This window comes from Saprospiraceae bacterium (assembly GCA_016712145.1).
GTDB lineage: Bacteria > Bacteroidota > Bacteroidia > Chitinophagales > Saprospiraceae > Vicinibacter.
The window spans coordinates 519,043-576,713 of the sequence record JADJRO010000001.1 but is presented as its reverse complement, the minus strand read 5'-3'; the positions used below and the strand labels follow the sequence as shown (position 1 = coordinate 576,713).

Genomic DNA, 57,671 nt, shown 5'->3' with positions numbered 1-57,671 from the left:
TCGATACTTATCAAGATTTGTTGAATTGTCTGTTAATATCCAATTACTAATATCGACTGTATCATTTGATTTATTAAATAATTCAATCCAATCGTCATATTCGCCATCTTGATCGGTAACTGTTTTCGTATTAGAAGCCATGATTTCATTCAGTACGATTTGGTTTGAACTGGATTGGATAAGATTTACCTGATAAATATAAACATCATGTTCAGCACCTTCTGGCATATAAGTACTTGTTCCTTGTACATTGTTTGCAATGGCTTCTATATAATAACGGACAAAGACTCCATTGGAAAAAGGAGGTATTGTGCCACCATAAGTTCCATCCCCTGCGGTACCATCATTATGTAATCCATCATCAAACATTTGACTGACATTAAAATAACCATCAAAACCGGGTGCATAGTACAGATTGACTCGTTTTACGCCATTTATTTTATTACTTATTTTGGCATTGATTTGAACTGTTTGTGTTTCGTCTGGATTTTGATTGGGAATACCATTTGACGAAGCGTTAACCTCTTCGATGGTGCACCCTATTTGTTTAAATTCTGAGTTAGCTTGTATCGTATTTCTCCTATTGCGCATCCAGTTGATTAAGTTGTTTTTCTCTGACTGAAATGCTTGATAGGTCATGAGTTTTTTTGGATCTGCTGCGACCAAACTATCTATAAGACTATATTGTTTGTTTAATTGTGTGACAAAATTTGTTGAATCCAAACATTCTTTAAACATGGTTTTAAAATGAGCCAGGTATCGTTGTCTTAAAGAAGGTACTGCAAACAATCTGTTGCACAATGGAAATTTGGTATCTGCTTCCTTAAGAAAGATGGACCAGTTTGCTGTTTGACCAGACATCACAGAGTTTGCATCGTATTCTAAAGGAATCAATCGTTCGACATCTTTTTGATATATTGCAAAATAATCCATGCCTCCTTTGTTTACATAGCTATCATCATCACCAAACATAATTTCCTTTGCAACAAACCAGAGGGCCCTGTCTATATCTAATACTTTTTTTAAGCTATCTTCCAATTGAGCCAAGGGTACTGTATTCAATACTTTAGTTACTCGTGCTAAATCTGACCAAGGATTTTCTACGGTAGTATGTTTCAAGGTGTAGTTTGGTTTATAAGCAGTGGTATCATCACCCAAATAATTGAGTGTGGAAGTTCCAGCACCAAAGCCTCCTCCTCCAGGGCCTCCGCCATTTGTGCGTTCACATCTCCAACGCGAACCATCATTACTTAAGAACCATTCTTTAACATAGTTACCATCCAACGCTTGTACATTTGGATAAATACCCCAATCCTGATTATTGATATACAGATGGATGTAATTTGCTTTGAGTGAACTTGAAAACGGGCGTGTAATGTTTTCATAAAAGACTTCACGCATAAAACTATTATCTTCAAATGAATTATTGAAATTTAAAGTTTCATATCCTTTTAAATCTTGAGTAGGATCAAGAAAATCCATAGTGATATTAAATGATTTTTTTTGACCAGTCACTCGTTGATACGAAGTTTGACCTTTAAATCGAACGCCTACATTAGCAAACGTATCCCCTTCCATAATGAGGGTTGCAGAAATATCCGTTTTCGACTGGTAATTGGCAGTCATTAAAGCCCAGTAATCTGGTTGATCAAATTTTAAATCGATGCGTCTTATTTTGCTTGGATTGTACAATCCTTCAACGGCTTGATTTCCTGAAATGAGTCTTTTTGAATCCGGACTAAAAGCCATTTCAGATGGCATTTTTTGTGATTTGATTTCTAAACAAATCACACTTAAAATCAAAATGTTATGAATCTTCATTTACAAGTAATTATATTATTTCTTCGTCTGAGCGCAAACTGAGTCTGACGGTTTTAACATGTTCAATAGCAGATAAATCTTCAACGATGGTAAGTTCATCGGATGTTGGAAGCTGTCCAATTTCCCAATTGCATTCCTTTTCAATTTTTCCCAAATTGGATATTGTATCCATTCGCAATAAGTTTGCAGCTATATTTTTAGATTCTAGATAATCAAAGACCTTATTAACACTAGTACGATCAACCGATTCAAAGGTGACCCGTAAATTGTATGATTTTTTGATATATTGTTTTAACGGAGAAATGCTTAATAAAAAGGCAAGGGTACAAAATAGCAGGGTGCCATAAAATGCAACGTTGAACGCAAAGACTCCGCACGAGATACCCAGTGCCAGCGAAGCAAAAATAAAAATCATATTTCTTGGTTGTGAAATATTGGTTCTAAACCGAATCATGGCCAGCACACCAAGCATTCCGAGCCCTCGGCCTATACTATCGCCGATCGCTTGTGCGACGATGGTAGCAATGATTGCTCCGAGGATCATGGATTGAATAAAATGACCGGGTGAGCGATTGTTGGCGCTCGTTTTTTCGTAAGTAAATGAAACAAACGTAGCCAATATGAAACTCATTAGCAATGCATATACAACAGATAAAATGGACGGATTATCTGTATTGATATCAGAAAGTGAAAAATCAAACATTTTGTAAAACTAATGAATCCCTGGTATCCCTCAGTTTAGACTGGTAAACTATTTTAAAGTTTAATGGGATTCCTTTATTTGCAAGTTATTAGCCCTGGCATGTAATACAGCCTTCCTCCATGCTACAGCTCTGGCCTTCTATAAGTTGTTGCTCTGTTTCGGTGGCTGCAAACATTTCCTGGAGTTTTTCGGACTTAAGACTTGAAAGATTGTTGACCATTTCAGGCTTAATTTCAATAATTTCAACTTGCTCAGTCACTTCTACAAATTTCTTTTGGTGTTTCTCACTCAAAGTAAATTTAATCGGATCGACTGCTGATTTGGTTCGCAAGTAATACATGCCTGTTTTTAATCCTTTTTTCCAACCATAGAAATGCATTGAACCCAATTTATTAACCGATGCATTTTCAAGGAATAAATTAAGACTTTGGCTTTGGCAAATAAAAGCTCCACGATCTGCTGCCATATCGATGATCGATTTTTGGCTCAGCTCCCAAACCGTTTTATACAGCTCTTTCAATTTAGTTGGAATGGAAGGTATGTTTTGAATTGAACCATTATTAAACATGATCATCTCTTTCATTTCTTGATTCCAAAGTCCGAGTTTAACCAGATCTTCCAAAAGATGTTTATTGATCACGATATATTCACCAGATAAGGTTCTTCGAGTGTAAAAGTTTGAAGTGTATGGTTCAAAGCATTCGTTATTACCAAGGATTTGTGAGGTACTAGCAGTTGGCATCGGAGCAAGTAATAAACTATTTCGAATTCCATGTTTCATTACCTCATTGCGCAATGCATTCCAATCCCAACGATTTGTATCTGGTTCTACACCCCACATATCAAATTGAAATATACCCTGGCTCATAGGCGAACCTGGAAATGTTTCATAGGCCCCATGTTTTTTAGCCAATTCACAACTTTCACTTACTGCCGCATAATAAATGGTTTCAAAAATTTCCCGATTTAATTGTCGTGCGGCTTCACTGTCAAATGGCATTCGCATTAGAATAAACGCATCGGCTAGACCTTGCACGCCTATACCAATTGGACGGTGGCGAAAATTTGAATTACGAGCTTCAGGAATCGGATAATAATTGATATCGATGATTCGATTTAAATTTCGAGTGATTACCCGGGTTACTTCTACGAGTTTATTAAAATCAAAGGTGTTGTTTTCAATGAATTTTGGTAAGGATATAGAAGCGAGATTACAAACGGCTACTTCGTCAGGAGCAGTGTATTCAATAATTTCTGTACAAAGATTTGACGAACGAATTGTACCTAAATTTTTCTGATTCGATTTTTTATTACAAGCGTCTTTATATAAAATATAAGGGGTTCCGGTTTCTATCTGACTTTGGCATATTTGATACCAGAGGTCTTGTGCGCGTACAATTTTTCGTGCGCGTCCTTCGGACTCATATTGATGATACAGTGCTTCAAATTCTTCGCCATAGGTATCATAAAGTTTTGGCGCTTCGTTTGGACAAAATAGAGACCATTCTTTGTCTGCAACAACCCGTTCCATAAATAAATCAGGAATCCACAATGCATAGAATAAATCGCGTGCACGCATTTCTTCTTTTCCATGATTCTTTTTGAGTTCGAGAAAGTCCATAATATCGGCATGCCATGGCTCGATGTAAATTGCGAATGCTCCTTTGCGTTTACCGCCTCCCTGATCTACGTAACGAGCCGTATCATTAAAGACCCGAAGCATCGGAATAATTCCATTTGAACTTCCACCAGTGCCCTTTATATAGCTGCCTTTTGCACGGATGTTATGAATGCTTAGACCAATTCCTCCGGCGGATTGAGAGATTTTTGCACAACGGCTTAATGTTTCAAAAATACCAGAGATGGAATCATCTACCATACTTAAAAGAAAGCAGGATGACAATTGAGGTTTTGGAGTGCCTGCATTAAATAGTGTGGGTGTAGCGTGGACAAACCATTTCTCTGACATCAGATTATAGGTTTCAATGGCGGTATCGATTTCTAAACCATGAATACCGATTGCAGCACGCATTAACAGATGTTGTGGCCGTTCTACTACTTTCTTATTCGCTTTTAATAAGTAAGAACGTTCCAGTGTTTTAAAACCAAAATAGTCAAAACTATAGTCGCGATCATAAATAATAGCTGAATCCAATTTATCCGCATTGCTACGGATCACTTGAATGGTTTCATCACTGATTAATCCAGCTTTTTGATTTGTCATAGGATCGATGTAATTGTAAAGCAATTCCATCGTTTCAGAAAATGACTTATTGGTATTTTTATGAAGATTTGATACGGCAATTCGGGCTGCAAGTATCGCATAATCCGGATGTATTGTAGCCAGGCTCGCAGAAGTTTCTGCTGCCAGATTGTCTAAGTCTGAGGTTGTGACTCCATCAAAAATTCCTTGTATTACTTTTTTTGAAATTTCTATTGGATCTACAAAATTGCTATCTAGCCCATAGCAAAGTTTTTTTACACGAGCGGTTATTTTATCAAAACTGACTTCTTCGCGTTTGCCGTTACGTTTGAGTACTTGCATCTTATTAAAATTAAAACAGTAAAAGGGTTAAAAAAAAAAAATACTTAAAAGTCTTCGTCTATCGAAAATACCTTAGGAGCGTGGCCACCAGTGGCTACCCCTGATTTTTTGGTATTCTGACACCCTTTTTTCAAAGAAATTGGTTTTACCTTGCACAGAGATCATCTCCATGAAGTCAAATGGATTTTGTGAATTGTAAACTTTAGTATTACCTAAAGCTACTAAGAGGCGGTCCGCAACAAACTCAATATATTGACACATCAAATTTGCATTCATACCAATCAGGGCGACGGGTATGGCCTCAGTAATGAAATGTTTTTCAATTTCAACTGCATCTTTGATGATTGCTTCGATTGTCTCTTTTGGAAGTTTGTTGACGATATGTTGATTATACAATAAACAGGCAAAGTCGCAATGCATTCCTTCATCGCGTGAAATCAATTCATTGGAAAAACTTAAACCAGGCATTAAGCCTCGTTTTTTTAACCAAAAAATACTACAAAATGAGCCACTGAAAAAGATTCCTTCTACCGCCGCAAATGCGATTAATTGTTCGGTAAAACTTCCGTTTTTAATCCAACGCAAAGCCCAATCTGCTTTTTGACGAACACAAGCTAAATTTTCAACGGCATGAAACAGGTAGTTTTTTTCCGTTTGGTCTTTGATATACGTATCGATTAATAAGGAATACGTATCTGAATGGATATTTTCCATCATGATCTGAAACCCATAAAAGAATTTTGCTTCGGGATATTGAACCATCCGAACCATATTCTCTGCAAGATTTTCATTTACAATTCCATCGCTGGCGGCAAAGAAAGCTAGTACATGTTTAATGAAATGTTTTTCATTGTCATTGAGCAAATGATTCCAATCTTCAAGGTCCTGGGAAAGGTCAATTTCTTCAGCAGTCCAAAAAGAAGCCTCTGAATTTTTGTAAAATTGCCAGATATCGGAATGTTTGATCGGAAAGATTACAAATCGATCGGGATTTTCGACGAGGATAGGTTCTGAACGGTGATTCATTGGTTCTTGTTGTTTGACTTGGCTAAACTGTAAGGTAATTGTGGTTCAAAAGTATTTAATTGTAATTATTATATAATAAAAATTTAGATATATTTTTTAATTGTATTTGTAATAATTTGTAAGACAATTATTTACTCGAATTCTTTTTTTAAAAAGTCTTAAAATTCATATTATTAAAAAAACATATATCTAGCTCAAAAATACAGTAACAATCAGTCGATGTCCTTTGAAATTTATCAACATATTGTGGAAAACTTTAATAAGATTGTGGAATAGTGAATTTTACAAAATGTTAATAATTGCTTCTTATGTTGAAAACGCATTAAAAATGTGGAAAATATGTAATTAATTAGAATGCAATTCGAAATAATAAATACTATTTTTTAATATGTTATGCATATTTGCAATTAATTCAAAATTAGATCGGACCTATTGAAATCCTACAAATACTACCTTTTTAATAAGCCTTTTGGGGTCATGTCTCAATTTTCTAAAGAACAACATGACCAAAAAAGCCTCAAGGACTACTTAAATGTACCAGTTGACGTCTACCCTGTTGGCCGATTGGATAAGGATAGTGAAGGCCTCTTGTTATTAACAAATGACCCATCGGTCAATTCAAAAATCTTGCATCCGAGCAATAAGCTTCCAAAAACCTATTGGGTTCAGATTGAAGGCAAACCAGATAAACTGAAACTTCAAAAATTACAATCAGGAGTAAAAATTAGAATAGATGGGAGTCTTTATTTAGTTAAAGCTCTTACTATCAGGATGTTAGAACCTGATCCAGTTGTTCCACCAAGAGATCCACCTATCCGATTCAGAAAAACAGTTCCGGATAGTTGGATTGAAATCAGTATTGATGAAGGTAAAAATCGTCAAGTAAGGCGCATGCTTGCAGCAATCGGATATCCTGTTTTGAGGCTGATCCGGATTTCAATAGCAAAAATACAACTGCTTGATTTAAAGCCAGGTACTTCTAAAGAGATCCTTAAAAGTGAACTGATCGCTAGCCTTAAATAGATTATTTTACGATGTACAAAAGTTCTTTAGCACATTTTACGACCCGGTCAGCATTTGGTAAATATTCAGTTACCATGGTGGGTGCATAACCCAGAGAGGTATCGGCAGAATTGATTCTTGCGACGGGAGCGTCAAGATAATCAAAAGCTCGTTTTTGAACCACATAGGCTAATTCGGCAGAAATTCCTGCAAACGGCCAGCTTTCATCTACCACAATTAATCGATTTGTTTTCTTGACCGATTGAATTACGGTATCATAATCCATTGGTCTGATGGTTCTCAAATCAATAATTTCAGCAGATATTCCTTCCTTTTCTAATTCTACGGCTGCTTGTTTGATCACCTCCATCATTTTATTAAAAGAAACAATGGTAATATCTGTTCCAGCTTTTCGGATTGCAGCCTTTCCTATTTCAATTAGGTATTCTTCTTCCGGAACCTCTCCTTGTAGTCCATAATAGGATTCCGATTCCATAAAACAAATGGGATTATCATCCCGAATGGCAGCTTTCATCAAACCTTTGGAATCATATGGATCGATAGTCGAAATCACCTTTAAACCAGGACAATTTCCCAACCAACTTTCAAAAGTTTGGCTGTGCTGTTGAGCTAATTGGCCTGCTGCACCACTCGGACCTCTAAAAACAATAGGGCAACCAAATTCTCCGGAAGATTGAGATAAGGTCTTGGCCGCATTATTTACAATCTGATCAAAGGCAAGCACAGCAAAATTCCAAGTCATAAATTCAATAATAGGTCGCAAACCATTCATGGCTGCACCCACTCCGATACCAGCAAATCCCAATTCAGCAATGGGGGTATCAATCACACGTTTGGGACCAAACTCATCCAACATTCCTTTGCTTACTTTATAAGCCCCATTATATTGAGCTACTTCCTCCCCCATTAAAAATACATTGGGATCTCTCCTCATTTCTTCGCTCATAGCCTCTCTTAAAGCATCTCGCAATGTGATCAACCTACTCATAAATTATAAAATGTTTGCAAAAATAGCAATAAATTAAGATTGCCAGAGGAGCTAGCACATCCCAGATATAGATTTAAACCAATTCGATTCCACCAAAATTTCCGCTACCCATAAAGACAATCACGTCAAATTTGGATTGGATAGCATGTATCGTCTGTTCCAGGCTGGAATTGGTAGTACATACCAGAATAGAATCATTACCAAAAGCCTGTTTGATAAATTCAGGATCTAAGGCTTCTTTGTTCTTAATTTCCAATGCTTTATGGTCAAAATAGATTATGGCTTGATCCATTTCATTTAATGCTTGATCATATTGAGGTAGAAAATCTTTTGATAGACTGCTATACGTATGCAATTCAACAATGGCTAGAATTTTTTGGGTATTAAAATGGCGTCTGAGTGCATTGGACGCTGCTTTAACTTTTGAAGGTGCATGTGCAAAATCGCGGTATCGGAGCTGACCATTGATGTTGCTCAGTAATTCCATGCGTTTGGAAGCTCCTTTGAAACTTTGTAACGCATGACCGACCTGATCCATATCCAATTTAAGAATTTGACAACAGGTTAAAACCGCCTGAATATTCTCCAGATTGTGATTGCCAAAAATTAATAAAGGGTACCAATTTCCAGAAATTGAAATTGACACCTGGGTTCCAATTTGTTTAAAATCACAAGCCTGATAAGGATGATTTGTGGCAATTAACGATGAATCAGTAGCTATTTGATTTAAAACAGGATCCGATTTGCAATACACTAAATGTGCATGTTCATTTAAGGTTTGAATCCGATTTGTAAAAGTATTTAAATAGGAATCTAGTGTTGGAAATACATTAAAATGATCCCATGAAATCCCTGTAATTACCTGTATATAAGGATCAAAATGATCAAATTTAGACCTTTTGTCCAAACAGGAACTTAAATATTCGTCCCCCTCTACAATTGCAAAAGGTGCATCGGAAATGGAGACCATCTTTTGAAATCCTTCCAGTTGTGCACCCACCAAATAATCAAAGGGAATGCTTAATTGTTTAAACACATGCATGAGCATCGACGTAGTAGTGGTTTTGCCATGACTTCCAGATATGATAAGTTGCTTTTTATCTTTAAACAATCCGCCGACATATTGGGGGAACGATTGGACCGGGATCCCTAATTGTAAGCTTTTGATTAATTCAGGATTTTCAGCTTTGGCATGCATTCCGAGGATTACAAGATCGATTTCAGGTGTAATTCTGGACGCGTGCCAACCCTCCTCAGCGGGTAATATTCCTGCATCGCTTAATCTTGAACGGGCAGGTTCGTAGATTTGATCATCGCTTCCAGAAACCTGATGTCCCAAATCGTGCAATGCCAATGCTAGGTTATGCATAACACTGCCTCCTATGGCAATTAAATGGATTCTTGACATTAAAGAAAATTATAATATGATGTAAACATAATTTAATTTTGTAAAATATTCTATCTTTGCTATCCGTTTTGGAAGTATTCCATCATTTCTAAACTGGTTAACATGAAAATTCAAAAAAAATCAAACATCATTCTGTGCTTAGCCGGATTAGCTATGCTCTCCCTGACTTCATGTAATAGAGGTTATGGATGCCCATATGACTTTTCCGTTTTAAAAACCGGTATCAATCTATTGGCCGGCGTAGTAGAGTTTGTTGTTGCATTTTTCTAAGTAGTAGGTAGAAAAATACAAGAACCAGTCTTAGTTTAAGGCTGGTTTTTTTATTAAAATGGGAGAACGAAGTGTAATTCAAACAAACGATGGCAGTTCATCTGTTTTAGACTCCTTCTGGAATGCCAGTTTCCATTCTGTTCATGGGGCACTTACCGAAAGCAATCACGTTTATATTAATTCAGGATTAAGCCAGTTTCAAAATTCTTTGGAACCGGTTCGAATATTTGAGTTCGGTTTTGGCACCGGATTAAATACTTTCTTAAGTTTTATTTATGGCCTCAAACATGACATTTCTATAGAGTATACTGCAATTGATTCCCACATTTTGGAAAATGACTTGGTTTCCCTATTGGATTATCCAAAACATCCATTGCTCCTTCCGTTTTCAGATTTCTTTTTTTTGATTCATCAACATGAATGGAACAAACCCATACAATTAAGTCAAGGCTTTCGTTTAAATAAAATTAAATCAGATTGGACTGCTTATGTTCCTAATGAACCTATTGAATACGATTTAGTGTTTTTCGATGCTTTTGGCCCTGAAGTACAGCCAGAATTATGGGATTTCCATTCACTGCAAAAGGTTTATAGCATGATGAAACAAGGTGGTATATTTTGTACCTACTGCGCAAAAGGCTCAGTTAAACGATTGCTAAAGCAAATTGGATTTAAGCTTGAATCACTTCCCGGGCCTCCAGGAAAGCGGGAAATAAGCCGGGCGATTAAATTGTAATAGTTCGTATTTTTTTATATTTATTTTGAACACATCGTGAGGCAAACGATTCTATCATGCGATGCAAAACGAATTTTATGAAATTCGCTTTGTTATTAATAGTTTTGTACAAAATATACCTTATGAGTTTAGATTCGATTTTAGGTGTTGGTTCTCGTGTTAAGCATCCGGCATTTGGAGATGGCGTTGTAATAACCATTGATGTTGCAGCTTACCAGGTTTGTTTTATGCAATTTGGAATTAAATTAGTTGGAAAAGATTATAATCAATGGGAAATTATTGATCGCATAGAGCCGACTGAAGCAATTACTTTTACTGAAGCAGAAAAATCATTATCCAGAATCCTTCGCGCTTGGTCAGATGTTTCTGAAATCACACCGCTTGGAGATAAATGGAAAGGGGGTTTAATGATATTAAAACCGGGAGAAGTTGGATTAAAAGAGAAAGAAATTCCTATTGATCAGTTTTTTCATAAAATCGTTATGCTCAGAGACCGCTTAAGGGTTATGGAACAACGAATTAATAGCAGTTTGCTCACCGATGAAGAAAAAGTTAATCTTCAACAATATATTACCAGAATCTACGGAAGCCTTACAACCTTTAATGTTTTATTCAGACACAAAGAACATCAGTTTGTAGGTGAAAAAGGAGACAAAGAATGAATTCTTTAAATTGCGTTTACTGCTTGGGCATATGCATTTTAATTTCTTCTTGTATTGCAATTCCAAATCAACATACAAGCTTGCCACCAGGGAATTGGAGGGGTTTAATTTATATAAATGAATACAGCAATGTAATTGTAACAGAAGGAAGGAAGGAAGTTATTTCCAGAGATGTAGCGTATGAAGAAAAGTCTTTATTTATTCCATTTAATTTTGAAATCAAGGAGGATTCATTGCATCAATTGCAAATGATTGTAATGAATGCAGATGAGAAAATAATATTTAATCAAATTGAAATTGGCAGAGATCCCAAAACTGGAGATGATACATTTCGTATCAATCTGGCTCCATATGATGCATGACTAAAAGGGGTTTTTCAAGAAGATAAATTACGTGGATATTTTGTTGTACTTGACAAGCCTAATTATTTTATGCCCTTTGAAGCACATTATGGTCAAGTGCACCGTTTTAAAAAACTTCCAAAGCCCGTTTCAATTAATCTAAGTGGAACTTACCAAGTCATGTTTACTGATACAACGGGCGATTCATTTGCAGCAATTGGAGAATTTGAGCAGCTTGGAACTAAGGTTAAGGGAACTTTTAGAACCGAAACCGGTGATTTTCGATTTTTACAAGGTGAAATGGATTCTACAAAATTGCTGTTATCTTGTTTTGATGGGTCACATGCTTTTTTATTTAATGCAACATTTGGAGGTGATAGCTTAATAGGTAAATTCTATTCAGGAAAACATTATTATGCAAATTGGGTCGCGCACAAAACGACATCACCCAGGTTACGAAGTGCCGATTCAATCAGTTTTACAAAAACACCTGAAACAGAGTTTAAATTTAAATTTATGACTCCAGATTCACAATGGGTAAATTTTGAAGATGAAGCGTTCAAAGATAAAGTAAAAGTAGTTCAGATATTAGGATCCTGGTGTCCAAATTGCAGAGACGAATCTGAATTTATAAATAAATACATAAGCGACTTTCCAAATGAAAAATTGGTAATTGTAGGATTGGCTTTTGAGAGAAAAGGAGATCCGCAGAAAGTTATGAATCGGATCGCTTCTTACAGAAAAAGTTTGAAACTAAAATATCCTATTGCCTATGGTGGAATTGCAAATAGAGATACCGCTGCCAATGTATTGGGTAATTTGAATGGGATTTTTGCGTTTCCAACAACCTTATTTATCGACAAACGGAATTTTATTTATAAGATTCATACGGGGTTTGATGGCCCAGCCACATCTCAATTTGAAAATTATAAAAAGGAATTTCATGAAACCATCGAATTTTTACTTAATCAAAAATGAAGACCGTATTAATTACAGGAGCCAGTTCTGGTATAGGTAAAGCTTGTGCGCAGGTATTTGCGAAAGCTGGCGTTCAAAATCTCATACTTTGTGGACGTAGAATTGAACGTCTCAAAGCTTTAAAGACAGCCTTATTAACTGACAATGCTTTAGAAATCCATTTACTTTCATTTGATATCAGGTCGTTTACTGAATGCGAACAAGCATTAAACTCCTTGCCTAAAGAAATGGATCCAGTAGATGTGTTGATTAATAATGCAGGGTTAGCCAAAGGTTTAGATTACATACATGAAGGAAAGCTTGAGGATTGGGAGACCATGCTGGATACAAATATTAAAGGTTTGTTGTATATTACTAAATTGGTAACCGGTGAAATGGTGAATCGCAAATCAGGACATATAATAAATATTTGCTCAACTGCTGGGAAAGAAGTCTATCCCAAAGGCAATGTTTATTGTGCAAGTAAATTTGCTGTTGATGCATTGACAAAAGCCATCAGGCAAGATTTAGTTTCTTTTGGCATTCGTGTGAGTCAAGTTGCACCTGGACATGTTGAAGATACTGAGTTTGCTTTAAACCGTTTTGATGGCGATACTGAACAATCCAAGATTTACAATGATTTCAATCCGTTAAAGGCTGTAGATGTTGCAGAAGCAATTTATTTTATAGCAAGCAGACCGGCACATGTCAATATTCAGGATGTCCTTATGATGGGAACTCAACAAGCTTCTTCTACATTAATAAATCGCAGTGGCAGAACATTTGATGTTTAGAAACTTAGATACACTATAACAAACCATCGATTTCAAATGCATATTCTAGCAATTGCCTAATCATGATTTGATCAATGTCTTCAATTTTATAAATCGTTCGAATTCCAACTTGTTTTCTGTTTGAAAGTTGGATATAATTATTTGGTGGAAATAGATAGGCTTTTGAAAATCCTAGCTCAACACCTTCCTTTTGTTTTTTACCCCATGGAATAGCTCCCGGCCAAATAAAACCAATTGATTTTCGGTGAGAATAAAATGGAACATTATACGATAGCTTTTCATTTAAGCCAAAACCTGAATCCAGAAAAATAGAACGAATTAATTGCGTTATTTCCTTTTGTTCAACGGGCAAGGTTTCAATCATTTCATCTACAGTGTGAAATTTGAAATCCTGAAACTTCATTGGGATTTAAATTTTGACAAAACTTGAACTGCCCACCTGTTTATTGCCACGGTAACTGATAAAGTAAATCCCTTTATTAAATGAAGAAATATCAATTGTCAAATCACCAAGATCAGATTTTATACCAACCCAAACGGATTGCCCCAATTGGTTGCAAATCTGAATTTGTAAAGCGGTGAGTAAGTTGGTATTTGAAATTGTTATTTTATTGCTAGCGGGATTTGGCTTTATTGAAATAGATAAAGCAGGTATATTATCCTGCGTTTTTACAAGGGTCTTTAAAATAGTTTCTAATGGAAAACTCATGATTGATTTACCAAATGTACCAGCTATTAAAGTGTTCTCCGACTCGTTAATTTCTAAATCAAAGACTTCAATATAAGGCATGTTGTCCCCTACCCGCAACCAGGAATTACCAGCATCCACACTTGCATAGACTCCAATGTGATTCCCAACAAAAAGAATTGAATCCTTTTTGCCAGGATAGACCAGAAGATCATATACAGGCAAATTTGGTAAATCACCTTGAATGCTACTCCAACTCAAACCACTGTTTGTAGATTTATAAACATATGCATTGAAATTATTACCCCGGTGTCCACTCAAACTTGTATAAAATGTATTTGTATTTAGATAGGATGATTTTACAGAAGTAATATAAGCAGCAGGTAAATTGTTTGATACATTCGTCCATCCCATGTCAAATTGTTTTGTCATCCATACGTTGCCGTTGACAGTGCCTGCAATTATTACATTGCTATCAATGGGTGATTGGTCTAAGGTGGTAATACTGGGATTGGATCTCGATGGATACCGTGCAACTGATACTAAATTTGGACTGATTGCTGTCCATGCAGCAATGGTATCTATAGGGTTTACATAAATTTGACTTGAACCGGCAATGAGTTTTTGTGAATTAAATCGACTCATCATGTATGGAAAATCCCAATTTTTATTGCCGCCTAAGCCTCTTGTAAAACCTCTCCAATTACCATGATAATATTGTTGCAACGCACCATTTTGATATTCAGCATAAAATATAGTTGGATCTTTTTGGTTAAATGCCATTTGAAATCCATCTCCCCATAAATCCTGTCCCAATTGCTTAGAATAAATTTATTTCCTGATGTGGTGCCATTGTCTTGCAATCCGCCATAATATAAGTCTTGCTCATGTAAATTATAGCCAACTCTATAGATTTGATTTGTAGGTATATCCTCTAGATCTATCCAGGTATTTGTTGATTTAATGTATTTATACAAACCACCATCCGTTCCCAATAAATAATCTCCATTTTTATAAAAAGCCATAGCATGTTTGTCAGCATGTACATCAACGGGACCATTTCTTGGTGTGGGAATAATCCAATTAATTCCACCATCGTCAGAATAAAATAATTCAATGGCCATAATATAAAGTTCATTTGGATCATCAGGTGCTATAGCAATGTTTTGAAAATACCATCCAAAACCTCCTGTGTCCCCGCACTCAAGTCCTGAAGATGGCGCTAATGATGGGAGTTCAGTCCAATTTTCACCCGTATCTGTTGATTTATATATAGCATAAAGATTATTGCTGACAGAGTTATCACATCGGTAAGTTCTAATGTAGCGAGCATATACTATGGATGGGTTGCTTTTCGAAATTGCAAGAGCGATTCGACCATTTAAACTATCGGAGGGTAAACCGGAAGTTAGTTTTTTCCATGATTGGCCACCATTAATAGATTTGAAAATTTGACCATCTGGTCCAGAAACAACGCCTCTATTATTTAAACCCAATTTATTCCAACTAACAGCAAACAAGGTTTGAGGATCTTTGGGATGCATCACCAAATCAGTGATGCCGCTAGAATCATTTGTATAAAGTACTTTATTCCAATTTTGACCACCGTCTGAAGATTTATAAATACCTCGATGTTCATTTTTTTGATAGCTGTATCCTAGTGATGCAGCAAAAATCGTTTGAGGATTTTTATAGTCAACAATAACTTTTGATATAATTCTAGTTTCGCTCAAACCAAGATGTGTCCAGGTTTTACCATTATCAATGCTTTTATAAATTCCATTTCCTTGTCCGCAATAAAATCCCCCATTCGGATCCCCTGTTCCAATATATATGTTGCTTGGATTTACAGGATCTATTTCTATACTGCCAATATATAAGTTTGTTTCTTGATCAAAAATTGGAGTCCAATTTTTTCCACCATCGATAGATCTGTAAGCACCGCCGTGAGAAAAGCCTACAAAAATAATATTTTCATTTTGTGGATTAATTGCAATCGTGTTGATTCGACCTCCTAAATTGCCAGGACCTTGCGTGGTCCAATTTCCGGGAATTAGAATTGGTGCAGACCTGTTAAGATGAATTGAATTTTTAAGAAATTCAATTTCTTGTTCCCTTGCAGCTAAAAACGCTGGAGTGGATTCACCAACTTTATCTAGAAAGTAAAGATCATCTGGTGGAATGGTTTCAACAAGTTGCGTATTAATTTCATTTGTTGTCTTTTTAATACAGGAATTAAATAAAAATACAAACCCTAAAATAATAATTATATAAAGGCGCATTTGTAGTATTTACTGATTTAAAAAATCTTTAGATTGAGTTGCTTCAGAAGGTTTAAGTCGACTACTTACGACCAATCTAAATTCCCTGCGTATGCCAGCTTCCTCATATAATTTTTTTTCGAATTCAGTTTCTGGAATAACTGTTGGAATAGATTTTGGTTTCATGGTCCGTTCATCCAATGCGACAAAGGTAAAAAAAGCCTGATTGGATTTATGGGCATGATTTTGCAAAACACCTCTTGTAAACACCTCAAGAAAAACTTCAACCGATGTATTAAATGCCCGGGTGACGCTTGCTTTTATATTCACAACATCCCCTAATTTTATAGGTTCCTGAAAGGTCAAATGATCTACTGAAACGGTAACAACATGGGCTTCACAGTGTTTTGCTGCACAAATAGCGGATGCTATATCCATCCATCTCATTAAATTTCCCCCCATCAAATTACCCAGCACATTGGTATCGTTGGGTAAAACCAATTCGTTCATTTCTGTAAGAGATTCTTTTACTGTTTTAGTTTGTTCTATCATGAAATAATATTAAGATTAAAATGCTTGACAAAGTAATGGATAAATATGACTTTTACTTCTTCAAGTGGGACAATGCGTCCTAATTCACGTGATAAAGAAGTAACTTCTTTTTGTTGTGGATCAATGCCACAAGGTATTATGTAATTAAAATAATTTAAGTCTGTATTGATATTAAAAGCAAGTCCATGCAAACTAACCCACCGGCTTAGATGAACGCCTATTGCGCAAATTTTACGGGGCTTTTTGTCAGGTTCTACTATCCAAACACCCGTTAGTCCTTCAATGCGGCAGGATTTTACACCAAATTCAGAAAGAACATCCATGACCGTTTGTTCAAGTAATCTGACAAATTTATGGACATCCGTAAATAAATAGTCTAAATCTAGGATTGGATAGGCTACTAATTGCCCTGGGCCGTGGTAGGTGATATCTCCCCCTCTGTTGATTCTATAAAATTTAGCCTGAATTGCGTCCATTTCATGTTCTGCTTGCAATAAATTGGATTCATCTCCAGATTTACCTAGAGTAAATACATGTGGATGTTCGCAAAACACTAAACTATGGCCCGGGAAGTTCTCAGGCTGATTTCGTTTAATAAATATTAGTTTTTCATGAAGTTCAGTTTGATATTTCCAGGTGTAATCATAATCAGAAAGACCTAAATCAATTACTCTTATTGAGTGGCTTAAATTTGTTAAAATATTTTGATTATCAGGCAAGTGGTAGTATTTTTGAATAAATTTATTATTATGAGAGCGAATTTACTGTTTAAAGCTATAATTCTCGTTTTAATTCCATTGTTTGCAGCTGCAAAAAAAGCACCTGATTTCGTAGTTACCGATCAAAACAATAAGGTTCATAAATTATATGAAGATTATCTTAATAAGGACAAAGTTGTTGTAATAAAGTTCTTCTTTGTAGGTTGTCCTCCTTGCTCTGCAATTGCTCCGTATGTGCAATCTGCCTATGTAAGATGGGGTGCCGGGAATGGAAGAGTTCAGTTTTTTGAAATCAGCACCATGAAAGGTGACAATAACGCCCTGATTAAAGGCTATCAAAATGGCAAAGGGCTCACATTTCCAGGAATTGGTACCGATGGAGGCTCCCAAGCTGCCAGAGAACCCTATACTTCTGGAACTTTTGGACCATTTTATGCAACACCAACATTTGTGGTGATTTCACCGGATGGTGAAGTTAATTACAATGTAAATGTTTCTATTGGGGACCAAAGTCCTTTGGATACTGCAATTGCCAGAGGGCTTCGAGTGAGCCATTCCGGAGGTGGAGGCGGGTGTTCCAAGGCTTTTTCTGTAAAAACTGTAACCACAATTCAGCCAGAGACCTATTATTTAGTGGATCTTTTAAATGGAAATCCGGCCCATGAAGTAAAAACGGGGATATACAATTGTGAATTTGCTTTACCCTCAATTACAGATGGGTTTTATGTAATTCCTCAAATGAATCAGTCGGACGATCCAATCAATGGTGTAACCACTGCGGATATCGTCCATATTCAAAGGCACATTCTCGGATTGCAACAATTAAATAATCTGCAACGTGCGGTTGCAGACGTTAATGGATCCAGTACCATTACCGCTGCAGATGTTTCAGAAATCAGAAAACTAATTCTTGGTGTTACTTCAGGGTTTTCAAAACTAAATAAGACCTTTACAATCGTTCATAATCCTAAAGCGAAATCGGGTCCGATTACGGATCGGGTTTTAATGGATGATTTAGTGAGTGGAGCAGCGATCAATGAATTTGGAATTGGTAAATATGGAGATGTTTCAGGAGCCAATTTATTTCAAAATGAAAATCTGGAAATCCGAGCAAGTCTTCAAGTGGATTTTTTAGTAGAATCTAACAGACTGGCCGATGGAACCTATGAACATCGTTTTTTTGCAGAAAAGGACTATAATCTAACCAGTTTTCAGTTTGAAGTTTCTGGTAAAGACGGCAATCTAATTAATTGTCTTCCTTCCTACTTGTTAAAACCGGAGCAATTTAAATCTAACACGAAAATTGGTCCCGGAGCCATTCGCTTTTTATGGAATTCGCAAACACGTTCTACACTCATGCCAGCATTTGAACCTTGGTTTTCAATTATAACAAAAAATGTCGATCGCTTGAAACCCAGCCATGTTGGCGGCTTTAGGTATGAATTTATTTTTAATGACTTTGGTGAATTTACGGATCTAGTAACAGTAAGCTATGTTCACACGGCTTTAACTGGTACGAATGTGGAATTATTTTACAATCAATTAAGCGAACTTACAATCAGTTCAAACGAACATATTATTGGATATACATTACTAAATTTAAATGGTAACTGTTTAAAGTCAGAATCTTTAAATGTGCCTGTAAAACAAAAAATAATTTCATTACCCTTAGCTCAGGCAGGTATTTATTTTATTTCGATACAACTACAAAATGGCACGATGGTTACAAAGCGATTTTTGAAATACTAAAAGATCGTTTTATTTCATTTTAACTAAAAGAACAAGAAGTTTATTGTTCCTCTTCTACCCCATTTAATTTTAATAGATTGATTGGGTTCGGATTTAAATTTTTAATATGATTTTGAACGAACCAAGCCGTTTGGTCATAGAATAAAAATATAACAGGCGACTCATCAATCAAGATTTTGTCCATTTCCTGATAATACATGATTCGTTTATTTTCATCAGTTTCCTGAATCGCTTTTTCATAAAGTCTGTCATAAGCAAGATTCTTAAATCTTGTGTAATTTGGCGGAGCTGGGTTTTTACTGTAGAACACAGTAAGAAATGATTCTTCATCAGGATAATCAGCTATCCAGGATGCTCTAAAAATCTGGTATTCAGAGAGTCTCATTTTTTCTCTTAAGGTGGCTGTTTCAGCAAGTTCAATTCGCACAGGGATTCCAATTTCTTCCCATTGCTTTGCGACATAGGTTATTAAATCTACATAATCTTTATTGGTATGTATAATTAATTCAGGAAAATCCTTTTTATTGGAATAACCTGCTTCATTTAATAAGTGTTTAGCTTTTTCCGGATCGTATTGAAACCCTATGACCTTAATCGGGTCATAGGAAGGCAATCCCTTTGGAATAAATCCACTAGTTGCAGGTGTGCCAATACCAAATTTTAACAATTGAATCATTGATTTGCGATCAATGGCATAATTCAAGGCTTGTCGTACACGTTTGTCGGAAAGTGCGTGATTTTTGTTAATTAGGTCAAAATTAAATCCTATGTATTCCGTATTTAAAAAATCACCTTTTAATAATTGCAATTTGCTTTTAGTATCATTACGAAGATTACCGGTCTTATCAACCAATTGAAATGCATAAGCAGATTGTAAACCTGAAAAAAAATCAATTTCGTTTTTAAGAAATTCCAGATAGGCTGTATTTCGATCTTCCATAAAACTAATCCGTATCCCATTTAATTTAAATAAATCCGGTTCAAAATAACTGTGATTAGAGGCCATGAACAAGCCTTTCCGATCCAACCATTTAATTAATCGAAATGGGCCGGTACCAACAGGATTTTTATATAAATTTTTCCCATAATACGACTGGGCTTCTGGCGGAATGACACTGCAATATTGCATCGTGAGCAGTTTAAGAAATGGTGCAAACGGTGATTTTAATCGAATCGATAGGATGCTGTCATTTAATGCTTTAATTCCTTCTATTGAATCCAGTTTATCTTTAAATATCCATGATCCTGGAGAACTTAAATTTGGATCCAATAATCTATTGAAACTAAAGGCAACATCGTATGCAGTTACTCGCCTGTTTATTCTGTTTTTAAAACAACTATCTTCTATAAAAAAAACATCTTGTCTAAGTGTAAATAAATAATGGAGGCCATCAGTAGAAATAGTCCATGATTTTGCTAATTCAGGTTTTATTCTCATGGAAGCATCCAGATCTACCAGTTGGTTAAACAAATGATCAACAGCCCAAATGTTGTTTTGCGTTTTAGCGAATGCAGGATCAAGTGAGTTGATATAATTAACTTGATTATAATGAAATACGGCCGTTGCATTTTTTTTTGATTGTTGTTCACAAGCAACGAGTGAGAGAAATACCAGAAAAATGCTTAATTTAAAATGCACTGAATTCTTCGATAAGTTTTTCAAGCCTGTTTGCATTTTTTGGATTTTCATCCCAAAGATCCAATACTTTAACTATACTTGGGAAATAAACGAATCCAGGATAAATCACCATCTTTAAATACCTGCAAACAGCCATAAAATGATCAATTCCTCGGACATTTCCATTAATTCCATCTGAGACGCCTATAAATGCTACTTTCTTAAACTTATAGGTTTCTGCTGATTTTCGAATACTAAATGTATCAATCCACCATTTCAGAAAACCAGGAAAACTGCCATTGTACTCAGGAATGACAAATATAAATTTTTCAGAAGGAATTAATATGGAATCCTGAAAATTAATCAATTCAGAGTCCTTTTCAAGAGATTTATATGGAGCTTGTTTTGATAATAATTCAGTAAAGTCTTCCAAATTTACAAAGCGGTGATCCACATTCATTTTTGTCAGAATCCCGCATAATTTTTTGCTAATCTCTAAAGTGGCACTCCCTTTTCGGTTTGTTCCGGAAATAACTAAGATGGACATAAGTAGATTAACGAGAGCGCAATACAATAGTTCATGAATTTAAAATCCCTGATAATTTGACGTAGGTTTGCGGAAACTTCCTAAAATGAAAATTCACTATTACGGCCATTCCTGTTTTTTAATTGAAGTCAAAGGGAAAAAACTCCTGTTTGATCCTTTTATCGCAGGCAATCCATTAGCTAAAGATATTGATATTCAATTGATTAGGCCTGATTATATCTTTTTGAGTCATGGACACGGAGATCATATAGGGGATGCAATTGCAATTGGTCTTTCTTCAAATGCTTCTGTAATTGGAGCTTTCGAGGTCGTTTCTTGGTTAGAAAATCAAGGTTTAAGCGGATACCACATGAATACCGGCGGGAAACGAATTTTTGATTTTGGGACTGTAAAAATGGTAAACGCCATCCATTCCAGCATGTTGCCAGATGGTACTTATGGGGCTAATCCTGCTGGATTTGTTGTTTATGATACTGGATATTGTTTTTATTTTGCAGGGGATACGGCACTTACGCTTGACATGAAACTAATTCCAATGATGTGTCCTCCTCTTGAATTTGCGATCTTGCCAATCGGAGATAATTTTACAATGGGTTATGAAGATGCTGTTTTAGCTGCAGAATTTTTACAGTGTGACAAAATTATAGGTTGCCACTTTGATTCTTTTCCGGTAATTGCCATCGATCATGAAAAAGCAATCCAAGCTTTTGCTGTTAAAAATAAAAAATTAGTATTACCCGCTATCAATCAACCGGTTCAAATTTAACATGGGAAAAGTCATAGCGATCGCAAACCAAAAAGGAGGTGTAGGAAAAACAACAACTACGATTAATCTGGCTTCTTGCATTGCCATATTAGAAAAAAGAGTTTTAATTGTTGATGCAGATCCTCAGGCAAACAGCAGTTCTGGAACTGGAGTGGATGCTGAACAATCCAATCTTAGTCTTTATGAATGCATGATCAATGATTTGGATCCGCACCTGGCCATCGTAGAAACAGATACCCCTAATTTATTTTTATTGCCAAGTAATATTGATCTAGTTGGTGCTGATATTGAATTGGTTAATATGCCAAATAGAGAACGTGTATTAAAACACGTAATTGACCAGGTAAAAGATGAATATGATTTTATATTCATTGATTGCTTGCCTTCTCTAGGTTTATTGACAATCAATGCATTGACTGCTGCAGATTCTGTAATTATCCCGGTCCAATGCGAGTTATTTGCATTAGAAGGACTTTCTAAAATAAAAAACACAATCGAATTGGTAAAAGGAGCATTGAATCCGGAATTACAAATTGAAGGTGTTTTATTAAGCATGTATGATAAGCGTTTGCGACTTTCAACCATGGTAATTCAGAATATCCGAGAAAATATACATCTACCAGTTTTTGAAACGATCATTCATAGAAATTCAAAAATCTCTGAAGCACCTTTAGTTAAAAAACCGGTTGTATTGTATGATGCCAACAGTAAAGGAAGTCACAATTTTTTAAATTTGGCAGATGAATTCATGAGAAAAAATCAGCTAAAATGAGTCAGAAAAATGAATTAGGCAAAGGCCTTCGTGCTTTGTTATCAAATATTAACTCTGATCAGAGTCAAAAATCAACAACCCCTGCTAGCACGGCTATTAATACTATTAATGTAATTCCCATAGAGCAAATTGTAGTCAATAAGCAACAGCCGCGACATGTATTTGAAGAAGATCTCATTAAAGAGCTTGCAGATTCCATAAATACATACGGTCTGATCCAACCCCTTACCGTTCGAAAAATTAATGTAAACGAATATCAAATTATTAGTGGTGAACGGAGGTTCCGGGCATCTCAACTTGCTGGATTAAAAGAACTGCCAGTTTATATTCGAACAGCCAATGATAATGAAATGTTGGAATTGGCTTTGGTTGAAAATATACAACGGGAAGATTTGAATCCAATTGAAATCGGAATTTCATACCAACGATTATCAGATGAATGTGGGTATACGCAAGAGCAATTGTCAGAGCGTATTGGTAAAAAACGAAGTACAATAAGCAATTATGTTAGGCTTTTAAAGCTTCCACTAGACATACAAGCAGCACTGAAAAACAAAACATTGTCTATGGGGCATGCACGTGTGATTGCAGGTGTAGATGATTTGATTGTTCAAATGCAATTATTTAAAGACATACAATCAAAAGATCTTTCTGTAAGAGAAACAGAACGAGCAATTCAAACGTTTACAAAAACGAATGCAAGAAGGCCGTTAAAAGCTCCTATAAAAAACAATAATACCCAAATAAAAACTTTGGAAGATCGCTTAAGTGCTAAGTTTGGCTATAAAGTTCAAATTAAACGGAATGCCACCGGAGATGGCCAAATAATAATAAAATTTAAAGACGATCGTCAATTAAATGATTTGCTGGATCGGATGGAAGAATAAGTTTTAGATGAAGTATTTAATTATTTTTTTTACAATCATTGGAAGTGTGTGCTCTGCGCAGGAACCCGTAGATAGTTTACCGAAGATTCAGGAGAAATCACCGGGTGTTTTTTCTGTATTGTTTAAAGGCAAACCAGGAAAAGCCCTGGCGTACTCACTTATGTTACCTGGCGCAGGCCAAGTGTATAATAAACGAATCTGGAAGGTACCAATAATTTATGCAGGATTTGGTGCATTAGCTTATGCCGTTTCCTTTAATACAAAACAATATCGACGTTTTAATGATGCATATATTATGCGGGTTGATTCTATGGAGGCATCTCTGGATGAATTTCAAGGCATACTCAGTTTATCCGGCATAAATAGTTACCGTCAATTTTATGATAAAAATTTACAATTAAGTTATATAGGTATCGGAATTCTGTATTTATTAACTGGGATTGAAGCTTTTGTAGACCGGCATCTGCAGGAATTTGATATCTCAAAAGATTTAAGTTTCAAATATCAATTAGATCCTATTAAAGGTCAAGGTCAGGTCAGTATTATTTGGGCACTTAGATAATTACATCCAGCCTAATAATTTGGCAAATTTCAACATTTCAGCTTGATTGCTGATTTTAAGTTTTCCTGTAAGGATCGCCATCATCGGATTTAATTCTCCTTTAAATACTTTTTTTAAATCAGCAGCCTGAGCCCTGATGATACATGAAGCAGTACCAACTAATCCCGATTGACTAATCATTTTACCATTTTCAACGATTACGGAGACCTGGCCTCCACCTTCACCTTCCAGATCAAAATGAAAACAGGTATTCATTCCTTCCAATGCAAGCGCATTTACTTTGTTAGGTAAATTCATTAAAAAATCAAAAGTTTCCATTGCTTAATTTAAATTGTTAAAAAATAGATTATTACTAGAATTTACATCGAGCATTTGATTTTCAGGATCAATTTGGATAGATTTTATAGATTCAATCGATGCGTCAATGATAAATTCATAGTACGGATTTACCCAACTCCATTCTTTTAGCTGGACAACATTCATGTTTTTTTCAAATGGCTTTGAACCCAACATTAAATTGAGTGGTATATAATACAAGGTGCTTGAAGTTGATTTTAATTCTACCCTGACTTCAATTGGCATTGGAAAAAGACCAATTCGCTTCACTCTACAAATTGTCTTAGCATCTTTTACATAAAGACTGTCTATTGAATAATCCATTGTTTTAGTTGAATAAACAAAGTATTCTTTAAACCAATCTAATTCAATTCTAGAAACTTTTTCCATTTCTCTAAAAAAATCATTTGGATTGGGGTGACGGAATCTCCACCTCCAATAATAATTAAGCATTCCTTGTCTAAATGCAGTCTCTCCAATAATGTATTTTAACTCAACAAGACACAATGCTCCTTTCCCATAGGATTCCTGCCCATACGCCGTATTCGTGCTATAATGGTCTGCATGGGTGCTTAAACTTTCTTCTCTACCAGAATTTATAAAATCTATGTAGTTGCGAATGGTTTCATTATGAGGGTCGGCTACGAATTGGCCAGGAATAAGATTTAATTTTTTTAGATGATTGATAACTTCTTCTTCAGCAAATGATGCGAATCCTTCATCCATCCAGGGATATAGACTTTCATTTGTTGCCAACATCATTTGATACCAACTGTGCATCAATTCATGAATTGATACTCCAACCAAACTTATCAACGGTCTGTTTCCTGTAATTAATGTGGCCATCGGATATTCCATTCCGCCATCTCCTCCTTGAATAAATGAATAACTGGTATACGCATAGGGACCAAAACGAGTTTCAATAAATTGCAATGCGGAATCAATAATAACTGGTAAAGCAGACCATGCATCTTTTGTTTTATCATTTTCCTGATATAAAAAATGCAGTTTGCAATTATTATTTCTCGTATAAATTTTATGTGTGTAATCTCGGTCAGCTGCCCATACAAAATCATGTACATTTTCAGCTATAAAATGCCATGTTTTTGATTTTCCTTTTGATTCATCTGAAGAATAACCGCAACCAATATTTTCCGAATTTTGTAATAAACCGGTTGCTCCGATACAATATTTAGAATCCATTTTAATGGTGACATCAAATCGACCCCAGGGGCCATAAAACTCCCGAGCCACATAAGGTGGTGTATGCCACCCTTGTTCATCATAATTGCACAATTTTGGATACCATTGTGCCATTGAATAATCAATGCCTTCCTTATTGTTTCTACCAGATCTACGAATCTGTATAGGGACTTGTGATTTAAATTCCATTTCAATTATAGCAGAATCTAAGGGAAAAATTGGTTTGTTTAGTTCGACTTGAAGGATCGTACCATGTATACTGAACTTTAATTTTTTGCTTTCTTGCTGGACGCATTTAATGTCATGATACCCTATTTCATCAGAAGTTAATGTTGCAATACGTTTTCCAATTCTTGGATCAGGATCGATTATGCTTCGGGATCTGACATCCATGTCGCTACCGGGCTGAAATGCATTAAAATATAAATGGTAGTATAGTTTAGTAAGTGTATCAGGACTGTTATTGTATAAAGTCAGATATTGATTCCCTTTTAATTGATGATTTTCGGAATCTAATTCGACAGACATCGTGTAATTTACTCGCTGTTGCCAACGATAGGATTGTCCGGTGCCCAACTCACTTATTATCAACAAAGCAATAAATAAAACAAATTTCATAAGATTTAAATTAAAGTATTAGGATGGGAAATCCAATTCATTTTATAAAAAATCATTACAAACAACAACAGAATTATAATATATTCAGCTAATCCGAGCGGAATATTTATACTATCCAAAATAAATAGGGATTCTGTTTTTAGTGCGGAGGCTTTATAATTTACAATGACCGCAGCGTAAAAATTATTAGCCGCATGAATGCCAATTGGAATTTCAAGGCCTTTGCCTAATATTGCAAAAGCACCTAAAAACATTGCGGTTATCATATAAGCGAAAAACATTGGGACAAAACCGTATTCATTAAATTCTGGGTTGCTTATATGCAGACTGGCAAAAAGCAAACTGCTCACTAGTAATGCAATAACTGGTTTTATTTTATTCCAACTTGAAAGCGCTTGAAGTAAATAGCCTCTTAGAATTATTTCTTCTGCCGCTGATTGCAATACCAGCAGACTAGCAGCAACAAGAATAAGCGCAATAAAATTAAAAAATTCAAATTGAAAAGCATACGTTTGATCTAAGAAAAGGTAATTAATAAGCTCAATTAAAGAATTTATGATTAAAAAAAATACAAAGGTCACCAGCGCTTTTTTGTAACCGAAATTATTACTGGAACTTATAAAACTTAAAATAGGTCTTTTATGTATATAAGAAGCAAGAAGGAGAAATAATACAAGAACATAGCTAAACGAACTTAACTGAATGGCTAAAATGACATTTTTGTTTTGAATTTCAGAAAATATTGAGTCAAAAGGAATATAGAATACACTTAAGCTTAAGCAAATCAATACTAACCCGCAAAAGCTCATCAAATAGAAAATAGCCTGAAATCGCCCCGTCCGCCCTAAAAGTAGAAATGAATTATTCTGGGTATTCATAGATGGGCACAAAAATAGCCAATTCATGTCTTGTATTGACTAAGGGTTTTGTATTTTTACCCTATGAATGCTCGTTTTACAAACCATCCTTTGAACCTATATTTAGGCTTGGCTTTGATTTTGATTATCAGCAGGTTAGTACCTCATCCACCAAATTTTACAGCAGCAACAGCAGCAATTGTATTTGCTGCGGTAAGTCTGAGAAGCTGGATGTCCCTGGTTGCCATCCTTCTTTCATACTGGATTGCTGATTTGATAATAAATAATTTCATGTATTCAGCAAGTTCTTTTCAATGGATTACTCCAGGTTTTTATTGGATCGCCATTCCAATTTTGGCCTCTTTTGTTATTATTAGATTTAGCAATTCTAAGAATATGGACCCATTGGCCATTTTTAAGAATTCATTTGGGGCATCACTTCTTTTTTTTATTATTAGTAATTTGGGCGTTTGGCTGCACTCTGTAAATTATTCAAAAGACCTCAATGGTCTCTCACTTTGTTATTTAAATGCAATTCCATTTTTTGGCAATGAATTGGCTGGAGCATTATTTTACACCAGTCTTATTTATTGTATCTATTGGTTGACAAATTCTGATAAACACCTTGCTACTAAAACCGCCTGATACAGAAAACAGTTTAAAGGAAGGCATTGATTTTTATATAGATCAGGGTAATTTCGTTTTTACAGCTACCTATCTATTAAAACGCAAGCATTGCTGCGGTTCTGGATGTCGACATTGTCCTTATGAAAAACAGCAAAATCAAGAATGAATTAATGTGTTCTATTAAACTCCAGGCGATGTGATGCCAGTGTGTTGTTTAATTTTATACCATTGTAGACTTGATGTCCATTAACAAAAGTTGACAGAATTTTACCCTTTAACTCAATTCCTTCAAACGGGGACCAAGCACATTTATAAAGCAAATCAGATTTTTTGACCAGGAAGTCCTCATGAGGATTTAGCAACACCAAATCAGCATAATATCCCTCTCTTAAATACCCCCGATCTTTTATTTGAAAGCAAATCGCAGGATTGTGGGCCATTTTCTCAACAATAAATGGTAAATCCCAATACGTTCGTTCGGCCAATTTCAGCATAATGGAAAGACTGTGCTGGGCAAGGGGTAATCCCGATGGAGCCTGAAGATACGTTCCTTGTTTTTCTTCCCAAGTATGAGGCGCATGATCAGTAGCTACTACATCAATTTGTGAATTTATTAATGCCTCTGCAATGGCCTTAGAATCTTCAAATTCTTTAATTGAAGGATTACATTTTATAAGGTTTCCCAATTTACTATAATGGTTAGCATTAAAATACATATGATGCACACAGGCTTCTGCAGTTATCCTTTTATCTGCGAGCTTTATTCCGGAATCAAATAAAAGGCACTCTTCCTTTGTAGAAATATGTAAAATATGCAATCGAGTATTGTGTTTCTTAGCAAGCTCAATGGCAAATGAACTGGAGTTTAAACATGCTTCTCTGGATCGAATTTTAGGATGTTCTTCAACCGGTATTAAATCACCATATTTCTCTTTAGCCAACTTTAAATTGGCCTGAATGATGGCCTCATCCTCACAATGGGTAGCAATTAAGACGGGAGCATTTTTAAATAAATCTTCCAAAACCCTCACGTTGTCAACAAGCATATTTCCCGTAGATGAGCCCATAAACACTTTAATACCACATACTTTATTATAATTTACGCGTAAAACTTCCTCCAAATTATCGTTCGATACTCCCATAAAGAATGAATAGTTGGCAAAAGAATGCTGCTTTGCAATTTGGTATTTGTCTTCCAAAAGTTCTTTAGTCAAGGCATTCGGAATGGTATTAGGCATTTCCATAAAACTTGTAATTCCGCCAGCAACTGCTGCAGCTGATTCCGTGGCAATCGTAGCTTTATGAGTCAAGCCTGGTTCTCTAAAATGTACCTGATCATCAATGCATCCCGGTATTAAAAATTGACCTTTGGCATCGAAAACAGTTGCCTCAGGAAGTGAAATGTCTCTGTCAATTCGTTCTATACGTTCGCCATGAATTAGAAGGTCTTTTGCTTCAATTTTGCCTTCATTGACCAGTTGGGCGTTTTTTATTATTAATTTATTCATAATTATCCTAATAGTTCGTCAAAATTGATCAGAAGTATGCAAGCTTTCCGAATTTCGCTAAAATTTTTTCATGGATTTCATTCCATCTCAATTTAAGATTGGTATTTTAGGAGCCGGGCAACTTGGCAAAATGCTTGCTCAAGAGGCATCAAAGCTCGATTTAAACATCCATTTTCTGGATAAAGATAAAAGTTTCCCAGCGGCTAAAGTATGTCCAAATTTTACTGAAGGTGATTTTACAAACTACGCTGACGTTCTGAATTTTGGTCGCCGAATGAATGTAGTAAGTATTGAAATCGAACATGTAAATACAAAAGCGCTCCATCAACTGCAATCTGAAGGTATTCAGGTATTTCCACAAGCACATCTATTGGATTTAATTAAGGATAAAGGCTTACAGAAATTATTTTATCAGGAACACCAGTTTCCTACAGCGCCATTTCAGCTTTTTCAAAATAAATCTGCATTGCTCGAAGCATTATCCGATTCAAAGATCAACTTTCCGTTTGTAGTAAAATCTAGAACCGGTGGCTACGATGGTCGTGGCGTAGTAATAATACATTCAACTTTTGATTTAGAATTAATTTTAAATGAACCCTGCCTGGTAGAAGAGATGGCTCCAATTGACAAGGAACTTAGTGTCATTGCGGTAAGAAATCAAGATGGATCCTGTATGATTTACCCAACGGTCTCAATGGATTTTCATCCAACAGCCAATTTGGTAGAATTCTTAATCTGTCCTGCAACCATCCCAACAGAAATTGAAGACAATGCCAAAGCATTGGCAAAACGTTTGGTCGATAAGCTTGGAATTGTTGGTTTGCTTGCAATTGAAATGTTTTGTTTAACCGATGGGACTATCTGGATTAATGAAATAGCACCTCGCCCACATAACAGTGGTCATCACACGCTCGATAATGGCGCAACCAGTCAATTTGAAAATCATCTCAGGGCCTTGTGTGGATTGCCTTTAGGAGAAACCAATTATAAAGAAATTGCCGTGATGATCAATATTCTAGGTGAAGAACCTTATATAGGTCAAGCCATTTACCATAATTTAGATCAGGTATTGGCAATTGAAGGGGTGCATGTTCATTTGTACGGAAAAACTGAAACTCGACCTTATAGAAAAATGGGCCATGTAACCATAACAGGAAATGATCTGGAATCTTGCCTTGAAAAGGCTAATTTTGTAAAACAATATTTTAAAGTGATAGCATGAAAAAAGCCTTGGAAGTAGGAATTATTATGGGATCAGACAGTGATCTGATGATTATGAAAGAAGCCGCTAAAATTTTTGACCAATTTGGGGTCAGTTATGAAGTGCGAATTGTTTCTGCACATAGAACACCTGAACACATGATGGAATATGCAAAAACAGCTTTAAGCAGGGGTTTAAAATTAATCATTGCGGGTGCAGGTGGTGCCGCACATCTCCCAGGTATGATTGCATCCTCAACGACCCTGCCGGTCATTGGAGTGCCTATAAAATCTAGTAATTCATTGGATGGATGGGATTCTATTTTATCAATTTTACAAATGCCCAATGGGGTTCCAGTAGCAACGGTTGCTTTAAACGCTGCCCAAAATGCAGGCCTTTTGGCTTGCAGTATTTTGGCCATTTCAAATCCAGCCTTAAGAGATAATCTTGCAGTTTACAAAGAAAATATGATCGATATGGTTCTGGGCAAAGACCAGGCTGTAAATGAACGGTTTCGCTAATAGAAACTTCGAATAATTGTCCTGAATTCATTTGGAATTAAACTGGCTCCACCAACCAGAACGCCATCTATATCTGACATTTGGGCTAAGTCCATTGCATTTGATGCTTTGACACTGCCTCCATAAATAATTCGAATTTGAAGTGCAAACTGATTGCCCCATTGACTTTGCACCCAACTGCGAATCTGTTGATGCATGTCCTGAGCTTGTATTGGACTTGCAGTTAAACCGGTTCCAATGGCCCAAATGGGTTCATATGCAATTACAATTTTGTTTAGATCACTTTGAGAAATGGATTCCAAATCGGTTTGTAATTGATTCGATACAAAATTCCATTCCTCGCCCGAAGTTCTTTGTGTCAATGGTTCACCACAACAATAAATAACAGACAAGCCAGAATCTATAGCCATTCTTATTCTTTGTTGAATGCTCTCTGGAGCATCCAATCCCCGGCGTTCGCTATGCCCAATAATTACATAATCACACCCCAGATCAACCAGCATACTTGCTGAAACTTCACCAGTAAAAGCCCCTTTTTCTGCATAATGGCAGTTTTGAGCACCTAAACGAATTCCTAAAGCCCTTATAGAAGCTAAGCGATCTAAATGGGTAAAAGGAGCGCAAATAGCAATTTCAATTGCTTCATTAATAAGTCCTTCAGTTAATTCAATGGCCAAAGGCAAGGCATCTGTTGGTTTCCCATACATTTTCCAATTTGCTGCTACAAGGGGTTTCCTTATTTGTGATACCATGTTCAAATTTAATTATTCCTTAAAATCAGGCCTTTAATTAGTACTATTTTTGCGTTTCAATATCTTGCAGGCTTTCCATTATGAATGAACCAACACATACCGTAAATTTTGAATATATTGACCGCGATATCAGTTGGTTAGATTTCAACTACAGGGTTTTACAAGAAGCCAAAGATAAATCCGTCCCGCTTTTAGAACGTTTAAAATTTTTAGCGATTTATTCATCCAATTTAGGTGAATTTTTCAGAATTCGAGTGGCACACCACAGGAATTTAAAAAATTTAGGAAAAAACACTAAAAGTCAATTAGATTACAATCCAAGCAAACTGCTGAAGCAACTCTATTTAATTGCTAACAAACAATTGAATGAGTTTAATGATATATTCGAAAATCAGATCATTCCGGATCTTCGAAAACACAACATTTACCTTCTTTCACAATTAGAAATTACCAAAGCCCAAGAACAATTTCTGGATGTTTACTTTAAAGAAAACCTGCTTCCATTTGTTCAACCTGTATTATTAGTTGGCAATAAAGTAAAACCGTTTCTTAATAATTCAGAGTTGTATCTAACAATCATGCTTGAGGATAAAGATGCGGAAATCAAAAATCACCAGTTTGGAATTGTTAAAATTCCTTCAGATCATTTACCTCGATTTATTGAATTACCATCCGAAAAAGGAAGGCACGATATTATTTTATTAGATGAAATCGTACGTTATTCGTTAAAATGGTTATTTCCAGGTTTTCATGTTATTAATTCGTATTCAATTAAAATAACCCGGGACGCTGAACTTTATATTGAGGATGAATTTAGCGGGGACTTGATGGATAAAATTAAAAAAAGCCTGATCAAAAGAAATATAGGTCCGGCATCCCGTATGGCTTATGATGATGCAATGCCAAAAGAAATGCTGGAATATTTTCTTCTGCTGCTTGAAATCCAAAAAGGAGATTTAACCCCAGAAGGAAGATATCATAACAATTTTGATTTTATTCATTTTCCTGATTTTGGTAAAAAGGAATTAAAAAATAAATCACTTAAATCCATTGAATATAAGCCTCTTGCCGATGCGGATACCCTGTTTGAAAATTTAAATCGCAGCGAACATTTAATGTGCTTCCCGTATCATAATTACGAGCCGGTAATCACATTTTTTGAACAAGCAGCAAAGGATCCGGATGTAACCCAGATAAAAATTACACAATATCGCGTTGCAAAGAAATCCCGAATTATGGATGCTTTGAAATTAGCAGCATCGGAAGGTAAAAGTGTATTTATTTTTATTGAAGTTAAAGCACGATTTGATGAAGCCGCAAATCTAGCTTGGGGTGAAGAAATGGAAAAGCAAGGGATTAAAGTACGTTATAGTTTTCCAGGATTAAAGGTCCATGCCAAGATGGCCATGGTTTCAAGAAAAGAAAATGAAGAAATTCAGCAGTATGCTTACCTATCAACTGGAAATTTTCATGAACAGACTGCAAAAATATATGTGGATTATGGTTTTTTTACAAAAGATGAAGCGATAACGTCTGAAGTAAATCGATTGTTTGGATTTTTAGAACATATCAAATTGCCGAGCTTACCGTTTAAACATTTATTGATTGGTCAATTTAATTTGAACGATGAAATTCATCAGTTGATCGCATTCTAAAAAAGTCAAGCGCTTGAAGGAAAGAAAGCACGAATTTTACTCAAGTTAAATAGTCTTCAGGATACTGAAATGATTAATTTATTGTATGAGGCCTCATTAGCCGGTGTACAAGTACAATTGATTATAAGGGGCATTTGTTGCATATTAATTGGTAAGGACGGATTAAGTGAAAATATTGAAGGGATCAGCATCGTGGATCGTTATTTAGAACACAGCCGGATCTATTATTTTTATCACGATGGTGAGGAAAAACTTTTTTTGTCTTCTGCCGATTGGATGGTTCGAAATCTTCATTTTCGAATAGAAACGGCATTCCCCATTTATAATAAAGGAATCAAGCAAGTAATACTGGATAATATCAATTTCCAGTTGATGGATAATGTAAAAGCAAGATCCCTAAATTATAATTTTATAAATAGGTATTTCAAAACCGATTCAAAGAAAAAATTTCAATCTCAGATTGAGACCTATAAATATTTTAAAATGAAAAATGGTATGTAAGAAGTCAATTCACAGTTTAACCTCATTTTTAATGAGTGTTTACAATGATTTATGGCATCATTAATTCTTTTAAAATTGGGTGTCTTGTATAGACAATTATTTATAACGAACAAAGCATTTATAAGAGTCAAAATAACACGTTGTCCTGACTTTCAAATTTCAGATCTAAGAAACGAATGATATATGAAAAACAAAATTGTATTGTTTTATGTTCCTTTTCCGTCAGAAAAATCAGCAAGCAAAATCAGCAATTATTTATTAATAAATGAATTGGCCGTTTGCATTCAAGCGTTTAAGGTTATATCCAATTATATCTGGAACGAAAAAATAACCAAAGGAAACGAATGCATTGCGATCATTAAAACCAATAAACAAAACGAAAAATCCGCTTTTCAGTATATAGCTTCAAATCATCCGTACGAAGTGCCCTGTATTATAAAATTAAAAGGGCGTGTAAATAAAAAATATGCTTCCTGGATGAATGAATTAATTACTTAGTCATCATCTTCAGCAGAGCCTACGGTTTTATTCATCATATAGGTTTTTAAAAATTCATCAATATAACCGTCCAATACAAGATCTGTTTGACTGGTTTGGTATCCGGTTCGGTGATCTTTTACTCTTCGATCATCTAGTACATACGAGCGAATTTGCGAACCCCATTCATTTTTCATTTTAGTGGATTCCACTTTAGACTTTTCTTGAAACTGGCGTTCAAGCTCGCGCTCATAAAGTCTTGATTTTAATAATTGCAAGGCTTTTTCCCGATTCTGATGTTGAGAACGTTCTTGCTGACATTCTACCACCAAACCTGAAGGTAAGTGCCTAACCCGCACAGCAGACTCTGTTTTATTAACATGCTGCCCGCCGGCACCGCTCGATCTAAAAGTATCCCAATCCAAATCGGCTGTATTGATTGTAACTTCAATTCGATCATCAATCAGTGGATGCACAAATATTGAAGAAAAGGAAGTCATGCGCTTACCTTGAGAATTAAAAGGGCTTACACGTACTAAACGATGGACTCCGTTTTCCCCTTTCAACATGCCATAGGCATAATCACCGTTTATTTCAATTTCTGCTGTTTTGATACCAGCAACATCGCCTGCCTGATAATTAATTGTACTTACCTTGAAGCCATTACGCTCACCCCACATTTGATACATGCGTAAAAGCATAGCTGACCAATCACAGGATTCTGTACCTCCAGCACCAGCATTAATCTCAATAATGCATGACAATTCATCTTCTTGCTTGTTAAGTGTGGAACGAAATTCAAGATCATCGATATAATCAACGCACTCTTTATACTTAGCATCCAATTCTTCTTCATTGGCTTCACCAGCATCAAAAAATTCAAGCAAAACTTCCAGATCGTCCATTTGATTCTGTGCCTTATTAAAAGACTCCATCCAATTCTTTGCAGTTTTGATTTCTTTCATTATCAATTCAGCACGCTGTGCATGGCTCCAAAATTCCGGATCCATGGTTTGTTGTTCTTTATCTTCTAATTCAAGTTTCTTTTTATCGACGTCAAAGAAACCTCCTTAGCTCACCGAGCCTTCTCTTTAAATCCTTTAGTTGATCTAGGGTCATGATTAGAATTTAAAATTAATAAAAAATGAGGAATCCCGTTTTAGTTGGAATTCCTCATTTATAATTTACTAGAAATATTATTGATTGACTTTACCAACCTCAATATAAAACATCAGGTCAGCATTTTCTGGAATTACTGGAGGAGATCCTTGTGCTCCATATCCCAAAGCAGATGGAATAAATAAAGTAGCTTTGGTTCCTTCTGTTAAACTTGCAACACCTTCATCCCAACCTTTGATTACCTGACCTGCACCTAATCCAAAAACAAATTCTTGTCCGCGTGACCAGGAATCATCAAAATGTTTTCCGTCCATAAGCATTCCATAATAATTTACACTTACTCGTTTGCCATTTTCAGCTTTTGGACCGGTACCAGCTTCGTGTACATAGTATTTTAAGCCAGACGCAAGCGTTACCATTTTATCATCTAATTTTTTAGCTTTATAATCAGCCAAAATTTGTTTTGCTTTCTCTGCAATTTCATCTGCTTTGCCTTTGGATTCCATTGCTTTTTCTTCGTTGGCTTTCTTGTCAGCTTCCATATCGGCATTGTATCCTGCTTCATCTTTAATGTCAACTAAAACCACATGAAAATCAAGCATTTCAATTCCAGGAATTCCAATTGATTTTTTCATGTTATCGTCCAATACCTGGGATACGATAATGCTGTCACCTTTTGACATCAAATGCAATGCATCTGTTATGGGTTGTGCATTTTTAATATCCGTTTTTTCAATTTTAGGTAATTTAAATTTTATAACCGGTGTTTGCATGTTGGAAGCAAAAATTAAAGAGTCTTTGCTTTTTACATAATAACGGAAATAAACATAATCACCTTCTTTTGCTAAGTCTCCTGCTTCATCTTTAAGCATGGAAACATCAAAACCATTTAAGGATTTTTTCTTTGCAGAACCTCCCTTGCAGGCATTAAATAACAATGCTGAAGTGACTGCAATCATTAAGAATAATACAAATAATTTTTTCATGGAATAATAGCTATTGTTTTAATGAGTTAATTTCAATTCTGTTTGAGAAAGGGCTTCTTTCAATTTTTTCAAGGTCTCTTCTAAACTAAGTTTTGAAGATCCTCCGGAAGCATTTTTATGACCTCCTCCGTTAAAATGTTGCCTGCAAATTTGTTGTACTGAAATGTTTCCTTTAGACCTGAGTGAAAGTTTCACAATGCTTGGTTGATTCATTACAAGTGCACCGATTTTAACAGATTTAAGCATCATTAAGTAATTGATAATTCCTTCTGTGTCTCCTCTGCGAATATCAAAATTACGATAATCTTCTTTTGTAAGATATATTAAACCAAAATGTTGCTCCGGATACAACTCCATGCGATTATGAAGGCAATGGCCTAATAAACGAAGGTATTTTTCAGGTTGACTGTTGTTGACAAGTTCCTGAATTCTGGTATCGTTCAATCCTTCGGCTTTTAATTCAGAAAGGATTTTAAATAATTTCGGACTGGTAGCATGATGAAAAGACCCGGTATCTGTCATGATTCCGGTATAAAGACAGTCTATAATTAAAGAAGAAATTTTGGATTTATATCCAAGTTCTGTAATGATATCATAAACAATTTCAGATGTTGAACTCGCCGTTTCAATACTAAATACGAGATCCGCAAAAGGCTCTGGATCCATGTGGTGATCCATCATAATTTTTGGTGCATTGCTTTCCATAATAAATGCAGCCATCCGATCGATTCGTTCCAAAGAATTAAAGTCAAGACAAAAAATGAGTTCAGCACTTTTAATGGCTTGCTCACAATCTTTTTGACTGATATCGTAGATTAGTATCTCTTCAGTTTGTGGCATCCATTCAAAATTTAAGGGGTACTCACTTGGATAAATAACCCGAACATTATGATTTAAGGATTGCAAGAACAGACTGAGGGCCAAACTTGAACCCAAGGCATCCCCATCTGGATTGCGATGTGACAACACCACACATGATTTTGGTGTGAGGAGCAGGGCTTTTAATTCATGAATTTGATCCATACAACGCTGTAAAATTCCAAATAAAATTTGGCAAATTTCCTTTTTATATGTTAATGAGAATTCAAGAAGCGCTTGATTGGGTTTGTATCAATAAGAAAGCGTTTAGATTTGGGCCCTAATTTAAAAAAAAATGGCAACGAACAGAACGTTTACGATGATAAAACCGGATGCAGTACAATCCGGCTACAGTGGAAAAATTTTAAACCAGATATGCGATGCAGGTTTCAAAATAGTTGCAATGAAATTTACCCGCTTATCCAAAGAAAAAGCAGGCGAATTTTATGCTGTTCATGCTGCACGTCCATTTTATGGAGAATTGGTTGATTTTATGTCTTCAGGTCCAATCGTAGCAGCCATTCTTGAAAAAGACAATGCAGTTGAAGAATTCAGAAACTTGATTGGGGCCACAGATCCAGCTAAAGCAGCTCCAGGAACTATACGTGCTATGTATGCAAAAAATGTAGGTGAAAATGCGGTGCATGGATCTGACTCTGATGAAAATGCTCAAATTGAGGGCAGTTTTCATTTTGCAGGAACTGAAATATTTTAGTGAGGAGGAGTCTTTAGCAAGGAAGTCTAGAGGTTTTTTCTTCTTACCTACAGACTTTAGACTACCGACAATTGGTTTTTTGCTTAACAGCTTGACAGCTTAATAGCTTAACAGCTTCCCCTCTCATTGCTTCCTATAACTAAGAAACTTCAAGATTTGTTCGATTTGATCGTAGCTTAAGCTATCAGCAAATGAATGTGTTTGGCCGTCCTTCATGGCAAGTTTAGCTTTATAGGTATCCAATTGGGATTGACTAAAATTAGGGATGCTGTCTTTACCTTGACCGTATATGCCATGACAGCTTGCACAATTATTTTTGAATAACATTTTTCCTTGATCAAAATAGGCAATTAAGTTTCGCTTATTTTCCTTAGAAATTTTATCTGGAATATAATATTGTTCTTTTGGTTTGCTGCAATGAACAGTGGCAAACAACAGAAAACATGACAATAGAATAAATTTATGTTTCATTAATATTCACCGCCTACTTTGCGTTTATTTAATTCTTTTTTAGAAGACAAAGGTAAGGAAGCTGGAGGTACTTGTATGGGTATATGTTCTGTAAGTGTTTCAATAAAGATTTTTAATTTTTGCTTTTCTGATTCAGTCAATTCAAGTTTTTCAGTTGAAAGACTTTGGTTGCTTACAGATAATCCCTTCCCTCCTCCACCTCCGGCATTATAAAATTCGATTACCTCATCCATCGTTCGAAAAACACCCTGATGCATATAGGGCATGGTATGGGATGCATTCCGAATGCTTCCGGTCCGAAATGCATGACTGGTCTCAGTTGAAGGATTTATCTTATAGCGACCGGAATCTGGACTAATAGATTTGAAAAACGTATCGGAAGGAACACCAATTACTTCAAATTCACTGCCTATATAGGGAGGCTTTACACCGTTAAATTGTGGGACAAAATGGCAGGTTCCACATTTTGCTTTTCCCATAAAAATATTAAAACCTTCTTGCACGTCTTTTGAGAGTACAATTTTTTGATTCATGGCCAAATCAAAATCTGCTTCATAAAAACTAAACTCTGAATAATATAAAATAATCGCAGCACTTAGATGTTCAAAACTAATTGTAGACAATCCCCCGTAATTTTTAAATTTCTGAAATCTTGTTTTATATTCATTGCAACTCATTATATTTTTTAAAATGGTTTGTTCGTTTGCATTTAGTTCTTCCGGATTATGGATTACATCCTTGAGTTGACTTTTTAAATCGATGTGTTTACCATCCAACATAATTAAATGATTGTGAATAACATTTGTCAATGAGGGGGTACTTCGTAATAGGCTTGATTTTTGATCAAATTTTAAAGCTGTTTTATTTAAAGTATCGGTAAAAAATGTTGTCGGTTGATGGCATGATGCACACGCTCTTTTTAAATTTCCGGATAATATAGGATCATAAAATAGAAGTTTGCCCAAAGCCCTGATTTCATTGAGTATTGAATCATTTTTAATGCTTCTGAAAATCCCTTTAAAATCCTGGCCTTCGTACAAGGTCTTATCAAAAATAGATGTTGCTAGATTGTTTAAACTGTAATCATTGAAGTTTTTTGTTTTGAGCTTCTTACTAACTAGTTGCTCTTGGTTAATTTTGAATAAGGGATTTACATAATCTCGTATAAACCTAAAATGATCAAATGTATTTAAATTAGAAGATTGCGTTCGAACAAACTCAATCATCTCTGAAAATAAATTCCGATACGTTTCTGGAAAGCGCAATGAAGGATACGCCTGATTATAAAATGCGTAAACTTCTGGCATTGAAGCAAGCATAAACTTTAATTCTGGTATCACAGCATTTGGATCGGGACATTCAAAACCTGTTGTATAAATAGCTGCAAGATTGAGCAGAAACAAACGGTTAGCAAAATAAAAATGATCGGGAATATTAAATTGAACTGTAATAGAATCCTGAAGAAAGAGCTTACTGCTTTCTAAACCGGATTTGATTAAATTTAAAAGTGAATCTTTTTTGATGGCTGCTTCATCTAGATAGGATTCTGCCAATCCCAAACCAGCACCAATTCGTTTATAGGGAGCTTCAAATTTTTCAAATACTTCGGTCTCCCATTCTACCAGCAAGGGGCCATTAATTTTTCGATACAGGTTTGGATGTAAATACCGAATCCAAAAATCTACGGACTTTAAAAGCAATCGATTTTGATGAATCAGTTCTTTACAACGAAGACGACTGGCATGGGTAGATGGATCTTCAAATGCCATATAATCAACAAGTTGTGATTGAATCGAGATAAATTCTTGCAACCGGTTTTCAAATAAATGAAAATACGGGCTGGATTTATAATTTGTTCCAGACATAAGAAGTCCAGCGATCGGAACAAGCAAAATAGGTACAAAATTTAAAAAACGGGCACTCTTAAGTTTCAATCCGTAAAGTTTGGCAACATATTAGATAATAATCAAAAGTATAAAATATCTCCTGATAAAATGTTAAGAAATTAATTTGGGCATTGTAGGATGCAGAATTCAATTTTTTTCAAATTCGGGAGTAATTTTTACACACTCATCCAGAAACTGAGTACTAGTATATTGAATATCAGTATTTTGTCGGACAAATTAAAAATTAAATTCAAATTTTAATATGTTGTAAAATTTGCTTAATTTTGATTTGACGTAGTAAATTTTTTTTATCTATAATGGCTTGTGATTCAGCGTTATATTAATATTTTGTTTAATATTGCGCTGGATTCGTTGTTCTAGGTAATGTATGTAATTAGACGACCTGAGTATAAAATGATTGTAAAGTCATTTATTTGCTATTTGATTGGCATCAAGTTCTTCAAGAGCTTAGGAATTTCTTTTTCTAAATCAGGCCTTCGAATCATTCGAATAATTTTATCTTCTCGTACCATCATTTTTTTTAATGATACCCTAAAGAATTTCAATTCACAAAATCTGAATTGGAGTTTCTATCCGTATATCTATTTTACTCTTTCCCAACCGGTTAAAGCAAACAAAACATGAGCAACCAATCGAAACGAAGCGACGTATTTTATACTAGACAAATTAAGGTTTCCACTACCCAAAACGTATTACACATGCACCATTATATGCCTTTGAATAAGTACTTTTCTTGTTTTAATAAATCAGCTGGATTCTTAAAAAGTTGGCTTCTAACATTACTTCTAAGCTTAATTTTCCTTCAATCAGGTACCTACGCTCAAGGTAAAATTTCACCGAGTCCTGAGATAGAACAAAAAGTTCGTGAAACCTTAAAGAAAAATGCGGAAACCATCCGCTTCATGGAAAACAAAGGCCAATTGGGTAACTCCAAAGTGCTTTACTATTTTGAAAGTCGTCAAGGTTCCGTGAGTGTTGAAAAAGACAGAATACGCTTCGTTGCTAAAGATTTCATTACTCTTAAGAAAGAGGATCAGATTTCTGACAAAGAAAATACGGCAAAGGAAGATCAACCCATATTAGCAGGCACTCACACATTTACTTTAAATTTTGAAGGTGCTAATTTGGGATCAGTAATTCAATTGGGTAAGTCTTTTGAAACCCGTTTTAATTATTTTTTAGACCCAGATTCCACCAAATGGGCGACTAATGTTCGTGCAGCAAAAGATCTTTTATTTAAAAACATGTATCCGGGTGTTGATTTGAGATTATATAGCGATGACAACGGATCCATGGAGTTTGACTGGATCATCGCACCTGGAGCCGATTATCACAATATCAACATGAATTTTACAGGCCATGACAAATTGGATATAGGAAGAAATGGCGAACTAAAAGTTGGATTACGTTTTACCGACGTGTCTTTTCACATTCCTGAATCTTATCAAGTGACTCCAGATGGAAAGAAAGAGCTTGCTTTCAATTTTATTAAATTGGATAAATCGCATATTGGCTTTAATACCAAATCTGCATTCGACCCTGCTTTACCCATCGTTATTGACCCGACTCTAAGTTGGGGTACCTATATGGATGATTTAAATGCATCTCCTGGAGCATTTGATGAATACTTGTATGCAATTCAATTAGATACACTGACTTCGATAATGTATTGTGCCGGAGCCTCAAATAAAAACATAACTTTTAATACTGCACCTTATGATGCGAATGGATATGTAAACGATCTAGGTGCAGGCCTAGGAGGAGGTCCTAATACCACAAGGAGTGCTGCAGTATTGTATCGTATAAGTTCTACAGGAAATGATTTAATAGATTTAACCTTATATGGGAGGGCTTCTGGAACATATGTAAATGGAAATCAAACAGTTGCCCATGCATTGAGTTTATCACAAAACAGGGTATTTATTGGTGGATATACGACTGTAGACATTCCAATGACAGGAAGTCCTTTTGATAACACAAGAGGTGCAGTAGATGCTTTCATTGCAGTGTTTTCAAGAGATTTAGGTACTTTGCATTATTCTACTTATTTGGGTAGTGATGCAGGAAATGAAACATTTGGGGTAACTTCTATACAAGCCTTAAGCGATACGAGTTTTGTCTGTGGTTTTACTCCGGATTTAGCGTTGCCAACAGCGTATGTCCCATCAACAAATCCATACCAATCCACATTTGGTGGTGGCAATACAGATATGTTTATATGTCGCTTTGATACGATAAATAATATTCATTGGGGAACTTACATTGGGAATACGGGTGATGAAACGCTCAATGACATGGAAGTCACTCCTGCAGGTAAAATTATTTTTGCAGGCTGGGGAAATGTAAATGTCACCGAAGTCAATGGTGGCAATACAGCACGCGATGGAGGAAATAATAATGATGGGTTGATCGGGCAACTATCCGGTGACGGAATCACCATGGAATATTTTGACGAAATTGGAGGTTCAGGAAACGACCGAATTTTTGATATTGAAGTTTATGCAGATACACTTTATTTCACTGGTTCTGTTGGTACTGGATTTCCAACAGGTACAGGAAATCGTTATGACGCATCATACAATGGTGGTCAGGATGCAATTATTGGTAAAATCGCAACTAATGGAAATGGATATAAGGCTACGTTTTACGGTGGCACAAATCCTGAATTAGGAAATGGAATTAAACAAGTTACGACAACAACATGTACAGGAGCAAGCAGTACCTTTCTATTGGTTTGGGGTACAGTAACTGGCAGCGGTTTGCCAGTAAAAAATATTGGCTCGGATCCATTTTATCAAGCTTCAGCTCGGGGTGGATCAGACATGTTTTTTTCTGCATTTACAGGTAACTTAGATACACTTTTATATGGCACATATGTTGGGGGCACGGACAATGACTATCTTGGTATCATTGGCGACCCTCGAGGTTCAAATCATTTATTTGTAAATGGTAGTAGTATTTTTGTTGGTACAACTATTCATAGTACAACTGCTTCTACTTTGCCTTCAATCATTCAAGGTGGATTTGATCAAACCAAATCAAATGGAGGCAATGATTCACATGTTATTTTTGAAATCGAAGTAACCTCTATTGTAGAAACAGATTTTGCAGATGCCCCAATGGGTAAAGTTCCTTATCACACAATCCGATGTGGAACAATTAGTTTGGGAACAGTGGATGCAGAAACTTCTTCATTAGGCACAAATGGAAATGCAAATAAAGACGATTTGAATGGTTATGATGATGAAAACAGTGTTGCTAGTCCTCCTTCCTTTGCACCTGGAGGCCCTCAGACAATTTCAGTAACAGTCGATAGCATTACAAACCTAACGGGTTCCATTGCCTACTTATATACTTGGTTAAACATAAATGGAAATATTTTCTTTGATAGTACTGAAGCCAGAATTGATACGGTAACTAGTGGCTCTGTAAATCGCTCTAAAACATTTACTTGGAGCAATGTTACCATTTCAGGTTCTGATACAGCAAAATATTTAAGGATTCGTATCACTACTGATTCGTTGACGGATGCCTATCAAGCTGGTTTTGCTGTGGATGATCGTTCCATTTTACCAGCTACAGATGGCGAAGTTGAAGATTACCGTTGTGTGGAATTAAAATGCCCTGCTCAAAAAAACGAAACTCCTTGTTTGACTCAGGATACTGTCAACGCACGCTACACCGCTTGGCTCGCGACAGCCAAAGGTGGTGGTGGTTGTGATGGCGTTTTAACCAATAACAATCCGGGTCCTCCAGATGCTTGTGGTGATACGGTCACGGTTACGTTTACGTACACCAGTGCGTGTGCTCCTTTTACAACAACCTGTACTTCTAAATTTATTACGAATGACTCGATGCCTCCATCTGTGGTGCTTACCTGTCCAACCAATAAAACGGAAAACAATTGTCAAACGCAAGCTGCTATAAACAGTTCCTATAATACCTGGTTAGCTACTGTCGGAGTTACTGGCGGTTGCAATACCGTAGTAACAAATAATAGTACTGGTGCTCCCAGTAATTGTGGAGGCTTTAAGACTGTAACTTTTACCGCTACAAGTTCTTGTCAAAACGATGTAACCTGTTCAGCGACCTTTACTGTTTCGAATGCTCCATCAATTACACTTAATTGCCCTGCCAACACCACCGTATCAGGTTGTGAAACACAAGCCAGTTTAAATACATTGTACAATGATTGGTTAGCTAATGCAACGTTTAGTGGAGGATGCGCTGGTGCATCTTTAACCAACAACAGCTCCGGACCCCCAAACCGTTGTGCAGCCAGCACTAAAAATGTAACGTTTACTGTTACAGATCTCTGCGGCACTACATCTTGTACCAGATCTTTTACAGTAAGTTATACCAATGTAAGCATTACCTGTCCTTCAAATGTTACAGAAGCAGCCTGTCAGACTCAATCAGTGATTAATCAAAAATTTAGTGATTGGTTAGCTACAGCATCTTCAGCAGGTGGATGCAATCGTGTTTTAACAAATAATAATACAGGAGCCCCTTCTGCTTGTGGTGGATCAAAATCCGTTACGTTTACTGTAACCAGCGATTGTGAAACTACTAAAACGTGTGTTGCAACATTCACCGTTACCAATGCTACTGCTGTAGTGCTGACCTGTGCTACCACAGTTACAGAAGCAGCCTGTCAAACTCAAGCTACCATCAATACTAAATTTACGAATTGGTTGGCTACGACGACAGCCAGTGGTGGCTGTAATCGGGTTTTAAGCAATAACAATACAGGTGCTCCTTCTGCTTGTGGTGGTTCGACTACTGTTACTTTTACGGTTACTTCTGATTGTGAAGCACCTAAGACGTGCTCAGCAAGTTTTACTGTTACCAATGCAACCGCAGTGGTTCTTACTTGTGCAAGTAATAAAACTGTAGCGGCCTGTCAAACGCAAGCCGCAATTAATTCCGACTTCAATGCCTGGATTGCCACCACAACAGCCAGTGGTGGCTGTAATCGGGTCCTTACGAATAATAATACTGGTGCTCCCAATCATTGTGGGGGTTCAACAACCGTTACATTTACGGTAACATCTGATTGCGAGGCTCCTAAAACATGTACAGCAACCTACACAGTAACCGCTGCTACTTCAGTAGTATTAAATTGTGCTTCTAATGTTACCGAAGTAGCTTGTCAGACTCAATCTCAAATTAATACAAAATACAGTAATTGGCTTTCTGAGACAACGACTTCAGGGGGTTGTAATCCTGTATTTACAAATAATAGCACAGGAGCACCTTCAGCATGTGGAGGTACAAAAACCGTAACCTGGACGGTAACATCTGATTGTGAAGCGCCAAAAACTTGCTCTGCTACATTTACAGTTGTCAATGCGACCGCAATCGTATTAACTTGTCCAAGTAATACAACTGAGGTGGCTTGTCAAACACAAGCTGCCATTAATACGAAGTATGATAACTGGTTAGCAACAGCTTCTTATACAGGTGGTTGCAATGTTAACTTTACAAGTAACAGCACCGGTGCACCTCCAGCCTGTGGAGGTGTAAGAACAGTAACTTTTACCGTTACTTCTGATTGTGAAGCACCTAAAACCTGTACAGCAACATTTACAGTTAATAACGCCCCTCCAGTTGTTTTAACTTGTCCATCAAATGTAACAGAAGCTGCTTGTCAAACACAAGCTGCGATTGACACAAAATATGCAAACTGGTTTAATTCTGCAACGGCTAGTGGTGGATGCAATGCGGTATTTACTAATAATAATACAGGAGCACCTCCCGCCTGTGGAGGTTCACGCACGGTAACCTGGACGGTAACATCCGATTGTGAAACGACGCGAACTTGCAGTGCTACATTCACGGTAACGAATGCACCTGTAGTTACATTAAACTGTCCTGCTAATGTTACAGAAGATGCTTGCCAGTCAACTGAAGTCATTCAAGCAAAATTTAATGCTTGGTTAGCAACGGCATCATTTACAGGTGGATGTAACGGGGTTTTAACAAATATGAATACCGGCATTCCAACAGCATGCGGAGGAGTTTCATCTGCAACCTTTACCGTTACATCTGATTGTGAAGCACCGAAAACTTGTGTTGCAACATTTACTGTAGGAATTGATACGATTCCTCCAACATTTACAGCACCGCCAAATATTACAATTTATAAAAGCAATATTTCACCCGATACTGCAACATTAGTAAATTATGATTTTAATTCAGGAACAAGCTATGCTTCTTTGTGTCCGGTATTATTTCCTGAAATAACTTCCACGATTGCGGCAAGTTCAAATATTTATAAATCAACGGTAGGGGTAGCTTCCGGTACACTGGCTTATACAAACAACCCAAATGGAGGCAAAGGACTCCGTGTAGACACTTCAAATACGGCAGGTCATTGGCAATTTAATATTAAAGGAGACAACCTTACAAAATCTACCAATTTTGCGGTCTATGTTCAAGCTAAGAAAAATGGCGCAGGCAGTGCGGATTCATTAAAATTACAATACAGTTTGAATGGAACCAGTTGGACTACTTTCAGAACAAAAGCATTGACACTGGGTAGTTGGATTCAGGATACTGCTAGTGTTCCTGGTGTATCCAATCCAGACAGTTTGTTTTTCCGTGTTACCTATTCAGGTGGCTCCGGCAGTTCACCAAAAGATCTCTACTTGGATAATTTTCAAGTTCGTGCGGATGTATGTTGTACCTATGATCCTTCTCCTTCTATTACCGGAGATGTCACAGATGAGTTTGATGCATGTAATCCTAATATTCAAGCAAGTTATTGTGACTCCCTGGTTGCAACACCTTGTGATGGATCACATTTAATTTATAGAAATTGGTCCTTAATGGATAGTTGTGGCAATTTAGCAAATGAACAAACACAATTAATCACCATCAGCGATACATCAAGACCGAAGTTTGATAAACCAGCAGATATAACTATTTATAAAGGTGCTGCAGTTGCCGATACCAATACCTTATTGGCTTATGATTTTAATAATGGAAATTCATATTCGAAATTAACACCCTACTTATATTTTGGAGTAAAATCTAAAATAGATACCAGTTCAGTTGGATTTAATACAGATACTGGTACAGTAACTGGCACACTTGCTTACCGGGTAAACAATGTTGCAGGAAAAGCTTTAAGAGTGGATACTTCTGATCGTGCAGGTTATTGGCAATTTAATGTGAGTGGTCTTTATTTACCAATTTGCAAAGATTTTGAATTATACACTCAGGCATATAAAAAAGACAGTGCAAGTGCTGACACCCTACATTATTATTATAGTTTAGACAGTGTGGTTTGGAATAAATTTGATTCGCATAAACTTACATTAGATACCTGGGTTCAAGACACTGCCAAATTTCCATTTACACAAAGTGTTACTAAATTATTTTTCAGAATTACTTATTCAGGAAGTGTTGGCAATGGACCGGCTGCTTTATTGTTAGATAATGTTCAACTTCGAGCTTTTGTTGAATACGATTCGTGCGGATACGATGCATCCCCTGATATTACCGGCGTTCCAACAAACGTAAAAGATAATTGCGATATGGATCCTCGGGTTGAATATGTAGATGAAATTACTACAGGAGCTTGTCCGGATGAAATGATTATCATGAGACGATGGATTGTTACCGACGATTGTAATAATATCAATTCGGCGATTCAAAATATTACTGCTATAGACACTGCAGCACCAACGATTATTTGTCCACCGAATATTACGGTGGATTGTGAACAATCAACAGAACCAGGTGCAACCGGATTTGCAACCGGAGAAGATAATTGCACTGATGGTATGATTGATCCAGATTATTCAGATGATATCGTACCTGGCGATTGTCCGGGAGATAAATTAATTCATAGAACCTGGACTGTTACTGACTCATGTGGTAATATGGCCAGTTGTGTTCAGGATATACAAGTGGATCCTAAGCCTGGTCCGTTTTTAACATGTCCAAATAATCAAACTGAAGCAGCTTGTCAAACTCAATCCACAATAAATAGTAAATTCAATGCTTGGTTGGCTACTGCTAGCGTCACTGGAGGTTGTAATACCATGTTTAGTAACAACAACACAGGAGCTCCAATGGCTTGTGGTGGTACTGCATCTGTAACATTTACTGCAACAAGCGATTGTGCTGATCCTCAAACTTGTGTGAGAACATTTACAGTTACGGCTGCTACTCCGATTGTATTAACCTGCCCAAGCAATGCCACTGAAGCTTCATGTCAAACACAAGCTGCAATCGATTCAAAATTTGCTACTTGGTTAAACAATGCAACCAGTACAGGAGGTTGTAATCCCGTATTTACAAACAGCGGAGGCTCTGCTCCGGATCATTGTGGTGGAAGTCGATCAGTAACTTTCACTGTTACATCAGATTGTGAAGCACCCAAAACTTGTGTTGCTACTTTTACAGTGACTAATGCAACAGCAGTTGTTTTAACATGCCCAAGCAATGCTACTGAAGCAGCTTGTCAATCGCAAGCAACAATCAATTCAAAATTTAACGCATGGTTAGCAACTGCCAGTGCTACCGGTGGCTGTAATGTTATGTTGACTAATAATAGTGGAGGAACTGCTCCTGATCATTGCGGTGGATCTAAATCTGTGACTTTTACAGCAACTTCAGATTGTGAAGCACCAAAAACTTGTGTTGCAACATTCACAGTAACAAATGCAACGGCTGTTATTTTGACTTGTCCTTCAAATGTTACAGAAGCAGCTTGTCAAACACAAGCAGCAATTGATTCTAAATTTGCAGCCTGGTTAGGAAATGCAACATTTAGTGGAGGATGCAACGGAGTTTTAACTAACAGTGGCGGTGCCGCTCCGGATCATTGTGGAGGATCAAAATCAGTTACATTTACAGTTACATCTGATTGTGAAGCACCTAAAACTTGTGTTGCTACATTCACAGTTACCAATGCAACTCCTGTTTCATTGACCTGTCCTTCAAATGTCACCGAGAATTCGTGTCAAACTCAAGCTGCTATTGATTCTAAATTTACAGCATGGTTGGCGTCTGCAAGCTTTTCAGGGGGATGTAATGGAATCTTAACAAATAATGGTGGAACTGCGCCCGATCATTGTGGTGGTTCAAAATCGGTTACATTTACCGTTACTTCCGATTGCGAAGCACCAAAAACATGTGTAGCAACATTTACTGTTACAAATGCACCTCCTGTTGTTTTAACGTGTCCATCTAATGTTACTGAAAATGCATGTCAAACACAAACTGCGATAAATACAAAATTCAATGCATGGTTGGCTACTTTAAGTACAAGCGGTGGATGCAATCCTGTTTCTACAAATAATAATACCGGTGCACCCATGGCATGCGGAGGCACTTCATCCGTTACATTTACGGTTACTTCCGATTGCGAAGCACCAAAAACATGTGTAGCAACATTTACGGTAACCAATGCGCCACCGGTGGTGTTGACATGTCCATCTAACGTTACAGAAAACGCTTGTCAAACTCAAGCAACGATCAATTCTAAATTTAGTGCTTGGCTTGCAACGGTTAGTACAAGTGGAGGATGTAATCCTGTTTTTACAAATAATAATACGGGAGCGCCAATGGCTTGCGGTGGATCCGCTTCTGTAACTTTTACAGTTACTTCAGATTGCGAAGCGCCAAAAACCTGTGTAGCTACTTTTACAGTCACGAATGCGCCTCCTGTTGTTTTAACCTGTCCATCAAACGTTACAGAAAACGCTTGTCAAACTCAAGCAACGATCAATTCTAAATTTAGTGCTTGGCTTGCAACGGTAAGCACATCAGGTGGATGTAATCCAATTTCAACAAATAACAATTCCGGTGCTCCAGACCATTGCGGTGGATCTAAATCTGTAACATTTACTGTTACTTCAGATTGCGAAGCTCCAAAAACATGTGTTGCAACATTTACAGTTACAAATGCTCCTCCAGTTGTTTTGACCTGCGCATCTAATGTCACTGAAAATGCTTGCCAAAGTCAATCAGATATTAACACAAAATTCAATAACTGGTTGAACACCACAACATTTACCGGTGGTTGTAATGGCGTCTTAACTAATAGTGGTGGCGCAGCTCCAGATCATTGTGGTGGTTCGCGTTCAGTTACATTTACAGTGACTTCTGATTGTGAAGCTCCAAAAACTTGTGTTGCTACTTTTACAGTAACGAATTCACCAGCTGTAGTTTTAACCTGTGCATCAAATGTTACAGAGGCAGCGTGCCAAACGCAAACTGTAATAAATTCAAAATTCAATGCATGGTTAGCCACAGCAAGTTTTACTGGTGGTTGTAATGGCATGATTACCAATAACAATACCGGCGCGCCGGATCATTGTGGTGGTTCTAAATCAGTAACGTTTACAGTAACATCCGATTGCGAAGCTCCAAAAACGTGTGTTGCAACATTTACAGTTAGTAATGCAACTTCCGTAGTGTTAGTGTGTCCTTCAAATAGAAATGAAGCTGCATGTCAATCGCAAACGGATATAGATACAAAATATAATAGTTGGTTAGCAACTGCATCGTTTACAGGCGGATGCAATGGGGTGTTGACAAATAACGCACCTGCTCCACCAAATCATTGCGGTGGTTCACCAATTACTGTAATATTTACAGTAACTTCGGATTGCGAAGCTCCAGTGACTTGTGAAGCAATGTTTACGGTAGATCCAGCGCCAAATGTTGTTTTAAATTGTCCAAGTAACGTAACGGAAGCGGCTTGTCAAACTCAATCAACAATTAATACGAAATTTAATAATTGGCTAGCAACCATGTCTTTTACTGGAGGTTGTAACAGTGTTTTAACTAATAACAATACGGGTGCACCGCTTGCTTGTGGTGGAACGGCCAGTGTAACCTTTACAGTAACTTCAGATTGTGAATCTCCAAAAACTTGTGTAAGAACATTTACAGTAACCAATGCACCGGCAGTTGTACTAAACTGTCCAGCAAACGTAACTGAAAATCCTTGTCAAACCCAGGCTTCAATTAATTCTAAATTTAATACTTGGATTACAACTGCAAACTTTAGCGGTGGTTGTAGTGGTGTTTTAACAAACAGTGGCGGTACTGCACCTTTAGCTTGTGGTGGCTCTACCAGTGTTACATTTACAGTGACATCAGATTGCGAGTCGCCTAAAACTTGTGTAGCAACATTTACTGTTACGAATGCACCTCCGGTTGTTTTAACATGTCCATCTAATACAACAGAACTTGAATGTCAATCACAATCAACTATTAATTCAAAATTTAATGCGTGGTTGAGTACGGTTTCACTTACAGGTGGATGTAATCCAGTTTTAACGAATAATAATACAGGTGCTCCATTAGCATGTGGCGGTACAACATCTGTAACTTTTACCGTTACTTCTGATTGTGAAACCACTCGAACATGCGTTGCGAGTTTTACTGTAACAACTGCACCTCCAGTTGTATTAACCTGCCCAAGTAATACAACTGAACTATCATGTCAGTCACAAGCGACTATTGATTCTAAGTTTGCAAATTGGTTGAGTTCTGTTTCTGTAACCGGTGGTTGCAATCCTATTACTACAAATAATAACAGTGGAGCTCCTTCAGCATGCGGAGGATCGAAATCTGTAACATTTACGGTTACATCTGATTGTGAATCTTCAAAAACCTGTGTTGCTACATTTACTGTGCAAAATGCTCCAGTAATTAGTTTGACTTGTCCTTCCAATGTAACGGAAGCTGCTTGTCAAACGCAAGCAACGATTGATTCCAAATTTTCAAATTGGATTAATACATTTAGTTATTCAGGTGGCTGCAATCCAGTTTATACAAATAATAATTCAGGTGCACCCATGGCTTGTGGTGGATCTAAATCTGTAACATTTACAGTTACTTCTGATTGTGAACCCAATAGAACCTGTGTTGCAACATTTACTGTTACCAATGCACCTATAGTTGTATTAAACTGTCCTTCAAATGTTACTGAAAATTCATGTCAGACTCAAACAGATATAAATAATAAGTTTAATGCCTGGTTAGCAACTGCAAATTTTACAGGAGGATGTAATGGTGTATTGACCAATAGTGGCGGTACTGCGCCGGATCGTTGTGGTGGATCACGATCAGTTACTTTTACTGTGACATCAGATTGTGAAGCACCAAAAACGTGTGTGGCTACATTTACCGTAAGTGATGCACCCGCTGTCGTTTTGACTTGTCCATCTAATAGAACAGAAGCTGCCTGCCAATCTCAAACTGATATCGATACCAAGTATAATAATTGGATTGCTTCAGCCACCTTTACAGGAGGATGTAATGGTGTGATGACCAACAATGCACCTGCTCCTCCAAATCGATGTGGAGGCTCTACAGTTGCAGTTACATTTACAGTAACATCAGATTGCGAAGCTCCTAAAACATGTGAGGCTTTCTTTACAGTTGATCCTGCTCCCGCAGTAGTTTTAACTTGTCCAAATAATGTGACAGAAGCAGCTTGTCAATCTCAATCAACAATTAATACAAAATTTAATAATTGGTTGGCAACCATGTCTTTTACTGGAGGTTGTAACAGTGTTTTAACTAATAACAATACAGGTGCACCACTTGCTTGTGGTGGAACTGCCAGTGTAACATTTACCGTAACGTCCGATTGTGAATCTCCAAAATCATGTGTACGCACATTTACTGTTACCGATGCACCGGCTGTGGTATTAAATTGTCCGGCCAATGTAACTGAAGCAGCCTGCCAAACACAAACTGCAATCAATACGAAATTTACAAATTGGCTCGCTACCGCAACTTTTAGTGGTGGATGTGCTTCTGTATTGACAAACAATAATACAGGTGCTCCACTTGCTTGCGGTGGTACTGCAAGTGTGACATTTACAGTTACGTCAGATTGTGAAGCGCCAAAAACATGTGTGGCAACATTTACAGTTGAATCATCACCGGTAATATTGACTTGTGCAAATAATGTAACCGAACTTGAATGTCAGTCTCAAACTACAATTGATAATAAATTTAATTCCTGGTTGACAACAGCAAGTTTCACAGGTGGTTGTAGTGGTGTTTTAACTAATAGTGGAGGTGCTGCTCCAAATCATTGCGGAGGTTCACGATCCGTAACATTTACAGTTACTTCTACATGTGAAGCTCCAGTTACATGTGTTGCTACGTTCACAGTTACAAATGCTCCAGCAGTTATTTTAAATTGTCCATCAAATACAACTGAACTTTCATGTCAGTCTCAAGCAACCATTGATTCTAAATTTTCTAATTGGTTAGCCACTGCTAACTTTACTGGGGGTTGCAATGGGGTTCTGACAAATAGTGGTGGATCCGCACCAAATCATTGCGGTGGAAGTCGTTCTGTAACATTTACCGTTACATCGGATTGCGAAGCACCAGTAACGTGTGTTGCAACATTTACAGTTCAAGATGCACCTACGGTTGTATTAACATGCCCAACTAATACAAGCGAATTAGCATGTCAATCACAAACAGACATCAACAATAAATTCAATGCTTGGTTAGGCACTGCAAGTTTCACTGGTGGATGCAACGGTGTGTTGACTAATAATAATAGTGGAGCACCGGATCATTGCGGGGGAACAGCAAGTGTAACGTTTACAGTAACATCAGATTGTGAAGCACCAAAAACATGCGTTGCAACATTTACTGTTATCGATGATACCCCAATTGTATTGACTTGTCCGACAAATGCAACCGAGAATGCATGTCAATCTCAAACAAACATCAATACAAAATTCAATAACTGGTTGGCAACTGCAAGCTTTACAGGAGGTTGTAATGGTGTGTTGACGAATAGCGGAGGCTCCGCACCGGATCATTGTGGTGGAACTGCCAGTGTAACTTTTACGGTTACATCCGATTGTGAAGCACCAAAAACATGTGTAGCAACATTTACCGTAACCAATGCACCGGTTGTTGTATTAACCTGTCCAGCTAATGCAACAGAAAATGCATGTCAATCACAAACTGACATCAACAATAAATTCAATGCATGGTTAGGTACTGCAAGTTTCAGCGGCGGATGCAATGGAATTTTAACAAATAATGCCGGCGCCGCTCCAGATCATTGCGGTGGAACGGCAAGTGTAACGTTTACCGTGACATCCGATTGCGAAGCACCGAAAACCTGTGTAGCAACATTCACCGTAACGAATGCACCAGTGGTGGTATTAACCTGTCCTACAAATGCAACAGAGAATGCATGTCAATCACAAACGGACATCAACAATAAATTCAATGCCTGGTTAGGTACTGCAAGTTTCAGCGGCGGATGCAATGGCATTCTTACAAACAATGCCGGTACAGCACCTAATCATTGTGGAGGAACTGCAAGTGTAACATTTACCGTAACATCGGATTGTGAAGCACCAAAAACATGTGTAGCAACATTCACCGTTACGAATGCACCGGCTGTGGTATTAAACTGTCCAGCAAACGTAACTGAGAATGCATGTCAATCACAAACAGACATCAATACCAAATTCAACAACTGGGTAGCAACTGCAAACTTTACAGGTGGCTGCAATGGCGTATTGACCAATAGTGGAGGTACAGCACCGCTAGCTTGTGGTGGATCAACCAGTGTAACATTTACCGTAACCTCAGATTGTGAAGCACCAAAAACATGCGTTGCAACATTCACTGTTACCAATGCACCTGCAGTAGTATTGACTTGTCCAAGTAATGTAACGGAAGCTGCATGTCAAACACAAACAGCAATCAATACCAAGTTTACGAATTGGTTAGCCACAGCTATGCACAGTGGTGGCTGCAACAGTGTACGTACAAATAACAATACAGGTGCTCCCCCAGCCTGCGGCGGAACAGCGAGTGTAACATTTACTGTTACATCAGATTGTGAAGCACCAAAAACGTGTGTAGCTACATTTACTGTACAGAGTTCACCGGTAGTATTGACATGTGCAAATAATGTAACAGAAACTGCATGTCAAACACAAACTGCAATCAATACCAAATTCAATAACTGGTTAGCTACTGCAAGCTTCAGTGGAGGTTGTAATGGAATTTTAACAAATAATGCCGGAGCCGCACCAGATCATTGCGGTGGAACTGCAAGTGTAACATTTACCGTTACATCGGATTGTGAAGCACCAGTAACGTGTGTTGCAACATTTACAGTTCAAGATGCACCTACGGTTGTATTAACCTGCCCTACAAATACAACAGAATTAGCTTGTCAATCACAAACAGACATAAATAATAAATTCAATGCTTGGTTAGGCACTGCAAGTTTCACAGGTGGATGCAACGGTGTGTTGACTAATAATAATAGTGGTGCACCTGATCATTGCGGAGGAACTGCAAGTGTAACGTTTACAGTAACATCAGATTGTGAAGCACCAAAAACATGCGTTGCAACATTTACTGTTATCGATGATACCCCAATTGTATTGACTTGTCCGACAAATGCAACCGAGAATGCATGTCAATCACAAACAGATATCAACAATAAATTCAATGCCTGGTTAGGTACTGCAAGTTTCACGGGTGGTTGTAATGGTGTGTTGACGAATAGCGGAGGCTCCGCACCGGATCATTGTGGTGGAACAGCCAGTGTAACATTTACCGTTACATCCGATTGTGAAGCACCAAAGACCTGTGTAGCAACATTTACCGTAACCAATGCACCGGTTGTTGTATTAACCTCTCCAACAAATGCAACAGAAAAATGCATGTCAATCACAAACTGACATCAACAATAAATTCAATGCATGGTTAGGTACTGCAAGTTTCAGCGGCGGATGCAATGGAATTTTAACCAATAATGCCGGCGCCGCTCCAGATCATTGCGGTGGAACTGCAAGTGTAACGTTTACCGTGACATCCGATTGCGAAGCACCGAAAACCTGTGTAGCAACATTCACCGTAACGAATGCACCAGTGGTGGTATTAACCTGTCCTACAAATGCAACAGAGAATGCATGTCAATCACAAACGGACATCAACAATAAATTCAATGCCTGGTTAGGTACTGCAAGTTTCACGGGCGGATGCAATGGCGTTCTTACAAACAATGCCGGTGCCGCTCCAAATCATTGTGGAGGAACTGCAAGTGTAACTTTTACCGTAACATCGGATTGTGAAGCACCGAAAACCTGTGTAGCAACATTCACCGTTACGAATGCACCTGCAGTGGTATTAAACTGTCCAGCAAACGTAACTGAGAATGCATGTCAATCACAAACTGACATCAATACCAAATTCAACAACTGGGTAGCTACAGCAAACTTTACAGGTGGATGCAATGGCGTATTGACCAATAGTGGAGGTACAGCACCGCTAGCTTGTGGTGGATCAACCAGTGTAACATTTACCGTAACCTCAGATTGTGAAGCACCAAAAACATGCGTTGCAACATTCACCGTTACCAATGCACCTGCAGTTGTTTTGACTTGTCCAAGTAATGTAACGGAAGCTGCATGTCAAACACAAACAGCAATCAATACCAAGTTTACGAATTGGTTAGCCACAGCTATGCACAGTGGTGGCTGCAACAGTATTCGTACAAATAACAATACAGGTGCTCCCCCAGCCTGCGGAGGAACAGCGAGTGTAACATTTACTGTTACTTCAGATTGTGAAGCACCAAAAACCTGTGTAGCAACATTTACTGTACAGAGTTCACCGGTAGTATTGACCTGTGCAAATAATGTAACAGAAAATGCATGTCAAACACAAACAGACATTAATACCAAATTCAATAACTGGTTAGCTACTGCTAGTTTCAGTGGTGGTTGTAATGGAATTTTAACAAATAATGCCGGAGCCGCACCAGATCATTGCGGTGGAACTGCAAGTGTAACATTTACCGTTACATCGGATTGCGAAGCACCAGTAACGTGTGTTGCGACATTTACTGTGATTGATGATACACCAATCGTATTAACCTGCCCTACAAATACAACAGAATTAGCATGTCAATCACAAACAGACATCAACAA

Annotated in this window: 42 protein-coding genes and 2 pseudogenes (2 of these 44 only partly in view); 21 read left to right on the top strand and 23 right to left on the bottom strand. The window is 36.9% G+C overall.

Annotation, left to right across the window (positions count from 1 at the left end; all coding sequences use genetic code 11):
• From IPK91_02385 to IPK91_02370, 4 genes and pseudogenes are all read right to left on the bottom strand, one after another.
• Nucleotides 1-1,821, bottom strand: partial view of a CotH kinase family protein gene (locus tag IPK91_02385; protein ID MBK8296138.1) — the 5' portion only. The gene continues 504 nt to the left of window position 1, outside the view; the window shows 1,821 of its 2,325 coding nt (coding positions 1-1,821); it begins with the start codon at nucleotides 1,819-1,821; its stop codon lies off the left edge, out of view.
• A gap of 10 nt (nucleotides 1,822-1,831) precedes the next feature.
• Entirely contained in the window at nucleotides 1,832-2,524 is a 693-nt protein-coding gene (locus IPK91_02380; protein ID MBK8296137.1) for a DUF4956 domain-containing protein, read from the bottom strand.
• Between the two features lie 88 nt (nucleotides 2,525-2,612).
• Nucleotides 2,613-5,069, bottom strand: a complete 2,457-nt coding sequence (locus tag IPK91_02375) for a ribonucleoside-diphosphate reductase subunit alpha (protein ID MBK8296136.1) — start codon at nucleotides 5,067-5,069, stop codon at nucleotides 2,613-2,615.
• A 44-nt stretch (nucleotides 5,070-5,113) separates the two neighbouring features.
• A pseudogene (locus IPK91_02370) lies at nucleotides 5,114-6,095 on the bottom strand (ribonucleotide-diphosphate reductase subunit beta).
• Nucleotides 6,096-6,572: 477 nt separating this feature from the next.
• Between IPK91_02370 and IPK91_02365 the strand changes: the two are divergent.
• The gene (locus IPK91_02365) at nucleotides 6,573-7,118 is read left to right on the top strand and encodes a pseudouridine synthase (GenBank protein MBK8296135.1); all 546 of its coding nucleotides are present in this window, start codon (nucleotides 6,573-6,575) and stop codon (nucleotides 7,116-7,118) included.
• A gap of 1 nt (nucleotide 7,119) precedes the next feature.
• Here the strand turns inward: IPK91_02365 and IPK91_02360 are convergent, their stop codons facing one another.
• Both IPK91_02360 and IPK91_02355 read right to left on the bottom strand, forming a co-directional pair.
• Nucleotides 7,120-8,106, bottom strand: a complete 987-nt coding sequence (locus IPK91_02360) for a pyruvate dehydrogenase complex E1 component subunit beta (protein MBK8296134.1) — start codon at nucleotides 8,104-8,106, stop codon at nucleotides 7,120-7,122.
• 73 nt (nucleotides 8,107-8,179) lie between these two features.
• Nucleotides 8,180-9,514 carry a peptidoglycan synthetase gene (locus tag IPK91_02355; GenBank protein MBK8296133.1) on the bottom strand — a complete coding sequence of 445 codons (1,335 nt, stop codon included), beginning with the start codon at nucleotides 9,512-9,514 and terminating at the stop codon, nucleotides 8,180-8,182.
• A 102-nt stretch (nucleotides 9,515-9,616) separates the two neighbouring features.
• On the opposite strand from IPK91_02355, the gene IPK91_02350 reads away from it, so the two are divergent.
• The 6 genes from IPK91_02350 to IPK91_02325 all read left to right on the top strand — a co-directional run bounded on the left by IPK91_02350 (nucleotide 9,617) and on the right by IPK91_02325 (nucleotide 13,274).
• The gene (locus IPK91_02350; protein MBK8296132.1) at nucleotides 9,617-9,784 is read left to right on the top strand and encodes a hypothetical protein; all 168 of its coding nucleotides are present in this window, start codon (nucleotides 9,617-9,619) and stop codon (nucleotides 9,782-9,784) included.
• Between the two features lie 58 nt (nucleotides 9,785-9,842).
• On the top strand, nucleotides 9,843-10,520 hold the full coding sequence (mnmD, locus tag IPK91_02345; GenBank protein MBK8296131.1) for a tRNA (5-methylaminomethyl-2-thiouridine)(34)-methyltransferase MnmD: 678 nt from the start codon (nucleotides 9,843-9,845) through the stop codon (nucleotides 10,518-10,520).
• Between the two features lie 122 nt (nucleotides 10,521-10,642).
• A complete protein-coding gene (locus tag IPK91_02340; protein MBK8296130.1) occupies nucleotides 10,643-11,182 on the top strand; it encodes a hypothetical protein in 540 nt (179 codons plus the stop codon).
• The gene (locus tag IPK91_02335; GenBank protein ID MBK8296129.1) at nucleotides 11,179-11,544 is read left to right on the top strand and encodes a hypothetical protein; all 366 of its coding nucleotides are present in this window, start codon (nucleotides 11,179-11,181) and stop codon (nucleotides 11,542-11,544) included. Before IPK91_02340 ends, IPK91_02335 begins: the two co-directional genes overlap by 4 nt.
• A 69-nt stretch (nucleotides 11,545-11,613) precedes the next feature.
• Entirely contained in the window at nucleotides 11,614-12,501 is an 888-nt protein-coding gene (locus IPK91_02330; protein MBK8296128.1) for a TlpA family protein disulfide reductase, read from the top strand.
• Entirely contained in the window at nucleotides 12,498-13,274 is a 777-nt protein-coding gene (locus tag IPK91_02325) for an SDR family NAD(P)-dependent oxidoreductase (GenBank protein MBK8296127.1), read from the top strand. The genes IPK91_02330 and IPK91_02325 overlap by 4 nt, the downstream gene beginning before the upstream one ends.
• 13 nt (nucleotides 13,275-13,287) lie before the next feature.
• Here IPK91_02325 and IPK91_02320 read toward each other — a convergent pair whose 3' ends face one another.
• The 5 genes from IPK91_02320 to lipB are packed head-to-tail and all read right to left on the bottom strand — an operon-like array spanning nucleotide 13,288 to nucleotide 17,476.
• Nucleotides 13,288-13,677, bottom strand: a complete 390-nt coding sequence (locus tag IPK91_02320; GenBank protein ID MBK8296126.1) for a DUF1801 domain-containing protein — start codon at nucleotides 13,675-13,677, stop codon at nucleotides 13,288-13,290.
• A gap of 6 nt (nucleotides 13,678-13,683) precedes the next feature.
• The gene (locus IPK91_02315) at nucleotides 13,684-14,688 is read right to left on the bottom strand and encodes a T9SS type A sorting domain-containing protein (protein ID MBK8296125.1); all 1,005 of its coding nucleotides are present in this window, start codon (nucleotides 14,686-14,688) and stop codon (nucleotides 13,684-13,686) included.
• Nucleotides 14,640-16,244 (bottom strand): hypothetical protein, encoded by a 1,605-nt coding sequence (locus IPK91_02310; GenBank protein MBK8296124.1) that lies wholly within the window; start codon nucleotides 16,242-16,244, stop codon nucleotides 14,640-14,642. Before IPK91_02310 ends, IPK91_02315 begins: the two co-directional genes overlap by 49 nt.
• Before the next feature lie 9 nt (nucleotides 16,245-16,253).
• Nucleotides 16,254-16,775 (bottom strand): acyl-CoA thioesterase, encoded by a 522-nt coding sequence (locus IPK91_02305; GenBank protein MBK8296123.1) that lies wholly within the window; start codon nucleotides 16,773-16,775, stop codon nucleotides 16,254-16,256.
• A complete protein-coding gene (gene lipB, locus IPK91_02300; protein ID MBK8296122.1) occupies nucleotides 16,772-17,476 on the bottom strand; it encodes a lipoyl(octanoyl) transferase LipB in 705 nt (234 codons plus the stop codon). The genes IPK91_02305 and lipB overlap by 4 nt, the downstream gene beginning before the upstream one ends.
• Nucleotides 17,477-17,524: 48 nt before the next feature.
• Here lipB and IPK91_02295 point away from each other — a divergent pair, with 48 nt between their 5' ends.
• Entirely contained in the window at nucleotides 17,525-19,243 is a 1,719-nt protein-coding gene (locus IPK91_02295; GenBank protein MBK8296121.1) for a redoxin domain-containing protein, read from the top strand.
• A gap of 40 nt (nucleotides 19,244-19,283) precedes the next feature.
• Here the strand turns inward: IPK91_02295 and IPK91_02290 are convergent, their stop codons facing one another.
• Nucleotides 19,284-20,918: an ABC transporter substrate-binding protein gene (locus tag IPK91_02290; GenBank protein MBK8296120.1), complete on the bottom strand. Its 1,635-nt coding sequence runs from the start codon at nucleotides 20,916-20,918 to the stop codon at nucleotides 19,284-19,286.
• A complete protein-coding gene (locus tag IPK91_02285) occupies nucleotides 20,872-21,408 on the bottom strand; it encodes an NAD(P)H-dependent oxidoreductase (protein MBK8296119.1) in 537 nt (178 codons plus the stop codon). The genes IPK91_02290 and IPK91_02285 overlap by 47 nt, the downstream gene beginning before the upstream one ends.
• A gap of 85 nt (nucleotides 21,409-21,493) precedes the next feature.
• Between IPK91_02285 and IPK91_02280 the strand changes: the two genes are divergently transcribed.
• The 4 genes from IPK91_02280 to IPK91_02265 are packed head-to-tail and all read left to right on the top strand — an operon-like array spanning nucleotide 21,494 to nucleotide 24,395.
• Nucleotides 21,494-22,174 carry a metal-dependent hydrolase gene (locus IPK91_02280; GenBank protein ID MBK8296118.1) on the top strand — a complete coding sequence of 227 codons (681 nt, stop codon included), beginning with the start codon at nucleotides 21,494-21,496 and terminating at the stop codon, nucleotides 22,172-22,174.
• Between the two features lies 1 nt (nucleotide 22,175).
• Nucleotides 22,176-22,946 carry a ParA family protein gene (locus IPK91_02275; GenBank protein ID MBK8296117.1) on the top strand — a complete coding sequence of 257 codons (771 nt, stop codon included), beginning with the start codon at nucleotides 22,176-22,178 and terminating at the stop codon, nucleotides 22,944-22,946.
• Nucleotides 22,943-23,833: a ParB/RepB/Spo0J family partition protein gene (locus tag IPK91_02270; GenBank protein ID MBK8296116.1), complete on the top strand. Its 891-nt coding sequence runs from the start codon at nucleotides 22,943-22,945 to the stop codon at nucleotides 23,831-23,833. Before IPK91_02275 ends, IPK91_02270 begins: the two co-directional genes overlap by 4 nt.
• Nucleotides 23,834-23,840: 7 nt before the next feature.
• Entirely contained in the window at nucleotides 23,841-24,395 is a 555-nt protein-coding gene (locus IPK91_02265) for a hypothetical protein (protein MBK8296115.1), read from the top strand.
• On the opposite strand, the gene IPK91_02260 is transcribed toward IPK91_02265, so the two are convergent.
• Genes IPK91_02260 through IPK91_02250 form a run of 3 tightly spaced genes read right to left on the bottom strand, consistent with a single transcriptional unit; the run spans nucleotide 24,396 to nucleotide 27,133 of the window.
• Nucleotides 24,396-24,713 carry an SCP2 sterol-binding domain-containing protein gene (locus IPK91_02260; GenBank protein MBK8296114.1) on the bottom strand — a complete coding sequence of 106 codons (318 nt, stop codon included), beginning with the start codon at nucleotides 24,711-24,713 and terminating at the stop codon, nucleotides 24,396-24,398. It lies immediately after the preceding gene.
• Between the two features lie 3 nt (nucleotides 24,714-24,716).
• Nucleotides 24,717-26,552, bottom strand: coding sequence for a M1 family metallopeptidase (locus IPK91_02255; GenBank protein MBK8296113.1), 1,836 nt, complete (start codon nucleotides 26,550-26,552; stop codon nucleotides 24,717-24,719).
• 5 nt (nucleotides 26,553-26,557) lie between these two features.
• On the bottom strand, nucleotides 26,558-27,133 hold the full coding sequence (locus IPK91_02250; protein ID MBK8296112.1) for a CPBP family intramembrane metalloprotease: 576 nt from the start codon (nucleotides 27,131-27,133) through the stop codon (nucleotides 26,558-26,560).
• Between the two features lie 387 nt (nucleotides 27,134-27,520).
• Between IPK91_02250 and IPK91_02245 the strand changes: the two genes are divergently transcribed.
• Nucleotides 27,521-28,054: a hypothetical protein gene (locus IPK91_02245; GenBank protein ID MBK8296111.1), complete on the top strand. Its 534-nt coding sequence runs from the start codon at nucleotides 27,521-27,523 to the stop codon at nucleotides 28,052-28,054.
• Entirely contained in the window at nucleotides 28,035-28,202 is a 168-nt protein-coding gene (locus IPK91_02240) for a hypothetical protein (GenBank protein ID MBK8296110.1), read from the top strand. The genes IPK91_02245 and IPK91_02240 overlap by 20 nt, the downstream gene beginning before the upstream one ends.
• A 1-nt stretch (nucleotide 28,203) precedes the next feature.
• On the opposite strand, the gene IPK91_02235 is transcribed toward IPK91_02240, so the two are convergent.
• The gene (locus IPK91_02235; protein MBK8296109.1) at nucleotides 28,204-29,544 is read right to left on the bottom strand and encodes a dihydroorotase; all 1,341 of its coding nucleotides are present in this window, start codon (nucleotides 29,542-29,544) and stop codon (nucleotides 28,204-28,206) included.
• 70 nt (nucleotides 29,545-29,614) lie between these two features.
• On the opposite strand from IPK91_02235, the gene purK reads away from it, so the two are divergent.
• Together purK and purE are read left to right on the top strand one after the other, a co-directional pair.
• The gene (gene purK / locus IPK91_02230) at nucleotides 29,615-30,766 is read left to right on the top strand and encodes a 5-(carboxyamino)imidazole ribonucleotide synthase (GenBank protein ID MBK8296108.1); all 1,152 of its coding nucleotides are present in this window, start codon (nucleotides 29,615-29,617) and stop codon (nucleotides 30,764-30,766) included.
• Nucleotides 30,763-31,266 carry a 5-(carboxyamino)imidazole ribonucleotide mutase gene (gene purE, locus IPK91_02225; protein ID MBK8296107.1) on the top strand — a complete coding sequence of 168 codons (504 nt, stop codon included), beginning with the start codon at nucleotides 30,763-30,765 and terminating at the stop codon, nucleotides 31,264-31,266. The genes purK and purE overlap by 4 nt, the downstream gene beginning before the upstream one ends.
• Here purE and IPK91_02220 read toward each other — a convergent pair.
• Nucleotides 31,263-32,018 carry a triose-phosphate isomerase gene (locus tag IPK91_02220; protein ID MBK8296106.1) on the bottom strand — a complete coding sequence of 252 codons (756 nt, stop codon included), beginning with the start codon at nucleotides 32,016-32,018 and terminating at the stop codon, nucleotides 31,263-31,265. The two genes, purE and IPK91_02220, sit on opposite strands and share 4 nt — an antisense overlap.
• Before the next feature lie 80 nt (nucleotides 32,019-32,098).
• Here IPK91_02220 and ppk1 point away from each other — a divergent pair.
• Nucleotides 32,099-34,174: pseudogene (gene ppk1 / locus IPK91_02215) on the top strand (polyphosphate kinase 1).
• Nucleotides 34,175-34,357: 183 nt separating this feature from the next.
• On the top strand, nucleotides 34,358-34,672 hold the full coding sequence (locus IPK91_02210) for a divalent-cation tolerance protein CutA (GenBank protein MBK8296105.1): 315 nt from the start codon (nucleotides 34,358-34,360) through the stop codon (nucleotides 34,670-34,672).
• Here the strand turns inward: IPK91_02210 and prfB are convergent.
• The 3 genes from prfB to IPK91_02195 all read right to left on the bottom strand — a co-directional run bounded on the left by prfB (nucleotide 34,669) and on the right by IPK91_02195 (nucleotide 37,779).
• Nucleotides 34,669-35,770, bottom strand: a protein-coding gene (gene prfB, locus IPK91_02205) for a peptide chain release factor 2 (GenBank protein MBK8296104.1) whose coding sequence is annotated in 2 segments (ribosomal slippage) — nucleotides 34,669-35,718 and nucleotides 35,720-35,770 — 1,101 coding nt in all. Because the reading frame shifts where the segments join, the coding sequence is not laid out codon by codon here. The genes IPK91_02210 and prfB overlap by 4 nt on opposite strands.
• Before the next feature lie 77 nt (nucleotides 35,771-35,847).
• Nucleotides 35,848-36,756, bottom strand: coding sequence for an FKBP-type peptidyl-prolyl cis-trans isomerase (locus IPK91_02200; GenBank protein MBK8296103.1), 909 nt, complete (start codon nucleotides 36,754-36,756; stop codon nucleotides 35,848-35,850).
• Nucleotides 36,757-36,774: 18 nt separating this feature from the next.
• Nucleotides 36,775-37,779: a bifunctional oligoribonuclease/PAP phosphatase NrnA gene (locus IPK91_02195; protein ID MBK8296102.1), complete on the bottom strand. Its 1,005-nt coding sequence runs from the start codon at nucleotides 37,777-37,779 to the stop codon at nucleotides 36,775-36,777.
• 130 nt (nucleotides 37,780-37,909) lie between these two features.
• On the opposite strand from IPK91_02195, the gene IPK91_02190 reads away from it, so the two are divergent.
• Nucleotides 37,910-38,329 carry a nucleoside-diphosphate kinase gene (locus tag IPK91_02190; protein ID MBK8296101.1) on the top strand — a complete coding sequence of 140 codons (420 nt, stop codon included), beginning with the start codon at nucleotides 37,910-37,912 and terminating at the stop codon, nucleotides 38,327-38,329.
• Between the two features lie 123 nt (nucleotides 38,330-38,452).
• Here IPK91_02190 and IPK91_02185 read toward each other — a convergent pair whose 3' ends face one another.
• Nucleotides 38,453-38,800 (bottom strand): cytochrome c, encoded by a 348-nt coding sequence (locus tag IPK91_02185; GenBank protein ID MBK8296100.1) that lies wholly within the window; start codon nucleotides 38,798-38,800, stop codon nucleotides 38,453-38,455.
• On the bottom strand, nucleotides 38,800-40,665 hold the full coding sequence (locus tag IPK91_02180; GenBank protein MBK8296099.1) for a cytochrome C peroxidase: 1,866 nt from the start codon (nucleotides 40,663-40,665) through the stop codon (nucleotides 38,800-38,802). Before IPK91_02180 ends, IPK91_02185 begins: the two co-directional genes overlap by 1 nt.
• Nucleotides 40,666-41,327: 662 nt before the next feature.
• Between IPK91_02180 and IPK91_02175 the strand changes: the two genes are divergently transcribed.
• Both IPK91_02175 and IPK91_02170 read left to right on the top strand, forming a co-directional pair.
• Nucleotides 41,328-56,420: a hypothetical protein gene (locus IPK91_02175; protein MBK8296098.1), complete on the top strand. Its 15,093-nt coding sequence runs from the start codon at nucleotides 41,328-41,330 to the stop codon at nucleotides 56,418-56,420.
• Nucleotides 56,386-57,671 carry the 5' portion of an HYR domain-containing protein gene (locus tag IPK91_02170; protein MBK8296097.1) on the top strand. Its footprint extends 12,280 nt past the window's final position, so 1,286 of the gene's 13,566 nt are visible here — the first part of the coding sequence; it begins with the start codon at nucleotides 56,386-56,388; the stop codon falls past the right edge of the window. The genes IPK91_02175 and IPK91_02170 overlap by 35 nt, the downstream gene beginning before the upstream one ends.

Bases quoted from the DNA above. Each gene is read 5' to 3' on its own strand.
- IPK91_02380 (MBK8296137.1), bottom strand. From the start codon at position 2,524: ATGTTTGATTTTTCACTTTCTGATATCAATACAGATAATCCGTCCATT.
- IPK91_02375 (MBK8296136.1), bottom strand. From the start codon at position 5,069: ATGCAAGTACTCAAACGTAACGGCAAACGCGAAGAAGTCAGTTTTGAT.
- IPK91_02365 (MBK8296135.1), top strand. From the start codon at position 6,573: ATGTCTCAATTTTCTAAAGAACAACATGACCAAAAAAGCCTCAAGGAC.
- IPK91_02360 (MBK8296134.1), bottom strand. From the start codon at position 8,106: ATGAGTAGGTTGATCACATTGCGAGATGCTTTAAGAGAGGCTATGAGC.
- IPK91_02355 (MBK8296133.1), bottom strand. From the start codon at position 9,514: ATGTCAAGAATCCATTTAATTGCCATAGGAGGCAGTGTTATGCATAAC.
- IPK91_02350 (MBK8296132.1), top strand. From the start codon at position 9,617: ATGAAAATTCAAAAAAAATCAAACATCATTCTGTGCTTAGCCGGATTA.
- mnmD (MBK8296131.1), top strand. From the start codon at position 9,843: ATGGGAGAACGAAGTGTAATTCAAACAAACGATGGCAGTTCATCTGTT.
- IPK91_02340 (MBK8296130.1), top strand. From the start codon at position 10,643: ATGAGTTTAGATTCGATTTTAGGTGTTGGTTCTCGTGTTAAGCATCCG.
- IPK91_02335 (MBK8296129.1), top strand. From the start codon at position 11,179: ATGAATTCTTTAAATTGCGTTTACTGCTTGGGCATATGCATTTTAATT.
- IPK91_02330 (MBK8296128.1), top strand. From the start codon at position 11,614: ATGCCCTTTGAAGCACATTATGGTCAAGTGCACCGTTTTAAAAAACTT.
- IPK91_02325 (MBK8296127.1), top strand. From the start codon at position 12,498: ATGAAGACCGTATTAATTACAGGAGCCAGTTCTGGTATAGGTAAAGCT.
- IPK91_02320 (MBK8296126.1), bottom strand. From the start codon at position 13,677: ATGAAGTTTCAGGATTTCAAATTTCACACTGTAGATGAAATGATTGAA.
- IPK91_02310 (MBK8296124.1), bottom strand. From the start codon at position 16,244: ATGCGCCTTTATATAATTATTATTTTAGGGTTTGTATTTTTATTTAAT.
- IPK91_02305 (MBK8296123.1), bottom strand. From the start codon at position 16,775: ATGATAGAACAAACTAAAACAGTAAAAGAATCTCTTACAGAAATGAAC.
- IPK91_02295 (MBK8296121.1), top strand. From the start codon at position 17,525: ATGAGAGCGAATTTACTGTTTAAAGCTATAATTCTCGTTTTAATTCCA.
- IPK91_02290 (MBK8296120.1), bottom strand. From the start codon at position 20,918: ATGCAAACAGGCTTGAAAAACTTATCGAAGAATTCAGTGCATTTTAAA.
- IPK91_02285 (MBK8296119.1), bottom strand. From the start codon at position 21,408: ATGTCCATCTTAGTTATTTCCGGAACAAACCGAAAAGGGAGTGCCACT.
- IPK91_02280 (MBK8296118.1), top strand. From the start codon at position 21,494: ATGAAAATTCACTATTACGGCCATTCCTGTTTTTTAATTGAAGTCAAA.
- IPK91_02275 (MBK8296117.1), top strand. From the start codon at position 22,176: ATGGGAAAAGTCATAGCGATCGCAAACCAAAAAGGAGGTGTAGGAAAA.
- IPK91_02270 (MBK8296116.1), top strand. From the start codon at position 22,943: ATGAGTCAGAAAAATGAATTAGGCAAAGGCCTTCGTGCTTTGTTATCA.
- IPK91_02265 (MBK8296115.1), top strand. From the start codon at position 23,841: ATGAAGTATTTAATTATTTTTTTTACAATCATTGGAAGTGTGTGCTCT.
- IPK91_02260 (MBK8296114.1), bottom strand. From the start codon at position 24,713: ATGGAAACTTTTGATTTTTTAATGAATTTACCTAACAAAGTAAATGCG.
- IPK91_02255 (MBK8296113.1), bottom strand. From the start codon at position 26,552: ATGAAATTTGTTTTATTTATTGCTTTGTTGATAATAAGTGAGTTGGGC.
- IPK91_02235 (MBK8296109.1), bottom strand. From the start codon at position 29,544: ATGAATAAATTAATAATAAAAAACGCCCAACTGGTCAATGAAGGCAAA.
- purK (MBK8296108.1), top strand. From the start codon at position 29,615: ATGGATTTCATTCCATCTCAATTTAAGATTGGTATTTTAGGAGCCGGG.
- purE (MBK8296107.1), top strand. From the start codon at position 30,763: ATGAAAAAAGCCTTGGAAGTAGGAATTATTATGGGATCAGACAGTGAT.
- IPK91_02220 (MBK8296106.1), bottom strand. From the start codon at position 32,018: ATGGTATCACAAATAAGGAAACCCCTTGTAGCAGCAAATTGGAAAATG.
- IPK91_02210 (MBK8296105.1), top strand. From the start codon at position 34,358: ATGAAAAACAAAATTGTATTGTTTTATGTTCCTTTTCCGTCAGAAAAA.
- IPK91_02200 (MBK8296103.1), bottom strand. From the start codon at position 36,756: ATGAAAAAATTATTTGTATTATTCTTAATGATTGCAGTCACTTCAGCA.
- IPK91_02195 (MBK8296102.1), bottom strand. From the start codon at position 37,779: ATGGATCAAATTCATGAATTAAAAGCCCTGCTCCTCACACCAAAATCA.
- IPK91_02190 (MBK8296101.1), top strand. From the start codon at position 37,910: ATGGCAACGAACAGAACGTTTACGATGATAAAACCGGATGCAGTACAA.
- IPK91_02185 (MBK8296100.1), bottom strand. From the start codon at position 38,800: ATGAAACATAAATTTATTCTATTGTCATGTTTTCTGTTGTTTGCCACT.
- IPK91_02180 (MBK8296099.1), bottom strand. From the start codon at position 40,665: ATGTCTGGAACAAATTATAAATCCAGCCCGTATTTTCATTTATTTGAA.
- IPK91_02175 (MBK8296098.1), top strand. From the start codon at position 41,328: ATGAGCAACCAATCGAAACGAAGCGACGTATTTTATACTAGACAAATT.